The organism is Sphingopyxis fribergensis (assembly GCF_000803645.1).
Taxonomy (GTDB): Bacteria; Pseudomonadota; Alphaproteobacteria; order Sphingomonadales; family Sphingomonadaceae; genus Sphingopyxis; species Sphingopyxis fribergensis.
This window is the reverse complement of sequence record NZ_CP009123.1, coordinates 113,832-171,502: the sequence shown is the minus strand read 5'-3', so window position 1 is coordinate 171,502 and position 57,671 is coordinate 113,832. Positions and strand designations below refer to the sequence as shown.

Here is a 57,671-nt window from a genome sequence, read left to right as displayed (position 1 = left end):
GCGGATCAGGGCGAAGAAGCGTTGGGTCAGCGTGCCGCCGTCGAGGGCGAGCTTGCGTCCCACGAGGTCCATGGCCTGAACGCCATTGGTGCCTTCGTAGATCTGGGCGATGCGGGCATCGCGCACATACTGCTCCATTCCCCATTCGCGGATGTAGCCGTGCCCCCCCAGCACCTGCTGGGAGGCCACCGCGGTCTCGAAGCCGAAATCGGTGAAGGCGGCCTTTACCACCGGCGTCATGAGCGCCACGAGGAGGTCAGCCTCCTTTCGCACTGCGGCATCCGTATGGCGGTCGGCGATATCCATCTGCAGCGCCGTCCATATCGCGAGGGCGCGCGCGCCTTCGGCGAAGGCGCGCCCCGACAGCAGCATCTTGCGCACGTCGGGATGGTCGATAATTGCCACTGGGCCTGGCGTGCCGTCGCTGCCGCCGCCCTGCAGGCGCTCCTTGGCATAGGCGACGGCCTTCTGATTGGCTGCTTCGGCGATGCCGAGGCCCTGGATGCCGACGAACAGCCGTTCCGCGTTCATCATAGTGAACATGGCATTCAGTCCGCGGCCCGGCTGTCCCACCAGCCAGCCGGTAGCGCCATCATAGTTCATCAAACAGGTGGGCTGCGCATGAATGCCCATCTTGCGCTCCAGTGCACCGACGCTCATGGAATTGCGTGCACCAAGGCTGCCGTCGGCATTCACCAGGAATTTCGGGGCGAGGAACAGGCTGATGCCTTTCACGCCCTTGGGCGCGTCCGGCAGGCGGGCAAGCACCAGATGGACGATGTTGCCGCCGAAATCCTGATCGCCGGAGGAAATGAAAATCTTCGTGCCGGTGATAGCGAAGGAGCCGTCAGCGTTCGGCACGGCCCGGGTCGAAAGCAAGCCAAGGTCGGTTCCGGCGGAGGACTCCGTCAGCGCCATGGCGCCAGTCCACTCGCCGGAGATCATCTTCGGCAGGAAGGCTGCCTTCAATTCCGCTGAAGCATGATGGCCGATGGCTTCTGCCGCCCCGCGGGTGAGGCCGGGAAACAGTCCGAAGGACAGGTTGGCCGAGGACAATATCTCGTCGAGCAGAATCTGTAGCACCCGCGGCAGACCCTGGCCACCATAGGCAGGGTCGCCCGAGAGCGAGCACCAGCCAGCCTCCGCGAAAGCGAGGTAAGCGGCAGCAACGCCGCTGGGGGTGGTGACGACACCGTTTTCGAGCGTGCAGCCCTCCTCGTCACCTGGGCGGTTCAGCGGCTCCAGTACACTGGTTGCGAACTTGCCAGCCTCCTCCATAATAGTGACGGCGAGCTCTGTATTCACCTCCTCATAGCCAGGTAGGCTGGCCATGATCGCGTCGAAGCCGAACACCCGCCGCAGCAGGAAGGAGATATCCGCGACGGGAGCGGTATAAATAGTCATAGTATCATTCTCGGAAGATCAGTTTCGCAGGGGCTTGCCGGGGCGAGCACAAATCAAATCTTAAAGGTGACGGCCTGTGCCTCCTCACCCAGACCATTGACAACCCCCTTAGATCGACTAGGCAACAATTCCACCATCGTCATTTTACTCCGTCATATGTTGAATGACCTGCGGGATACGCAATGGGCGGTGCATCATTAGGGTCAACATATAGTTTTCCATGCGATGTATTCGAATATATATTCAAAAACGAAGGGTAACCCCAACGCTCGTCAGAATGGGATCGATGTCGAGCCGGGTCAGCGCGGGCGCTCCACCTAGCGAACCTGACGCGTGCGTGGAGAATGGAACATACCGAACGTCAGCGTTCAGCATCCATGATTTATTGAGTTCGTACCGAACGCCCAATTGCCCAGTCGGCGCCCAACTGTCGCGGATGTTGAAATCGCTCAATGCTCCGTCGTGCTTGTTGAAGAACAGGACACGGCCGACGCCTACTCCCACATAGGGATGAAGCTTGCCCTGGCTATTGAAATGATACTGAGCCGAAAGGATTACTGGTCCATAATGGACCTTGGCCAGTGTCCCGAGCGGTCCGATGCTGCCGGTGCCGTCGATTTCGGCAGGTGCGGGCACCCCCAAAAACACATTGGCGGCGATGTTCGGCGTAAAAAAATACCCGACGTCCAGAGTCGGCGTAGTCGCGTTTCCAATTCGCACGTTAGAGCCGGGTAGAGGTGCGCCCGCCAGAGTGATGTTCGGGGCGTTCTCATCCACAAAAACCTCGGTCGCATTCACAGTGACAGCCCATCGCTTCAGTTTCGGCGAGTCCTGCGCGGAAGCGGGCGTGGCAAGAACGGCACTCAGTAGGAACAATGCTCCGGCAAGCGGCAAAGCCGTTGGATCCGCAGGCTTACGAATGAAGGTCATGTTATTCTCCTCTCCTTGTGATGCGCCGCCACTGCAGGACGTCGTCTGTAATTTGTCGGCCAGATCAGCCGTCGGAATGCCCGTTCATCCGACCTGACTTCGCTGCCTGGCACCTAGCGATACGGTGGAGGATGATCCCTCCTCCGTGCCCGCCATGAGCCTTGTTTTCCCGAGAATGAGTTCGGCGGCCCGTTCCGCGATCATCATCGTTGGCGCGTTGGTGTTCCCGGCGACGAGGGTGGGCATGATGGAGGCATCGACGACACGAAGGCCCTCCACCCCGCGGACGCGCAACGCCGGATCGACGACGGAATGCGGATCTCTTCCCATCCGGCATGTCCCAACCGGGTGGTAGATCGTTTCGGCCCGATGGCGGATGTCCGCTATGACGTCAGCTTCGCTCTCGATTGACGATCCGGGAACCAGCTCGCGTTTCGAAAAGGTCGCTATCGACGGCGCCGACAGGATCTGACGCCCGATCCTTACCGCCCAGACCATCGTCTCGATGTCTTCGGGAGCCGAGAGATAGGCGGGATCGATCAAGGGATCGTCGAGCGGATTCCGGCTCTTTAGCCCGATCCGTCCCCGGCTCTTCGGCAACAGATCGCAGACATGCAACGTGTAGCCATAGCCGAAGGCGATCTGGCGGCCGTGGTCCTTCAGCAGAGTAGGAAGGAAGTGAAACTGCAGGTTCGGGCGACTTTGTGAGGGTGAGCTTTTGACGAATCCGCCGGATTCGGCAACGTTGCTCGTCAGAAACCCCCGCCTCTGGAACACATAGGATAATGCGCCAGCCAGCGCTCGCGGGATGAATGATGGGGCAACCCCGATCGGCGTGCGATCGCTCGCCTCGTGCATGATCGTGATGTCGAGATGATCTTGCAGGTTTTTTCCAACCGCCGGCAGATCGACGACGACCGGAATGCCGAACACCCCTAATTCTGCCGCGTCGCCGATGCCGGAAAGCATCAGCAACTGTGGTGAATTGATCGCACCGCCCGACAGAATGACCTCGCCCCTGGTGCGCAGGTCGGTGAGCTTGTCACCCGACGCATAGGTCACCCCGACAGCTTTGCGCCCTTCCAGAATGATCCGCGTTGCCCGCGCTCCGGTTACTATTCGGAGATTAGGCCGCCCTTTTGCGCCTGACAGAAAGGCTCGGGCGGAACTCCAACGCCGCCCTTTGCGTTGCGTAACCTGGTAGAAGCCGATCCCATCCTGCGTGTCGCCATTGAAATCGGCGTTGTGCGAATACTGCGCTTCTTGCCCAGCCTCCACGAATGCTTCGCTCAGCCGGTTGACGGTCCGAAGATCGCTGACATGAAGCTCGCCATAACCGCCGTGGTGCGCGTCGGATCCGAATCGCTCGTTCGCCTCCATCGCCTTGAACAACGGAAGGACATTATCGAAGGACCAGATTGGGTCGGCCGCCTCTCCCCAGGCGTCATAGTCCTCGCGATGACCACGGATATAGACCATTGCATTGATCGAGCTTGAGCCGCCGAGTGTCTTTCCACGCGGCCAGAACAGTCTCCGGTTGCCGAGGTTGGGCTGCGGCTCAGTCTCGTAGGCCCAGTTGAGCGTCTTGCTCTTGGAAAGAAGCGCGATCCCGATGGGCATGTGGATCAGCGGGCTGCGGTCCGGCGGCCCCGCTTCGAGCAGACAGACCTTTATGTCAGGGTTTGCCGACAAGCGCTCTGCTAGCAAACAACCAGCGGATCCCCCACCCACTATGATATAATCAAACATCCATGTCTCCGATCTGTAGTGCCAAGACCACTCTCTGTCTGGGCGCTCAGCCTAGAATGCGAACCGTAATATCGATCAATCGCTTCACGGCGGGCGTGTAGGGCGGAAACAGAAGCCGCAAAACAGAGAACCTGTCCCTCAACACTGCGCGTTCGTGCGAGAATGCCTTGAAGCCGTGGAAGCCATGCGCGCTTCCGATACCGCTGTTGTTGACCCCTCCGAACGGCAGATTGGGGTGCAGGTACTGGACGACGTTCTGGTTGATACAAACACCGCCGGAACTGGTCCTTTCGATGATTGATTCCCAAGCTGGGGCATGCTTGCTGAAGATATAAAGAGCGAGCGGCTTGGGGCCGGTGTTGATTGTATCGATAACGCGGCTGATATCGTCATATTCGATCACTGGCAGAATCGGCCCGAAAATTTCTTCCCGCGAAATTGCCATTTCGGGGTCGGTCCCCCCGATCAGCGTTGGCGAGAGATATTTCTGATCCGGATCGCGGACCCCGCCTTCGAGGACCAGCGCGCCACGCGAGGTTGCATCGTCTAGCAGCGCGCTGAGGCGATCGAAATGCCGAGAATTTACGATCCGCCCGTAATCCGCACCGCATTTCTGATCGCGCTCCGTCTCCCCGTATACGCCCCGGATTTCGCGGCGGAGGGCATCGACCAGGGGCTTCGCCTGATCGCGTGCGACATAGATGTGGTCGGGTGCGATGCAGGTTTGGCCATTGTTGGAGAACTTCCCCCAGACAATCTTGCGCGCTGCATCGTCGATATCGGCTGTCGAATCGACGATCGTTGGGGATTTGCCGCCGAGTTCGAGTGTCACCGAGGTCAGGTGCTTTGCGGCTGCCGCCATCACGATCTTGCCGACCTGTGGGCTACCGGTGAAGAAAATGTGGTCGAAAGGCAGGTCGAGCAGTGCCTGCGAGACCGAGGCGTCGCCCTCGCAGACGGCAACCCGATTCGCCGGGAAGGTTTCCTCCACGATCTGCCGGATGACGGCTGATGTCGCCGGCGTCAGCTCGGACGGCTTGAGCATGACCGTATTACCGGCGGCCAAGGCGGATACCAACGGTCCAAAGGTCAGATTGACCGGATAGTTCCAGGGCGCGATGATCAGACACACGCCTCTGGGTTGGTAGCGAACCTGCGCGGTCGTGCCGAACATGCCGAGCGAGCCTCGAACGCTGTGCGGCTTCGACCAGGACTTCAGGTTCCGCCGGGCGTGGGATATCTCCTGATAGACCGGGAAGAGTTCGGTCAGCCGCACCTCAGGTTCCGGCTTCCTGAAATCAGCATCTAGCGCCCTGATGATGTCGCCTTCGCGCCGCTTGATCGCATTCTTCAGCCGCGTCAGGCTATCCAGGCGTTCCTGCAGGCCGAACCGCGCTCTGTCCCGTTCGGCTGCCTCGCGTTGACAGGCAAAAAGGGACTGAACCTCCTTCATGCCGCCGCCCGAGTCGGAAATGGCGCGCGTGAATGCTTGGATATTCATGGAGTTCCCCTCAAGCTGACGCAGCGACCAGAGCCACAGCGCGGCACCCGGCGCCCATCAGAAGTCGAGACGCTCATAATCTTCTTTCGTCGCGCCGCAGTCAGGGCAGTACCAATCCGCAGGTACATCGGACCATCGGGTTCCAGGCGGCAGACCTGTCGCCGGGTCGCCGACCGCCTCGTCATAGATGTGACCGCAGGTCACGCAGTGCCATTTCGCGAACGGTTCGGCGTCTGTTGAAGCCTCGATCGCCGTCGCACTCGCGCCCTGCGCCAGCAGAGGGATGAAGTCCGCCTTGTCGCGAACGGCGCAGTCAGGGCATGCCCAATCGTCGGGAATTTGCGCCCATGTCGTGTTGGGTGCAAAGCCCTCATGTGGGTTGCCCTTGGCTTCGTCGTAGATGTAGCCGCAGTCTGGGCATTTATATTCGGTCATCGCGCTGCTTTCTTCCTGCGTTAAGCGGTGGACGAATTCCGGAGAAAAGGCGACGCCGCCTGGGGCGCCGTCGCCAGGTCTTGCATCCAGCATCGCTACTGGGAGGAACGTCCGACCTTCTGAAGGGCGATCGAGTCGAGTCAGATCGCCTGCGGTATGAACTTATGTTACGGGAAGCCGGCTACCCTGCGATGCACCGTATTTGCGGGCGATTCGCTTTCTGCGCGCCGGATCAATCTGGATCTTGTCGATATCGCCATTGGCCCATTTGACAACGCGAGGATCCATTACTGACCGGAATATCGGCGGGATCATCGCCATGAAGAACATGCCCGGATATCCCGTGGGCAGTTCCGGCAGGCCCTTGAAGTCGCGCAGCGACTGATAGCTGCGCGTCGGATGAGCATGGTGATCGGAGTGCCGCTGAAGGTGGAAGAGGATGAGATTCGACGCGATGTGATTGCTGTTCCACGAGTGACGCGGCTGAGCGCGCTCGTACCGTCCGTCCGCCATCTTCTGGCGCAGCAGTCCGTAATGCTCGATATAGTTCGCGCTGGTGAGCTGCCACCAGCCGAAGGCGACCTGAATGGGCAGGAACACCAGCAACTTCGGATTGGGACCGAGAGCCAGAACAAGCGCGGTGTAGACTGCCAAGGTAATCATTAGCGGGGGGATGATCTCATTGTCGAGGCTCCAGACACCCTTTCCGACACGTTCCAGCCGCACTTTTTCAAGATTCCACGCGCGCAGGAACGCGCCCGGAATTTCGCGGAGCGAAAATTTGTAAATGCTCTCGCCCATGCGAGAAGTGGCGGGGTCTTCGGGAGTCGCTACGTCGCGATGATGGCCCTTGTTGTGCTCGATGAAGAAGTGCCCATAGCCAACCACGGCGAGAACGATCTTGGCCATCCAGCGGTCGAAGGGTTCCTTCTTGTGCCCGAGTTCGTGGCCAGTATTCAGCGCCAGCCCGTTGACGATCCCCAGGGAGAAAGCGAGAGCCACTACCTCCCACCACGCGATCGGCTGCGTCGTGATCCACCATGCACAGCCGATCAGCGAAGCATAGTGCACCGGAACGGTAAGCCAAGTGAGAACTCGATAATAGCGGTCTGCCTCGAGGCGGGCAACTGCCGCTTCGGGAGGATTGTTCGGATCCTTGCCGAAGAGGACGTCGAAGACCGGGATTGCGCCGTACCAGACGAACAGAGTGAATGCGTAGAAGATGCTCCATCCCGTCAGGTGGACGAGATAAAGCCCGATTAGCGGTGCTGCCGGCCAAACGACCGACAATACCCAAAGATAACGCTTCCTGTCGACATAGCGATCAGGCGCGCCGTCACTCAAAATGGTTGTGCTCATGGACATTTCCTCTCGATGCGCACGCACTTCCTGCGTCTCTAACTTTGGGCAAGTCGTGCCGCTTTGTATTCTTGGCTACTTCATCTCGTGGAACAACCCAACTAAAGTGGGGTTTTATCCCTATCCGAATTTTCTATCGAATGAGCCTGAAGATCAGAATGATCGCCCTGCCGGTCAAACCACAGCGTTTCAGGAGAGAGCATCTATGGGCCGAGCGGATGAACATGTCGTGATTCTGGGGGCGGGCCACGCGGGCGGAACGGCGGCAGCCATCCTTCGCCAGCTTGGATTCGAGGGGCTGATAACGCTCGTTGGTGAAGAATCCCTCCTTCCCTACCATCGTCCGCCGCTTTCCAAGGCTTCGCTCCGGGCCGAACCGGGTAAAGCTCCGACACTCCTGAAACCGGCCGGGTTCTACGAAGCATCCCAGATCGGCCTGCGCCTGGGTATTCGGGCGGACAAGCTGGAACGCCAATCCAGGACGGTGACACTCTCGACCGGCGAGGTTCTGCAATATGACTATCTCATCATCGCGACGGGCGCTCGCCCGATCAAGCTGCAGGTAGAGGGGTCGGACCTAGACGGGGTTATGGAATTGAGAACGGCGGGCGACGCGGAACGACTCAAAAACGCCCTGCGAGCCGGCCGGCGCCTTGCCATAGTCGGCGGCGGCTACATCGGCCTGGAGGTGGCCGCGTCCGCACGAGCGCTTGAAGCGGAAGTAACGGTGATTGAGCGCGACCTGCGGCTGCTCGCCCGCGTAGCCTGCCCAGAACTTTCCACCTTCTTTCACGAATACCATGCGAAACAGGGCGTCCACTTCGAACTGGGTGTCACCGTGTCGGGGTTCGAAGGTCATGATGGGCGTGTAAGCGGTGTGCGTCTCGACGATGGTCGAACGATCGCGTGCGATGCCGTCCTCGTCGGCGTCGGCGCCGTTCCCAATGATGAAATCGCGCGGGATGCCGGGCTGAATACAGGCGCCGGCATTTTCGTCGATCTTGAAGCGCGCACATCCGATCCCGCCATCTTCGCCATCGGCGACGTCGCCCGTCGCCCCATCCCCCACTACGCCCACGTCGCTCGTCTCGAGAGCGTGCCCAATGCACTCGAACAAGCCAGACAGGCCGCCAACGCCATTGTCGGCGGCCCCTCGTCGACCCACGAAGTCCCCTGGCAGTGGTCCGACCAATATGACATGAAACTGCAGATCGCCGGCCAGGCGACCGATGTCGACAATGTCCTTCTGCGAGGCACCCCGTGTGCCGCAGGCTTTGCGATTTTCCATTTGAAGGGCGATCGGATCCAGTGCGTCGAAGCGATCAATTCGCCACAGGATTTCCTGGTTGGTAAGCAATTCATCAGCGCGCGCACGAATATCGACCCTAGCAAGCTGAGCAATCCCGCCATCCCTTTGAAGGAGGCCGTCATCTGACCCGCCTTGCACATCGCCGGCGGAGGCGTTGCGGGGGAATGGTCACCAGCGTTCCGGCTGGGTTTGGCAGGAATGACAATCTCTGTAATATAGGAGTTCGGTTGTGCCGCTGAGAGCCGACGGAAAAGGCAGGCTAGAGCAGGAGAGGAAGTTCGACGATCATGGATGGTGTCAATGAACGGGTAGCGAGGCTCGCGTCTGGATGCCTTCCGCGCCCGCGCCTGTTCATGGCTGATGAAGCTAGACGCCGCCACCTCCTTCGCGCGCCTTCTGGCTATGGAAAGAGTGTCGCGATGGCCCAGTTCTGGGCCAATCGCCGTCAAGGCGGGGCCTATGTGGCCTGGACGTCCGCCAAGGAATGCGATTATAATCCCCGTCTGCTCGCAGAGCGCATCCATGCGCAGATAGTCGCAGCATACCGCGCCACCGGGAATGACCCTCCACCGCTTCCGGGCGCCGTTCCTCAGACGCTCCACGCTCTCGCCGCCTGGTTGCAGGAACTCATTGATCAAACGAAATCGATTATTCTCCTCTGTTTTGACGACATCGGGTTTCATCCGGATTTGACGGACGAGATCGAGGACTTCATGCTGACTGCGCCGGCTGACGTCGAGATCGTGGCAGCAACGACTGCGGGCATCGGCTTTGCGCGCATCGCCGCCCGGCGACAGCTCCGGGAAGTCGGGACGGATGCGCTCGCCTTCTCGCTTGTCGAAGCGAATGCAGTCGCGCGTGGCGAGCCCGGAATTCTCATCTCGGAACCGGACATCCATTTGCTCTGGAAACGAACACTAGGCTGGGCGGAACCACTATGCCTTTTGTTACAGGCCGCTTCAACGAATCATGCAACTGCGGGACGTCTGGTCGTCGATCGTGTTACCGGTCGCGATAGCGATCTGGATCGATATTTTCGCAGCGCCATACTCGCCAGTCTCCCGAGTGATGTGCGGGAGTTCTGCATCCGCGCCTCGATCCTTGGGGTGATCTCCGCCGACTACTTCAACCATGTTTTCAACAGGGGCGATGGGGCCTACTTCATCGAAAAGCTCTCCGCCGAACGCATGCTGCTTACCCCACAGGACCGAACACAGTTATGTTATGAATTTCACCCGCTGCTCCGCGAATTTCTCGAGCACAGGTTTGCGGTAGAGCTTCACGGCCTGAAATCGGAACTGTTCGCCCGGGCTGCTCAATGGCAGCGGGCAAGCGGTCATAGTCGCGAAAGTATCAGCCTCTATCTGCGAGCGGGCGATTTGGACGCTGCGGCCGAGGTCGCGTCAACGAGCATGATAGACATCGCGTTGCGCCAAGGCGAGGTGGATCAGATCCAGTTATGGCGGCGCAGCTTCTCCGAGGCTGTCTCTGACCCAACGATCATTGTCGGATCGGCCTGGGCGCAGATTTTCAGTCACGACCAGAAACAGGCGGCCGCGCTGCTGACGGAACTTCGCGCCCTCAGCGCCGGCCTTTCCGACGAAACGGCCCGGCGGCGGACGAAGTGGTGGTGCGATCTCGTCGCCGCGATCGGCGAAGCAACCGCGGACAATCTTGCCGAAAGCAGACGGCAATGCGAGTTATGGATAAAGTTGAATGGTGATGCTGATCTCGTCTCCAGGGGGGCAATCCTCACATGCCTGTGTTTTATTGCGGCCAGCGAACGGCGGTTTGACGACCTGGAAAAATTGAGTATTGAAGCATCCGCCGTCAACATCGTCGCCGACCATCGGTATGCGCTCGGCTGGCTTCACAGCGCGATAATCTACAGCGACATTTCGCGGGGCAATATGCAAGGCGCCGCCGAGCGCCTTAGATGTGCGCGAAACGACAACATAGCCCAGATCAATGCCACACCGTTCTCTGCCAATCTCCTGGAAATACTGGAGCTTGAACTACGATACGAGACGAACCAACTTGACGGTATCGCTTCGCGGGTTGATAATATTCTGGATTTCGTACGTCAACACGGCGTGGTCGATTTCCTCTTTTCGGCCTTTCGTACTGCGGCAGCCATCGCCAATCGCGAAGGCGACCGGAGAGTCGCCAGCGAACTCCTTTGGGAAGCGCGCCTGATCGCAAGGGAATGCACCTTCCCGCGTCTTGATGTGCTCGCGCGTCTTGCCCTGGCCAATCTACTGGTCCTGGATGGCCCCGACGAGGCCATTGCGATCTTGCCGGCGCAAAGCGAGCCTGTTTTTCAGACATCACACGGCCCATGTTTACGCGCCATGAGGTCGCTCGCGGAAGCTCGTATCGCAGCGCGAAAAGGGAAGCATCATCTGTCGAGCCGGTTAGCGAGCGCCACGTTGGATCACGCGCGTCGCAGCCAATCGAACAGGCTGGAAATTTCAGCTCTGATGTGCCTCGCAGGCGCCAATGCGGCAACAGAAAGGTTGGCGGTTGCCGAGCAACGCGTAGCGGATGCCATCGATATCGCCGCACGAAAGGGATGTTTTCGAACGTTGCTTGACGAGCGTCAATATCTGGAATTTTTAGGACCAAGCTCGATACCGCTGCTCGATCTCCTGCCAGGCGATCAGGATTTTGGCAGCCACCGCATCGAGTTAAATGATTATCCTGCCTTCACATCAAAAGAAATCAAAAATGCTATCCTTACGAGAAAGGAATTGGCAATTCTCCAGAAGATCAAAGAAGGTCTTTCAAATCGCGAGATCGCCCTAAAACACAGAATTAGCGAAGACACAGTTAAATGGCATGTCCACAACATATTTTCCAAGTTTGGAGTTAAAAATCGCGTCCAGGCGATATTATTAGCAGATAGTATGAAACTTTTTCACAAATGAACATTTCTATTCAACGCTCGCCAATTGGCTGACGGATGATTCAATCGCTCCGTATCATGGTATCGAATGATGCGGCAATCGGGGCTTTTCGGCTTATCGGACCACAAGATGATGTTGTCGGCGGATGGCGATTCGCTGGAAGTGCTGGCGCGGGTTGTTGATTTCGAGGCGTTTCGCGCGACGGTGGTTTCCGCGCTGAATTATTCGGATAGGCCCCTGTGCATTATTCGGACACAGATACACAGTTGCAGTTTTGTGTGCAGCGGCAGGTGGCTTTCGGCATCGAGGTCGAGGCGGTCGGACCAGATGACGTGCGCCCCTGATTGTTACCATTCAGAGGTAGAGTCCGGCTCCTTCTACACTACTGCCCAACCTTGGACCGTTCCGGTCTAGAGTTTTCCGCCTTGCTGATCCTACACCATTCTCAGGACCACCCGGGGTTAGAGTTTCCCGGCCTTGATCACGGTGACGGGCTGGGTGCGCCACCGGGATTTACCAGCGTGATCGGGGGCTTGTTGCCGATGGAACCATGCGGCCGATCCTCGTTGTAGTATCTGCGCCACTCCTCCAACTTTTCGCGGGCATCTGCAAACGTCAGGAACCAGTGTGTGTTCAGGCACTCCGCCCGGAACCGCCCGTTGAACGCTTCGATGTAGGCATTGTCTGTCGGCTTGCCGGGCCGGGAGAAGTCCAGCGTGACGTCGTTGGCATAGGCCCACAGGTCCAGGTCGCGGCTGATGAACTCGGAGCCCTGGTCGACCCGGATCGTCTTCGGATAGCCAACCATGGCGCAGGTCACCTCGAGGGTCTGGACGACGTCTTTGCCACGTTAGCTGAAGCGCTGACGTGATGTGGTGGACGACCTCCGTCAGTACGCGGATCTTGCGGCCTGTCGCCAACTGGTCATGGACGAATCCATGCCCCACACACCATTCTCGCGGGAGGCCGCGCAGTGGTCTTCCCTCAGCTTCGCCTTCACCCTTCGCTTGGGCGTCTTGTTACGCAGTTGGAGGCCCAACTCGTTGTAAATCCTGTGCGTTAGCTTCATTTTGATCTCCCAGCCTTCATGGCGAAGAAGAACGTGCACCCGCCGGTAGCCGTAGCGGGCGCGGGTCTCGCAAATCTCACGGATGCGGGCTTCAATGCCGGCCTGCTCGCGGCGGCGGGATTTGCAGTGGTAGGTTGAGGTGTCCATCTCCAGAACCTGGCAAGCCCGGCGGTTCGACACGCCCCAATCACTGCGAACCCCGTTCACCAGCTCGCGTTTACGAGCAGGCCTCACAGTTGTCGGCGAATGACATCCTGCAGCATCTCCTTGTCCAGGGACAGGTCCGCCACGAGCTTGCGCAGCTTCGCATTTTCGTCCTCGAACTGCTTCAGTCGACGCATATCCGGCGGCAGCATGCCGTCATACTTCTTCTTCCAGTTGAAGCAGGTCGCCTGGCTGATCCCGGCCCTGCGGCAGATGTCTGCCACCGGAACGCCATCCGCGCCCTGTTTCAGAATGAACGCCTTCTACGCGTTTGAGAATCTGGATGCCTTCATCATCCTTCGCTCCTCCCAGCCAGGGGAGACTACGGCGAAAAACTCTAACTCAAAATGATCCAGCTTTTCGGGATCAGATCAAAATGCGCTCCATGCTCTCCAGGATGTTAGCCAATATCAGTGATCTCGACCCCGACCGAAGTCGGTTTGAGCGTGCGACAATGCCAACTACATATTGTATGCCCCGCGACCGCTGGCGACCAGTGTTCCGGCTTCATCGTGAATGCGTACGTCGGCCACGCTTAACGATCTTCCGGCCTTGATCAGGCGCCCTTCGGCAAGGAGCGTCTGGCGGCTCGCCGCCCGGTGGTAATCAACCCTCAGATCGGCGGTGGACTTGGACATGCTTCCTGACGCGAGGACAGTGTAGAAACCTGTCAGATCGATCAGCGAGGCAAGAATTCCGCCGTGCATTGACGGCAGCGTCGGGTTGGAGATCATCTCGTCCCGCCACGGCATTTCGATCAGAATGTGTTCGGCATCCGCTTTGACCATTCGCAGGTTCAGCCACCGGTGAAACGGCGCGACCAACAGTGTGCGGTTAAGATCTTCGAGTGTCACGCGATTGTCTCCGGTTCGGCCTGGCTTTCGAGGAATTCGAGAATTGCCCTGCTGAAGACGTCGTTGTCGTCACCGACGACCATGTGTCCCGCGCCGGAGACATCGGTGAACTGCGCGCCGGGCACCGTCGCGACAAATCGTTTCGCAGCCTCAAGGGAGATCAGGTCGCTCGATCCGCCCCGCACCAGGTGGACCGGTAGCGCGAGGGCGCATGCAGCCGCCTGGGCTTGGGCATAGTCCTGTTCGCGGCGCGCGGCCATGTGATTCAGAAAACCAGGATCCCAATGCCAGCGGTAACGCTGGTCAGCGTCGAGGCGGAGATAGCTCTTCAGACCCTCGCTGGCGCCTCGCTTCTCGCGGTTCGGCATATAGTCTGCGATCGCCTCCGCGGCTTCGTCGTATGACGCGAAGCCGCGCTCCACATGGGCGTTCATGAATCCGACAATTCGCGAAACGCCCTCCGGGTCCATTTCCGGCGCAACATCGACCAGCGTCAGCGACGCAAAGCTGCCCGGTCGGACCGCGCCTTCCGCTACAAGTGCGGCCAATCCGCCAAGCGATGCACCGATCACATGCGGCCGCTGGTCCAACCTGTCGCATACAGCTAGGATGTCCTTGCCGAAATCGGCAAAGCGGTATTGGTCAGGGGCTGCCCAGTCGCTCTCGCCATGGCCGCGCATGTCGATCGCCAACGAACGATAACCGTGCTGCGCCAATTGCTGCATCGTCTTGCGCCAGGTTCGCCGGGTCTGCCCCCCGCCATGCGCCAGTAAGACTGGCGGTCGACCAAGGCCATCGCCGACAAGGCTTGCGGCGATGGAGATGCCGCCGCTTCCGTCAAACGTCATGTGCATGGCGTATTGCTCAGTGCTGAAGTTCTGGCAGATGCAGCACCAAGCCATCGAGTTCGGGGACCATCGAAATCTGGCAGGCGAGGCGACTAGTCTCGGTCGTCCCCTCAGCGAACTGGATCAGATCGCTCTCCATGCCGCCTTCTTCCGGCGGCCCGACCCGATCCATCCAGGCCAGGTCGACATGGACATGGCACGTGGCGCAGGCACAGACCCCGCCGCAATCGCCGTCGATCCCCGGCACACTGTTGAATAGGGCGGCTTCACGAGCGCTGAGCCCCTCGTCTATTTCAACCGTTCGACGGGTGCCATCGGCGGAAACAAAAGTCACTTTGATCATTTCGATGTTCCGTATTTCAAGCGAAATCAGGGCTTTAGTGCACGTGGAGCTTCACCGGCAGCCGGGTGATCCCGCGCACCAGATTCGACAGTAGCCGCTCGGGTTCGCCGACAACTTCGACGAAGCTGTAGCGCTTGAGGATTTCCTCCCAGATGATGCGAAGTTGCAATTCGGCCAAACGGTTGCCCATGCAGCGGTGGATACCGAACCCGAACGAGAGATGGTGGCGCGGATTTTCGCGATCGATGATGAACTCTTCGGCCCGGTCGATCACGGTGTCGTCGCGGTTGCCCGAGAGATACCACATCACCACCTTGTCACCTTTTCTGATCTGCTTCCCGCCAATCTTCACGTCCTCAAGCGCGGTGCGGCGCATATGGGTCAGCGGGGTCTGCCAGCGGATGATCTCGGGGATCATGCTTGAAACGAGCGCCGGATTGTTCCGCAATTTCTGATATTCGCCAGGGTTCTGGTTGAGGGCCAGGACCCCGCCGCTGATCGAATTGCGGGTGGTGTCGTTACCGCCCACGATCAACAGCAACAGATTACCGAGAAATTCCAGGAAGGGCATGTCGCGGGTCGCCGGGGAATGCGCCATCATCGATATCAGGTCGTTGCCGCCGGGCTGGTCGATCCGCTGGTCCCACAGGCCCTTGAAATACATCGCGCACTCGATGAGTTCCTCGCGACGCTGCTCAAACGATTCAACTATGCCAGTCTCTGGCGATGCGGTGGTGACATCCGACCAACGTGTGAGCTTGGCCCGTTCCTCCCAGGGAAAATTGAAAATCGTCGCAAGCGTCATGGTGGTAAGTTCGACCGAGACCAGCTTGACCCAGTCGATCTCTTCTCCAACGGGCAGTGCATCGAGGATGGAGCCTGCCCGTTCGCGGATGATCGGTTCAAGCAGGAGCAGGTTCGAAGGCGCGACAACAGGACTTACAGCCTTGCGCTGCTGATCGTGCTTGGGCTGATCCATCGCGATAAACATTTCAAGCTCAAGCGCGCTTTCGTCGCTGTGCATGTCCTGGACCGAGATGCCGCCCAGCTTGGCTTCCGACGAAAAGACCTTGTGGTTGGTATCGACCGCCATGATGTCGTTGAACTTGGTCACCGACCAATAGGGTCCGAACCGGCTCTCTGCGCAATAGTGGACCGGGTCTTCGCGGCGAAGCCGGGAAAAATATTCCCCCACCGTGTCATTTTGGAAGAGGTACGGATTGGCGACATTGATCTCGCCCAGCGGAATGGAATCGACGGTTTGGTTATGGACTGCCGAGGTTGCCATGCATCTGCCCTTTCCTGATGCGTCAGCTGCTAGCCAAATGGGTCGCACGAGTCAATAAAGATTATCAGCTTTTACGCCTTTCCCTCAAGCATGAACTGCCTAACGTAGGGGTCAAGGCGAGAGCGTCCGGATTTCTGCTGTATTCAAGCCAGTGCCCGATGGATAATTTGAGCCTAGACATCGCAATGAATTAATGCTTATACCCTTTTTATGATTTCGAAATCGAACGCCTCACTAAATCCCGGCACGGTTGCCGCAATCAAGGCCAAGCGCGCATTGCAGGTTGCACAGGCAATCGTTCTGGACATCCAGTCGAATGCACGGGAAATCGGTGACAGGCTGCCTCAAGAGGAAGACATGCTCGCGCGCTACGAGGTGGCGCGCGCGACGTTGCGCGAGGCGCTCAGGTTCCTCGAACTCCAGGGCGTTATTCATCTCCAGCTCGGCAGGGGCGGTGGTCCTGTGGTATCGCGACCGCAAACCCGGGATTTCGCCAGTTCGCTCTCGCTGATCCTGCAATTTATGGACACCGATCTGCGCGCGCTGCTCGAATTGCGCGAAGCAATTGCGCCTGACATGGCGGCGCGGGCGGCAGAGCGAGCGACCAATGCCGATCTGGCCGCGCTTTCTGATTGTTATGCCCAGCTTGAACGTGACAGCGAAACTGCTGCTTTCGAGGAAACCAACCGCCGCTTTCACGACCTGCTAGGCTGGGCCAGCGGCAACCCGACCTTTGGATTGCTCACTTCAGCTCTGCATCTGCTGACCCGCGACATGGCGGTGGAGCTTGGCTATTCCGCACAGGAACGGGCCAACCAGTTGCGCTGCCTGGCCCGCATTCTGAGTGCGGTTCGCCTGTGTGATTCCGACGCCGCCCGCCGCCATATGGAGCGGCTCGTCAAGGGTTCTTCCGAATATCTGGCCGAACGAAGCCCCGAACTTGTGGCGCAAAAGGTGCAGTGGGGAGAGGTGGCTTAGATCGGCCAAACGGGTTTGGATGGAGAGGGCAATGGCACTGAACAGTCGAATTTGCAGAATGCTCGGGATCGAACATCCCATCGTCCTGGCCGGGATGGGCGGAGCAAGTGTCCCCGCCCTGGCGGCCGCCGTGTCGAATGCAGGCGGTCTGGGCGTGCTGGGAGCGGCAGCCTGCTCACCCGAACGCCTGCGCAGCTGGATCCGCGAGACGCGCGCGCTCACCGACAAACCTTTTGGCGTCGATACCTTGCTGCCGGCTTCGGTCCGCCGGGGCAAAGCTCCGGAAACCGGTGCAGCCCCCGCAGATCCGATGGCGGTGTTCGGCGAATACCAGCAGTTCGCTCGCGATTTCATGTCCAGCGAAGGACTGGATGAGGTCGATCCCATCGCAGCGATGCGCGCCGCCGCCGGGGCGGAAAGCGAGGGCGGCCCGCCGCTGTTCTCGAAGGAATTCTTCGAGGCGCAGATGGAAGTGGTGATCGAGGAAAAGGTGCCCGTCTATGCGGCGGGATTGGGCAATCCCGGACCGTGGATGGACCGCCTTCACGCCAACGGCACGATCGTCATGGCAGTGGTGGGCAAAGTCAAACATGCATTGCAGGTTGTAGAGTCGGGGATCGACATGATCGTCGCGCAAGGCCACGATGGCGGCGGGCACAATTCGCCGGTCGGGACGATATCGCTGATCCCCCAGGTGGTCGATGCCGTTGGCGATCGGGTTCCGGTGCTCGGCGCTGGCGGCATCACTGACGGTCGCGGCGTGGCAGCGGCCTTCATGTTGGGTGCGGAAGGGGCTTGGGTAGGAACGGCATTCCTGGCAACTGACGAGGCAGGGATCGAGGATTTCCAGAAGCAGGCCATCGCCGAAGGCGGCGATGGCGACACGGTGGTCAGTCGATCGATTACCGGCAAACCGGCCCGGATGATCGCCAACAAGTGGGCCAATGCCTGGATCGAGGCCGGCAAAGAGCCATTACCCATGCCGTACCAATCGATGGTCGCCGGCCCGGTCATGGCAGCGGCGATCCGCGACAAGCGCATGGATGTGCTTCCCGGTTTTGCGGGACAGGGCATCGGGCTGATCAAGTCGGTCCGGCCCGCGGCCGAGGTGATGCGCGATCTGGTCTCCGATGCCGAAAAGGCCTTGGCCGGGGCCAAGCGATTTGGGTGAAGAGGCCGCGGCAACATGGCTAGCGAGGCGAAGATGCAGGGTCTAGAACTGAAGCGCAGAATCCGACCGGTGGAAGCCTTCTCGGCGATGAAGGTCCTGCTCCGCGACAAGGAAGACACAGCTCAGGTTTTCAGGATCGTCGAGGCCTTGGCCGGAAACAGCTATTATCACCATTTCAGGCGATTTGCGGAATCCGAAGGCGGAAGGCGCATCCTGGCCAGCCGCAGCAATTTGCTCGAACACCTGCGCGACCGCGAACGGCTGGCACGCTGCCCGATCGGAAGCCTGGGGCAGCGGTATCTGGCATTTGTCTATGGCGAAGGGCTGAGCGCCGACGGTCTGGTCGAGGCGAGCAAAGTAGGTGGTGTCCGGTCGTTCGTTGACCCCGATGTTGCCCTTTTCCGCAACCGGATGAGAGATTCGCATGATCTCTATCACATTGTCACCGGCTATGGCCGTGACGGACTGGGCGAAATTTGCGTGCTGACCTTTGGCAACGCCCAATTCTACAATCACGGAATTGCCTTCCTGCTTCTACTTGGGCTGTTCAAATCAAGGCGCGAGCACCCCGAATTGCCGGTATTGGGTCCGATGATCGAAGCCTGGCGGCGTGGTCGCTCCGCCAGGAACTTTTCCGAAATCCAGTGGGAAGAATTTCTGGATCGCCCACTCGAAGAGGTTCGCGCAGCGCTACTTCTGGGTCCCGCGCCCCGATACCGCGCGGCTGAGCCCGAGGCCAAGCGGATCGAGGTCGAATTCCAGGTCCGCCGCGAACTGGCATTGCAACGCGAAAGAAACTTGGAACCGGCATGAGCTTTTCCGACAAAGCAGCTATCACCGGCGTCGGCGAAACCGACTTCGTCAAGGGAACCGAGCGCTCCGCCGTTGACATGATGCTGGAAGCATCGCGCAAGGCGATTGCCGATGCCGGCCTGAAACCTTCGGACATCGACGGCATGGTGCCGCCGCCGATCTATACCACCAGCGAGGAACTGGCCGCTAATCTCGGGATTGAGGTGCTGCGCTATGCTGCGACCGTCCATATGGGCGGTGCCAGCCCAACCACAGCGCTGCAGAACGCGGCGATGGCGATTGCCTCCGGGCTGTGCGATCATGTGCTGGTCACGCTCGGTTGGAACGGGTTTTCGGCACTTCGGCCCAAACCCGGGGCTCCGCCGACCCGGCCGATGAACATGAACACCCTGACTAACACCATCCAGGGCTACTACATTCCCTATGGTGTGTTTCTGCCGGTGCAGATGTATGCCTGGCTGGCGATGCGGCATTCGCGGCTCTACGGGGTAGGCCCGGAAGCGACTGCGGCAATCGCTCTGGCCTGCCGCAAGCACGCCCAGCTCAACCCCAAGGCCTTTACCCATGGCAAACCGCTGGACTGGGACACCTATCATTCGGCGCGGTGGATTTCGGAACCGTTCCGGCTTTACGACTGCTGCCTTGAAACCGATGGCGCCTGTGCGGTGGTGGTATCGCGCCTCGATCTTGCGCGCGACATGCCGCACGTTCCGGTAACGATTGCGGGCGCGGCCGAAGGGCACCCGTACCCTGCCGACGATATTCCATCCCGGCCCGACCCGTTCAGAATCGGCCTGTCCTATGCCGCCCCCAAGGCTTTCGAAATGGCCGGAGTATCGCGCAGCGACATGGATTTTCTCCAGGTTTATGACTGTTTCTCCTATGTCGTTCTGCTCCAGCTCGAAGCGATGGGCTATTGCGAACCGGGCGGCGCGCTCGATTTTGTCAAGGACGGTCAGATCGAGCTTGGCGGGAACTATCCGCTCAACACCCATGGCGGCCTGCTCAGCGAAGCCCACGTCTGGGGGCTCAACCACGTAATCGAGGCGGTCCGCCAGTTGCGCCACGATTGCGGCGAACGCCAGGTTGAAGGCGCCCGGACCGGGCTGGTCACCGGGTGGGGCGATCTGGGCGACGGCAGCATCGCCATCCTGCGGAGGTTCGACTGATGAACGAAGATCTCCCCCCCAAGGCCCGCGCTGCAGTCGCAGCCCCGCCCAAGCCGCTGCCGCGACCGCAGGACCCGGTCGAACAGGAGTTCTGGGACCGCTGTCAGGATGGGCACCTCCATTTCCAGAAGTGCCAGAGCTGTGGTTCGTGGCGGCATCTGCCGCGCTACATGTGCGCGCGCTGCGGATCGCCGGACTTCGCCTGGGAGCAGAGCAGCGGCAAGGGCACAGTGTTTTCGTGGACCGTGGTCCATCAAGCGCTACATCCCGCCTTCGCGGCCGACATTCCCTATATCGCCGCCGTGGTCGAACTCGACGAGGGGGTCCGCATGGCCACCCGTCTGGTCGATTGCCCGATTGACGCTGTCCGTCTCGACCTGCCGGTGACACTCGCGTTCGAGACCATCGGAGAAGACTTCCGCTTGCCCGTCTTCCGGCCGGCCTGAAAGGACGCTGTGCAATGGACCTGAGTTACGGCCCCGAGTATGAGATGTTCCGCGAGGAAGTGCGCGGCTTCATCGCCGCCAATCGTCATCTCGCACCAACGAATGCCGGTCGCGCGGCGCGCCCGTCGAAAGAAGGCGTAGCCTGGCAGAAGCTGCTGATTCAGCACGGCTACACCGCGCGCACGATTCCTCGCGAATACGGCGGGTTCGGGGCCGAACCAGACATACTCAAATCCCGGATCATCGCCGAGGAGTTTGCGCGCGCCGGGGTGCCCGGAGGACTTGCCAACCAGGGCATTTCGATGCTGGTGCCGACCTTGCTCGAGCTTGGCACCGAAGAGCAGAAGCGGCGCTGGATCGAACCGACGCTCGCGGGCGATGTGGTGTGGTGCCAGGGCTATTCCGAACCCGGATCGGGATCGGACCTCGCCAGTCTCAAGACCAGCGCCCGGGTCGAAGGCGACGAATTCGTCATCAACGGCCAGAAGATCTGGACCAGCACCGCCAAGGAAGCGGACATGATCTTCTGCCTGGTACGGACCGAAGGGGACGCCGCCAAGCATCAGGGGATCAGCTATCTGATCTTCCCGATGACCACGCCGGGGATCGAAGTCCGCCCGCTCAGGACCATGACCGGCCATGCGGAATTCAACGAAACTTTCTTCACCGACGTGCGCGTGCCAGTCGATCAGATTGTGGGGCAACGCGGGCAAGGCTGGTTCGTCGCCAACGCCACGTTGGGACACGAGCGCGGGATGCTGGGCGATCCCGACGCGCTCGAAAACCGCCTTTTGGCCCTGATCGCGCTGATGAAGGTGGAACAGGTTGACGGTGTCCGGGCGATCGACCTTCCGGCCTTCCGGGATCGGCTCGTTGCTCTCCAGGCGGAAGTCGCGGCGATGAAATACAACGGAATGCGGATCCTCTCGAACCAGATCAAGGGCGAACCGGGCGGCCTGGCCAAGCTGATCGTCAAGCTCCAGGCCTGCGAGCTGGCCCACCAGATTTCCGCTTTGGCGATCGACGCTATGGGCGAATTGGGAATCCTCTACAACGGAAGCGTCCACGAGCGCGAGCACGGCAGCTGGCAATGGAACTACATGTTCCAGCTCGGCCTGATCATCGGCGGGGGGACCGCCCAGATCCAGAAGAACATCATTTCGGAGCGAGGCCTCAACATGCCGCGCGAGCCGCGCCTGGACCTGCCCAAAGGCCCGTCGGCACAGGGAGGGCAGTGATGGACTTCGGACTTTCGCAAGAACAGCAGATGCTGGCGGAAAGCGTGACGCGCCTGTTGCGCGAACTCTGCCCGCTGGATGAGGTCCGGCACGTCGCCGAAGGCGCAAGCGCAGTCAGCGCGCAAACCCAGGCTGCGCTCGCCGAGATGGGATTGCCCGGGCTGGTTGTGCCAGAGGCTCATGGTGGCCTGGGCATGGGGATGCTCGATGCAGCGGTCGTCGCCGCGGCGCTGGGGGAGGCGGTAGCCCCAGTGCCTTTTGCCGGTCGCAACGTGATGGCGCCGCTCGCCTTTATCGAGGCCGGTACGGAGGCGCAGAAGGCGCAATGGCTGCCTAAGATGGCGTCCGGTGAAGCGCGTTTCGGCGTTGGCGTGCAACAGCTGGTCAGCAACCGTGATGGTTCAGGCCTGCTCTGCACTGATGGAAAGTTGACCGGCGCGGCGCTGTTCGTGCTCGATTGCGAAGGCGCCGATTACTTCCTGGTCGCCGATCAAACCGGGCGGCTGCACATCGTATCGGTGCAGGCAGACGGGTTGCAGCTGATTGACCTCAAGACGATCGACGCGACGCGCTCGGTCGGCGAACTGCGGCTTGCTTCGACCCCGGCGGAAGCTCTGTCCGACGATGGCGGCGCAGCGGCGCGGCGGGTGATTGCGGCGGGGCGGATCTTGCTCGCGGCGGACAGCTTGGGCGCCGCGGATGCGATGATCGCCCAGGCGGTTGCCTATGCCGGGCAGCGCGAACAGTTCGGCCGGGTGATCGGCAGCTTCCAGGCGGTCAAGCACATGTGCGCCGAAATGACCGCGAAGAACGAACCATGCAGGTCGCTGGTGTGGTATGCAGCCCACGCCTTCGATGCGGCGCCGGAAGAGGCGGCCCTGATGGCGTGCCATGCCAAGTCCCACACCGGCGAAGTGGGCCTCTTTGTCGCTCGCACCGCGACCGAGGTGCATGGCGGCATGGGCTTCACCGACCTGTTGGGGCTGCATTACTGGTTCAAGCGGATCGGCTTTGACCGGCAGGTTCTGGGTGGGCCCGAAGCAGTCCGGGAAGAGGCGGCGATATTGCAAGGCTGGACCGCAAGAGCGGCCTGACAGAGCGAGAGGACAGTTCGAATGGCGCAGTGGAATCTTGGTGACATTCTTGATGCGATCGAGCCTGCGCTTCCCGCAGACACCCCGGCTCTGATCCACGGCGCGCGCGTCATCACCTGGGCCGAAATGGGTGCGCGGTCGAACAATATCGCCCGGTCGCTCGCGGCCCATGGCCTCTCGCCGGGAGCCAAGGTGGCGTTCTACATGCGCAACCGCCCCGAATACGGCGAACTGATGGCGGCCTGCTTCAAAGGCCGGTTCACCCATGTGAACATCAACTATCGCTACCGCCCCGAGGAGGTGTTCTACATCTTCGACGATTCCGACAGCGAGGCCATTTTCTACAGCGCCGAATTCCGCGATTGCATCGTCGAACTGAAGGATCGGTTGGCAAAGGCCAAGATCTTCGTCGAAATCGGCGATGCGGCGGCCAAGGCACCGTTTGCGCTTGCCTACGAGGACCTGGCAGCAGCGGGGGATGGCTCGCCATTAGGGATCGAACGGTCACCGCACGACGAGTTGTTCATCTATACTGGCGGGACCACCGGCATGCCCAAAGGCGTAGTCTGGCGCCACACCGACATGCGCGAAGCGCAGCTCGATGCGCAGCGCCTGCTCGCGCCGGTGCCCGACAGCCTTGACGAGGCGGTCGCGATGATCCGCACCGACGGACCCGGGCGGATGACCTTGCCGGCCTGCCCGCTGATGCACGGAACCGGGTTCATCACCGCGATCGGCACCCTGGCTTCGGGCGGATGCCTTGTCACGCTGGACAACCCATCGCTCGACGCGGTCGAGCTGTGGGATGCGGTCGAGCGGAACAAGGTGCAATCGATCGCGATTGTTGGCGATGCCTTCGCCAAGCCGATGCTCAAGGTGCTCGACGAAAACCCCGGCCGGTTCGACATGTCCAGCCTGATCACCATCGTTTCATCGGGCGTGATGTGGAGCAAGGAAGTCAAGCAGGGGCTGATCGGGCACATTCCGCAGGTGGCCTTGATGGACAGCTTCGGGGCTTCCGAAGGGCTGGGTTTCGGCCGCTCGGTGACCACGGCTGCGGGGACTACGGAAACCGCCAAGTTCACCATCGGCAGCATGTGCGACGTGTTCGACGAGAACGACCAGCTGGTGCTTCCGGGCAGCGGCACACCGGGGTTCATCGCGCTCAAGGGACCGATCCCGCTCGAATATTACAAGGATCCTGAAAAATCGGCGCGAACTTTCAAGACCATCGGCGGTGTCCGCTATTCGATTCCCGGAGACTGGTGCACGGTCGAGCCCGATGGCAGCCTGACCCTGCTCGGCCGGGGCAGCGTCTGCATCAACACCGCGGGCGAAAAGGTCTATCCCGAAGAGGTCGAGGAAGCGCTCAAGACCCATCCGGCGATCGAGGATGCGCTTGTCGTGGGGGTGCCCGATGACAAGTGGGGCCAGGCGGTGACTGCGGTGGTTCACCTCGCAGCGGGCGAAACGCTCAATGAAACGGAGGTGAAGAAACACGTCCGCAGCAAGCTGGCGGGCTACAAGACCCCCAAGGCCGTTTTCGCAACCGCGATGGCGCTGCGCGCGCCCAATGGCAAGGCGGACTACAAGGGTGCTGCGCAAATCGCTGCCAAGCTGAGCGACGCGCGATGAGCACACCTGAACCTGACTGCGATGCGCTGATAATCGGCGCGGGCTTCAGCGGCATCTATCTGCTCCATCGGCTGCGTGAGGCGGGGTTTCGCGCAAAGCTGATCGACGCCGCCGCGGAGCCAGGCGGGATCTGGTACTGGAACTGTTATCCCGGTGCCCGGGTCGATTCGCACGTTCCGATCTACGAATTCTCGCTGCCCGAGCTGTGGCAGGACTGGACCTGGAGCGAACGGTTCCCCGGCGGCGGTGAGTTGCGACGATATTTCCGCTATGTTTGCGACAAGCTGGAGCTCTGGGCCGACATGGCCATGGGGACGCGGGTGTCCGGTGCCCGCTTCGATGGCGACAACAATGTCTGGCGTGTCGATACGCCGCAAGGCGAGCAGATCAGCGCGCGGTTCTTGCTACCGTGCGCTGGCTTCGCCGCCAAATCCTATACTCCTGACATTGTCGGCCTTGAGTCTTTTGCAGGCGAACGGCACCATACCGCGCACTGGCCGCAGGGCGGACTTTCGTTCGCCGGAAAGCGGGTGGCAATTATCGGAACCGGGGCAAGCGGTGTCCAGGTGGCGCAGGAAGCCGCGCGCGACGCCGCGCAGCTGACCTTGTTCCAGCGCACCCCGATCCTGGCTCTGCCGATGCAGCAGCAGCCACTGAGCCTTGAGCAGCAAGCGCAGGAAAAGGCTGCCTATCGCGCGATCTTTGCCAAACGGCAGACCTCGAACGGCGGCTTCGACGCCGATCGAATGGAAATCAGCGCGCTCGACGTCGATGCAGTCGAACGTACCGCAACTTTCGAACGTCTATGGCGAGCCGGCGGCCTGCGGTTCTGGTACAACAATTTCTCCGACCTGCTGACCGATGAACGGGCCAACCGCTTCGCCTACGATTTCTGGCGCGACAGGGTCCGCGCGCGGATTGCCGATCCCTCGCTTCACGAGGCATTGGCGCCGATGGAACCGCCGCATCCCTTCGGTACGAAACGTCCATCGCTCGAACAGAACTACTACGAGATATTCGCGCAGGGCAATGTGTCGCTGGTCGATCTCAAGCACGATCCGATCGTGCGCGTGGTCACCTCAGGAATCGAGACCGCGAGCGCCCTGATCGAATGCGACATTATTGTGTTCGCTACAGGCTTCGATGCCGGTAGCGGCGGACTGATCGACATGAAGCTTCGCGGCACCGAAGGCTTTGACCTGGGCGAGGCGTGGAAGGACGGGGTGCGCGCCTATCTAGGCTATTCGGTTACCGGCTTCCCCAACATGCTTTTTCACTACGGCCCGCTGAGCCCGTCCGGATTTTCGAACGGTCCGACTGCTGCCGAGCTGCAGGGTGACTGGACAACGGATTTCCTCCTTCACCTGAGGAACGAGGGGTTCACGCGGTTTGAGCCCGACCCGGCGGCGGAATGCGAATGGACCGAAATGGTCGAACAGATCGGCGCGATGACGCTCTTTCCCAAAGCCAGGTCCTGGTACATGGGTGACAATATCCCGGGCAAGAAGCGCCAGCTCATCAACTTCCCGAGTGTGTCAACCTATGCCCAGATCTGCGCGGACGTCACCGCGAATGGCTATCGGGGCTTCACGCTGGGGTCGTGAATTTTATCGGAGATTACCTTGTCGAGTGACATAACGAACGGCCTTGGCGATATCGATCCAGAGTGGGCGCCGAACCCTGAAGAATTGCCCCGATGGTTTGTCGATGCCCTTGCCGTTCCCCGCGATGAAGGCTTCGTCGAGGTCGATGGCACCAGGATCCACTATTTCCGGTGGGGCCGCCGCGGAGCGCCACCGGTGTTGATGACCCATGGCTTCCTCGCCCACGCCCGCTGTTTCGCATTCATCGCGCCATTCCTCGCAAAGGATTACGACGTTGTGGCCTACGACCTGTCTGCGATGGGCGACAGCGCGGTGCGCGAAAATTGCGACTTAGCGGCGAGAGGCCGCGAAATGATCGGGGTGGCGCGGGCGCTGGGTCTGTTCGACGGCGCCCCGAAACCAGCGATCGTCGCGCACAGCTTCGGTGCCAGCGTCGCGCTGGAAGCGCTCGAACAATTGCCCGGAGGCTTTGCCGGTGCAGCCATTTGCGACATGATGACCCTGCGCCCCGCCATGCTTGAAGCATTCTGGGCGGGCGGCCACACCAGCCCGGGTTCAGGCAATCCCGACAAGCCGCTCCGCATCTACCCGGACTTTGCGACTGCGCGCGGCCGTTACAAGCTATCGCCGCCGCAGCAAGTCGGGGAACCGTTCCTGTTCGACTATATGGCCTATCATTCGTTGCGAAGGGTCGAAGGCGGTTGGAGTTGGAAGTTCTCACCCGCAGTTTTCAAGCGCGACAATGCGCGCACCGATTGGCTTACAATCGGCACGAAACTTGTGGCGGCGCCAGGCCGCAAGGCGATCATCCATGGCGAGGAAAGCTTGCTGTTCACACGTGACTCGAGGGATTTCGTGCACGATCTTGGCGGAAAAGACATCCAGATAATCGCTGTTCCGGGAGCACGCCATCACCTGATGCTCGATCAGCCGCTGGCTTTTGTGACCGCCGTGCGCGCTTTGCTGGCTCAATGGCATGAGGCCGCTTCGGACTGAGGTGAGGAGGCTTCGGAATCACCCAAGTTCCAAGACTGTTGATCATGCGATGGTCAGGCCTCAACCGACAATTTCAACAACGGGACCATAACCAGCATTGTCGGGTATGACGAGGACGCGCTGGCCGTTCCGTTCTTCAAGCCGGGGAAGCACGGTAACGAGTGGCCGCTCTTCGGCGCGACGCAGACAGTCCGACGCATCGCTTGCTTCGGAAAGCAACTGCACATTCATCCGGGTCGGGAAAATGACCGTTCGTTCGCCGCTTCCGGCTAGGCGCAAAACATCCCTTGGAGCTATCCATTCGGCATCGACGGTTTCATGACCGTCGCAAGCGGCGACTTGATTGGCGGGGGCATGGACGACGTAGAAAAAGGTGTCGAAGCGCTTTGGCATGATTGGCGGCGTGATCCAGCGCGCAAATACCCTCAATGCATCAAGCCGCAATTGTACACCAAGGTCGCGCACAACGTCGAGGAAGGCCAGATCTCCCCGATCTACGGCGCTGCGCACCGCTGGTTCACAGCTGTGCTCGAAAAGCCTGCCGTCACGGTGGTGGGCAAGGAGAATTCCCGCCTCTTCGAATACTTCGCGAATCGCGGCGATCCGAAGTTTCCGCTGCACCTCGTCGAATTGGGGCCACCCAGTACAGTGTTCGGCCCAGGCAGGATCTGCATCCCGGTCGTGCAGTTTGCCGCCAGGAAAGACGAGCGCGCCTGAGGCAAAATCTATCTGCTGGTGCCGCTTGACCATCAGCACCTGAAACTCAGGCTCATCGCGTAGAAGCAGAATGGTGGCTGCCAGTTTGGGCTCGAGTGCTGACTCTTCGTGGTGCATCATGCTCTTCCTTCTACTGTCGTGCCGACCGATCGGGAGCAGGCCAAAAAGCCCGGCCGGCCGCCGAGCTCGAACCGAATCCCCTGATGGCGTCGAGCAAGTCAGCTTTCCCGGGCCCAATCGGAATTTCCACTCCGCTATAGAGGCGCAGAATGATCTTGAATTGCTTGGGCGAGGACATGGTCAGGATCCTACTTCGGCTTCTCCAGGAAAGGCAACCCGGGCAACTATTCGGCGGCGATCAATCGCAGCGCCATCGCTTGTGAAATCACCCTTCGGACTCCCTCAGGGGACCAGGACAGCCCGCCGCGCGGCGTCGGCTCGCGTAGGTCGCGCGACAGCCAGGACGCAATATCGCGGAGCGAACTACCTGGGTGAGTCTTGAGCCGATCAGCCACGAGGCGGGCTGCTCTGGTATCTGCGGGCGGCCGAGGTGCGACTTTAAGGATCGCTGGCTCGGCATAGCCTTCCCGAACCAAGGTCCGGCATGCCTTAACAAGTGTGCGTTCACTGAACGACCGCACTGGCGGCGGCAATGCTTGAATCTGCCTTAGCACCAAACCCCAGGGAAGGTGTGGTCGCAACCGCTCCACCGTGGGAAGCCAGCGATGTCGGCCATCGAGCAACTCATTGAGGTGGCGCTCCTTATGGCTGGCGCGGATTTCGGCGATCGCTCCAGGATCGCGGCTCCGCATCTTGGGATTTCCTGGACGCGCGCCGCGAGCGACGGCGGCCTTGATGCCCGCGCGCGTACGCTCTCGGATCAAGGCGCGTTCAAACTCCGCGAAGGCTCCCAGCATCTGGGTCATCAGCATGCCTTGTGCGCTGGAAGTATCGATCGGATCGTTGATCGACCGGAAGTAGGCGCCCTTGGCGCGCAACGTTTCGACAATCTCGAGCAGATGCGACAGCGAGCGCGCCAGGCGATCAATCCGTACCACCAGCAAGGTGTCGTCCTTCCCTACCCGGTCCAGTGCTCTTGCAAGGTTCGGGCGCTCCCTATTCGCGCCGCTCGCCTTATCCTCGAAGATCATCGAGCACCCTTGCGCACGCAGCGCATCCTGCTGGGCAGCAGTGTCCTGTTCATCGGTCGAAACCCGGGCGTAGCCGATCAGAGTCATTTGTCACATATTATAGAATGGAGGCATTTGAACGGTTGCCCCCGTTAGATATAATCATTTGTCGCGCAAGGCTAGAGGCTATGAACCGCGCAATTCTGCGGGATTTTGGCAGATTGCGGCGGGCGAAATCACGTCGGCGGTGGCATCCGTGAAGGGCCGTTATCGGACAGTGACAGAGGCCGCAAACAGGCCTCACAGCGGAGTATACTTTTAAAGCCATTCCTATATTATCGGACTCGATGGCACTCTCCCCTCCCCCGTGGCAACTGGCCCTCGCGCGGATCGAGGGGGCGCTGCCGTTTCTGAGCGCAGGGGTTGCGGACGGGTTGGCGCTGGCCTCATTGCGGCGGTTGTGGCGCGTGCATGTCCGTGACTTTCCCCAGGAAAACCAAGGGCCTGAGCACAACCCAGGGCTTGAGGCGGCCGAACTGACCCGTTCGTGGTACACGGCCGAACGCCGCGATTTTCTGTCGTGGATCAGCCGGCGCGGCCCCCCTCCCCTCGCCCGCGCGGCGCGCCTCGCGCTCGCCGCGAAGGGCGCTACCGAAAGCTTCGCAAGCGTCTTCGCTCCGGCCGACCGTGCGCTCGATCGGCTCGATGCGCTGCTGCCGGCGCATGACCCGGTGGGCACGCTGTCGGCTGCCAAAATTGACGTCATCGACGTCTTCCGTGACAGGGTTCGCGTGCCATAATTGATGGCAATGCGATGCGCGCATTTACACGCCCCCGATTTGAATTACCTTTCCTGTCATGTCCGCGATCCCATCCTGGCGTGCCGGTTTTGAATTGGAGGTCATCCTCGGTGATCTGGGCGATCCCCGTTTCGAGCGAGAGCTGCGCGACGGTGAGGCCATGGACGAGGCTTCGCCGACCTTCTGCCGAGCTTTCGCGTCAAAATTGCGCGAGCGGACAAGGCGAGCTTGGTCTGCCCCCACCAAATCCCCGCAGCGTCCCGGCTTTTATGTGGTTCCGGAGTATGGGCTGGACCCATTGAATTGGCCGGAATGCCGCCTCGCCGGCGTGGAACTGTTGACTCCTCCGTTGCCCCTCGACGAAGCTGAGGCGGTCAGAACCGAACTCTACGAGGCAATCTACGAGATCGACGGCGATTTCAATTTCTTCGCCAATGAACACACCGATGGCTGCGGTTGGCACATCAACATTGATGCTGGTGATGGCTACCGGCTCGATCCTGACCGCTTCATCCTCGGCGTCGATGAACTGCTGCTGCTCGCGAACAACGATCGGCTGTTCAGCCGCTACACTGGCCTGCAACGCCATGCTGTAGGCGTTCCGCTGCTGCGCCATCTGGCGCAAGATCCGCAAGGCAAGTTCCTACTCGGAACGGCCCTCGGCAATCTGCTCGATGCGAGTGCCGGACGCGACAAAGGCTACGCCGCCAACTTCGGCAAGCTCTTGAAGGGCTATCTCGAATTGCGCCATTTCAGCGCAGAGTCGTTCTTCAACGGCCCCCATCTCATCGAGCAACTCGAGCGCATACCCGCGGCCTTCGAGGTTTGGCCCGCCCACAGCCATCCCTTCGAGCAGGCCTTTCGTCGCAAGTTTCTGCTGCTCTCGCGCTGGCTTGTCCGCATTCGCGGCAAGCTGGAGTGGGATTTGACCCACGGCCTGGTCGCCGCCACGGGTCGCGTCCATTTCGCCGGCGAGCCGCTCGGCCACCTGATGGCCAATGGCCTGGTCGAGCTCACGCTCTACGGGCGCGGCGAACATGAGTATGTCGCCACCATCCGCGACATTGTCCTCGCCGATATTCCCGAAGCAGTCGCCTTGCTCGCGCTCGATCTTGCCGAGCTCTACAATCTCGGCGTCCGGCAGCGTGCCAGCAGCAACAAAGCCTTTCAGCGGGCAGTGCTCCAGCTGGCCGGACAACTGAGAAAGGCGCCTGGCCTTTCGAGTTCAGCGCAGCTGGACGAACTGGCGAAAGCCGAGACGCTGCGACGGGCGATGCATCCGCAATTCTATGCCAAGGCCGGGCCATAACGCGATCGCACTCACTGGTTCGCTGTCGACCGTGCGACTGTGGGTGCCTCGCTGTCGCGCAAACGTCCCAGCACCCGTGCCGCCGCATTGTTACCCACGGCCAGTTCGCGCGCATAGCGTAGCGCGGTGGTTGGCGACGACCAGCGCAGGGCGAGGGCAATTCCAGACCCATCCTCACCCGCCGCGAACAGATCCTGGGTCAGCCCGACCCGGAACGAGTGCGCGCTCAGGCCGCGAACGGTGTCGCCTTCCATCCCGGGCTCAAGCTCGACATGCCCGAGATCGATCGCCTCGAGCACCCGGCGGCGCAGGATCGCGACCACACCCTGGCGGGTGAGCGACTTGGCGCCAATGTAGTGCCGCACGACCCGCTGTCCGGCAGGATCTGGCGGACTGGTCAGCACATTGATCCGACGAAACACCGGGCCTTCGCTGAGGCCACTTGCCAGTAACCAGGCCGACAAACGCGCCATGGTGTCACCCGACAGCCAGGCCAGAGCCCCCTCCCCCAGCTGGTCAGTCTTGGAATGCCCGATCTCGAGCCGGCCGCTGCTGTCCCCCACCTGCCGCAGATCGGCAACCTCTGTGCCCACCAATTCCGAGACCCTGAGACCCGCGTCATAGGCCAGGCTGATCAGCGCCGCATCCCGCAGACCGATGATGTCGGTGCCGCAGGACGCGAGCAGCGCTTTTACCGTCACCCCCTCGGGAGCCCCCTGCCCTTCAGCCATGGCTTCGCCAAGCCGCAGCGGCGCGGCCTGACGCTGGCGTTGCCGCTTGTCACGGCGGATCCCTTTCAGGGTATCGCGCACCATCCCGGCCTGCGTTGCCAGCGGCTCTTTCTCGCCAAACCCCAGCATCCGATGAACTCGGGCAATGCTGGCGATCCGCCGCGCGAGCGTCGCGGGCCTGGCAGGAGCGCGCGTGTCCGAACCCTTCGCCAGCCAGCGCAGGTAGTGGACGAGCGTTTCCGGCTCGACGGGAACCGCAGTGGCAACCGGCCGGCGCGACTTGCACCAGGCGAGGAAACACTTGAGGTCTGCGGTGATCGCGGCCTTGGTCGCCGGCGCCATCGCCGTGACCGCCGCCTCGAAGGCGACCGAACGGGCGCCGCGCGCGTCGATCAGCGGCGCGTAGCGGCGCAAGACCAGCTCGACCGAAGACGGGAACGGTTGATCAGCTGCGGCGAGCATTGTTGTTTCCGGCGGATTTCACCGAACCTTTTTGGGCAAAATCGACTATTTCGGCAACCTCGATTTTACCATAAGTCCCGATTATGGAAAGTCCGAGGAAGTCACGGGGAATAGATAGGATACTAAAATGCCGTTTCGGTAAACTCTCGTTTTGACGCCGACTCCGCGCACGGCTATCATTGCCGCGCCACCCGGAGCCGCCATGTCCCCCTCCCCTCACACAGCCGCCATCGCCTTCCGGCAAGGTCAGATCGATGCGCTCGCGCGCACGCTGTTCGCCTCCCCTGCCCTCTATCCCGCGGAAAGGCGCCAGTGCTTCGCGCTTCGCACGCTTGTCCGCGCATGGTCGCAGTACCGCGAGGACCGCGCGGTCATGATGGGCGAGAACCTCATCGGCGGCGAATGCGCCGCCGAACGCGACGCCTTTCTCACCCTACTCGTGGCGGCCCTCCCCGACCCGCGTTCGGATCTCGCCCGGGCTATCCAGCGCGTTCGACAAACCGTCATTAGGCCCCTTGCCGCGGAGGCCGCAGCGACCGCGGTCATCGTCGACGCCGGGCTTGAAGAACTCGAGGCCGTGCGCCTCGTCGCCGCGAGCGCGAACCTGCCTGCCGACCCAGCGGCCCGTCTGCTCACCATCGTTCGCAGTCTACGGCGATCGGCCGACGTCGACGGCGATCCCCTGTCCGCCACCGCGACGTCGCCCTGCTGGGCGGTCAACCTGCTTGCCGTCGGCGAGCCCGCTCTGTTCGGCCTTACACCGCATCCCCTGCCCTTTCCCGGGCTCGTGCGCCGGCGATTGTTTCGCGCCGATCGCGATCCCGACCGCGAGCGCGACGACATCAGCGAGTTCATTCTCGATGCGCTGTATGAGACGCTCTGCGACGTGGCGCGGATGCCGCGCGCTGCCGCGGCGTTCGCCGAGGCGTTTCCGGGGTTAAGGAGGAATTCGAGGCTGTTCGACGCCTGGATGCTGCTGTTTGCATTCGGGTCGTTGACGCCGGCGCAGTTAGCTCGTGCCCTGCCCTGTACAAAGGCAGGCGCCGGCAAGTTGCTTCGGCAGCTCGCCGTACGCCAATTCGCAAATACCCCTCATACTTTCGAGCCTTACACATGCGGATTGGGGATGACGGTCCATTTGTCGCGTGACCTAAGCACCTCTGCCGGATTCGGCTTGGAGCTGCACCAAGGCCTCGATGCGCGGCCATGATCAACGGTTGCCGCGCGGCCCGCAATACGCGCGGCGAGCGTCAACCGATCGAAGCCGGGCATCCCAGCACTCCAGGCATTACGCAGCACCGCCCGCCGGTCTAAAACGTTTAGCGGCGAAGCGAACGGTACTGTCCAGTTCATTCGACAATGCAATGGCGCGGATAGCCCGTGGCGTCAGCGCCCTCCCCTATTTGGGCCAATGCTGGTCAAGGAGCTCCTGCATCGCGACCTCTGCCTCGGCGCGGCTTCCTCCGCTCTTTGGGAACAGGGTGACACTGACCCCTCTCTTGTCCTTCTTGTCGATACGCAGAAGCGGCATCCCGGCACCCGATAGGAAGATCCTTTCGGTCGAACCTGTCTTCTTGGGGGCGGCCTTATCCGCGGCTTTGGTTTTTCGCTCGGCAGCGGCAACCAACGCTCGCAGGATATCGGGGACTGTCGCAGGAATGTTCGTCGCGCCGTCAGCCCGAGACTTGGCAAGACGGGCTGCTTCCGCGAAAACTCGCGTTCTCGAATCTTCCGGTTTCAGTATCGGCTTCAGGGTACCGACATGCGAGATCTTAAGCTCAAACGGGTCAGGAAAAGCGATCATCAGTTCGTTTGGCAAACGAGCGAGATCGAGATAGCGGCTGAGCCACGCCTCACTCTGGTTGAGGCGTTGCGCCATCGCCTTCTGCTTTCCGCTGTAATAGAAATCGAGAGCCTTCAGATAGTCCCGCGCGCGCTCGACATCGGTCAGATCCTCCCGAGCCCTGTTTTCAAGATCGGAGACCCGAAAGGCCTGTTCATCGGTGAGGCTCCGGATCTCTATGAGGTAGCGGATGTCGGGATAATTGTTAGCGCGTAGCCAAGAGACGGTCCAGTGGCGCCGTGCGCCCGAAATAACCTCATAGTCGTGGTCGGGGTCGCCCGTTACGCGGCGGACGATCGCAGGGAACTCCTGCTTACCCTGCGCGACGATGGTTTCAATTAGATCTGCGCAACGCTCCTCGTTGAGCGCAGCATAGTCGCGATTATGGCGTTCCCAGATTCGACACCGCGCGGGGTCGACGAGTTCCTGGGGAATATCGACGACCGCACCGGATGCGAGATCCGCCAGCCGGTTCGTACGGCTGCCCAAGACGCCGACGCCGAGCCGGCCTGGCCGGTCTACCGGCGTAGTAGCCGTCGGCTCCATTCCAGCGGCCAAATCGGCAACAAAACTCTTGTTCTTGGAGGTCATTGCCCTCCCCTTTCATCCAAAATTGCAGGGCTGCAATTTTCACTTTCTTTCCCCACCGATCCGCTGCAGGACCTCGAAATTGCAGGGCTGCAATTCAGGCGTATCATGCGAGCCCCTCCTTGCGCAGGCGCGGCAAATGACTCGGCCAAGTCGCTCGTATATCGACCTCGATCTCCCCACAGACCCCATCCAGATAAGTCAGACAGCGATCGCGAACCTGCTTGCTCGTCATCGGCCCGTTGAGTTCGTAGACCGTCATCAACCGGGCCGTCGCGTTGTCAATTTCCGCAGAATCCTTCAGCGGCGTGCGGATCATCGCATTGCCGAAAACCTGGCGCATCAGCTCAAGGAGTCCCTTCTGCATCGACTTCGTATCGTCAACCTTCGACGCGAGAAACCGCAAGAACGAAAGCTGAGGAGCAAGGTCGACCGCCTGAAGTTCCTGGATCGTTTCATCGAGCATCGCAAGGAATGCCGCAGTTGAGGAAAAATCCATCACAGTCGGGGGAACAGGCACCACAAGCGCGTTCGCGGCCCTGAGCACCGACAAGGAAATTGCGCCGAGCGCCGGCGGCGGGTCCAGAATGACCACGTCATAGAGATCGGAGACCGACGCAATACCCTGAGCAAGACGGTTCAGCAGCGCGCCCTGCCCACGCGCCATGCGTGCGGCCAACTCATACTCAGACTGGAACAAGCGCAGGTTCGCGGGGATCAGGTCGAGACCGTCAAAATGGGTCTTCTTGATCGCATAATCGAGCGTCTCGCGCTCACCCTCGCGCAGGTAGGGATAGAGCGTCTCGTCTTCGCTCAGATCGAGATCAGGCACGTAACCAAACAGAGTCGTGGCTGAGGCTTGGCTGTCACAATCGATAAGCAAGACTCGATAGCCCCGGATCGCGAGATTTTGCGCCAGATGGACCGCCGTCGTGCTCTTACCAACTCCGCCCTTGAAGTTCTGCACCGCCAGAATCGAGACCGGATCAGAAGGCGCACGCCAAGGCCGGGTTCCAAATGTTCCGCGCATGTCATTGAGCTGCGCGAGGCTGTAGGCAAGTCGCCGATTGTTCTCACCGCGCGTCGGGGCAACGAGGCGCCCATCGGATTCCGCTTCCCGGATTGCGGCGGTCGTGCGTCCAACCAGTTCAGCAGCTTTGCCGATCGGAAACGTCGGCTCGCGCCGCTCGTCCGCTCGCGCCGTTCGAGCAGAGTCCCGCAGTCGTTCAAGAACGGACGACGTACGCGCGGCAAGTGCGCCCACGTCCAAGGTCTCGGCTATGCGAACCTGATCCACCGACGTAGCCATACCTGCCCCTTTTTGAAAACCAGCGTGGTCATGCCTGATTTTCACTTTTCGGTCAATGAAAGGCTAATATGTGCAAAACTATGCCTGAGGGTTGTGATTTCGCAACTGGCATACCCAGCCCGCTCCGCTCTCACCATTGGCGTCAAATATCCGCGCCGATAGACAGCCTCTCCGTCCTCCCAATCCTGACCTATTGGGGGCCCCGCAGCCAATGCGCGAAATTGCAGGCCTGCAATCCAGTCCTCCAAACGCAATCTTCTCGGAATTGCAGACCTGCAATTCTCCAATTCAGGGCCGACCCCGGCGCGAGAAATAGGACTCGCAGAAGCCACGCCACGACCGCTCCAACTTCACACCTTTCAGGGATCCCAACCGGGTCCCCATCTCCTTGCGGTACGCCTCAGCGATGCCATCGACATCCCATCCGCCGCCATGCTCAACACCGACCTTGTAAAACTCTTCACCGCCATACCGGAGCGACCCCAACGGAAAGGCCGCAAACTTCTCGCGCGGGACACGGTCTGGCGCCGAGAGCTTCGACGTCGCATCGGCAACGAGCCTCCCGATCAGCTCTGGGGCGACGGTTGGCCCCGCAATCGCGAGGTCTTCGACGCTATCCTCCCGCCGCGCCTTGCGGCCCGAGGCGTGACGCGCAAGTTCATCAACGGTTTCGATTTGGGCCGGCGCATCCTTTGGCGCGAAGCGGAAGATCAGCTCGATCACCGCCCTGCCCCGCCGGATCTCGTTCCATTCCACAGTGAAATGCGCGAGCTGGTCGATTTCGGCTTTCGCGACCTGCAGCACCTTGCGCCGCAACTGAGCGAAATCGGCATATTTCTCTGGATCGATCCCCAGCGCAGCCCGAAGGCCGACCATGTCGACCTTCCAAATCGGCTGCCGCCGATGCAACCGCAGCGCACCCTCTTCATAGAGTTTGAGAGAATAGGCCGACCGGAAGCCGAGAACGGCCTGTCGGTTCATCACCGCGTAAGTCTGCGATTCCTGGATGAGGCGTCGCGCATCCGGGGTGAACTGCCACTCGATCCAACCGGTCTCCTTGCCCTCTTCCTCGACTTCCTCCCACGAAGCCTGAATAAGACTAAAACGCTTGGTCGCCCGCTTTCCACGCCAGGACTTGTCGTCCTCCGCGAACAACGTGCGATGAAGTTCTTCGAGCATGTCGACGATCCGCTCATTTCCTTTGTGACCACGTCGAATGTCCGATTTACGCATTCGATGCGAGACATCACGCCAAGCGTCGCCGCCTGCCGTGAGGATCATCAGCGCGAGAAGGCGAGAGGCCGTCAAGCTGAGCGACTGACCACGAACGAAACGAACTTCGACGAGCCGGCCAGGTTTGACGAACTCCTCACCGCCCTTGCGGGCGAGCGCCGCGGCGACACGCATCGCGCGAGCGGAGGAGACTTCGTTCTCATCATCCGCTATGAGTACTGAGTCCGATTCCCCCATCATTTCACCTCATTGGACATCAGGTTGCCTGACCTGACCTCACTCGTCAAGTCAGGACAGGATGGATTAGCCGGCACCGCCCCCAATCGGACAGGATCGAGTCCAATTAAGATGAGAGCAAGGACCCAGAGAATCCGCGAGTCGCAGCGACCCCCGTTAGAACCGCACTCCTGAGCCGATCCCGTCCATTAAATTGCAACGACGAAAGCATTGAGCGCACCACCCCAATCGGACAGGATACCCCAAAGGGGCAGGATAATTCCCCCGATCGGTCAGGCTAAAGCCCCCAGGACGTCAGGATAAAGCCCCCAAAAGGACAGGATACTGCTTGGTTTCCACAGGAAAACCGCCGGTCACGCTGCCCCGAATCTTAGAATCATTAGAATCTGGAATCACCCCGACGCTATCGCGCCGGGCGTTTTCAAACATGGATTCATTCGGAATGGAGAAGGGAGGGGAGATCTCGCGATCGCTGAAGGGTTCCAAACCGCTCACGCTTGCACGCTCATCCAAGGCGTCCCTGTAGAGCGAACCAAGGCGACGGTGGTGCAAGTTCAGCTGAACAGCCTATAGCAACGTTGCCTGCAGCATGTCTGAGGGCCAACCGTGCCATGGTTCGTCGGTCGGCTCGATCTCAATTAGTCTGCTCGGAAACACCCGATCCTGAAGCGCGGTCAGCTCATCGAAGGTACCGTGAAGCCAACGGTCATATTCGTCCTCGTGGAGGAGGACAGGCATCCGATTATGGACTGTCGCGGCAACTTCGTTCGCATCGGTCATGGCGCCCGAATAGACCGGACCCCATTCGGCACTGTCCCGCCACAAGCCGCCCCATGCAAAAACCGGACGGTCTTTCAGCGACAGCCAGGTTCGGGTTTTGCTTCCCTTGATCCCCGCGGGTTCCGCCCAGGCCGTTAGCGGAATCAGGCAGCGCCACTGCGGTTTACGGGCGAGGCCCACCCACATTGGTTTGCGCAGATCCGCAATATTATTAACCGCCTTGGGCTTCGAACCCGGCTTCATCGAGGCTAGCTTCAGAGGAAATCCCCAACCCATCGATTGAAGAATTCGTCGACCGCTTTCGGCGCGGACCACCATACCGGGCGCGCCGGGGTGAACTGTCGACGGTGCATTAGTTGCAACGATGTCAGGAACGTCTACGCCAAAGTGGGCTGCGACTTCAGCGGCGCTGAGGCGCTCCGTATAGAGATTGCACATGGCTTGCGGCCCTTTCCGAGCTGGGAACGCTGCATAGGAAGGTGCGTAGCGCTAAAGCGCCGGCGGAGGAACGCCAAAGATCCCCGCGTTCTGCGCTTACGGGCACTTCAATAAGGCGCAACAAGCACGGCACCGGGCAGGGGATCGGCGTGGCCCCAGAATTGAACAACGGCGCGTGCATAGCGCCGAAGTTCGTCCTGACCGATCCGCAGCTCCTCACTCGTCGGCACCGGCGCGGGGGCGATATCGTCATAATCGAAGGATATCCGAGTCCAGAGTTGCGGGGCCTTCGCGAGCAATTTCGTGCAGGCGCCGCCATCGCCATGCCTAGCGACATTGGCGGCGAGGTGCATTTCGTGGAGATCGCTTGCCACGCCGATCGCACCCACATCGATCGCAGCGATTTCCCGCGCTGCTCGTGACAGATCGGTTGCGCCAGAGAACTTCACGCCGTGCGCCCGAGCCCACCGCGCGAGCTGGCGTTCGAACAGCCCGTCGAGCGTGAGGACAAAGGCCTTGGCGGCCTCGTTGGCCGTGTAGTTATCGATTTGCGCGGCGCACCGATCAAGGAATTCATCCATATCTGACGCTTCGCCCACAACCAGCGTTTCGTGCGTCGGAAGGTCACCAAGCGTCTTCAGGATGACGCGCTGATAAAAGCGGTCAACGTTCGCCTGGAACGTGCGCGGCAGCATGTCTCTATCGGGCATTGTCATGCCCATAGCGGCGAGAAGCCTCCCGCGCGAGCATCCAACGTGCCATACAATCGCCGTCTCATTGCAAAGCGAGTTGCGGCTCGGGTGGCCCTTTGCCGCTGTTCCAGCGATCATCGGTCGGCTCGACGATCATTCGTTCGGCGGCGAACGGCGGGCGGAACTGGAACCCAATTACTTCGCGAACGGAGCCACGAAACCACTGATCCCACTCGGCGCGCTCAAGGAGCACCGGCATCCGGTCGTTAGTCGGCATGACCGCCGCATTCGCACTCATCGTCATGCCCGCATAGACCGGCCCCTGGTCGGGCAAGCTCCGGCAGAAACCCGCCCAGGCCATGATCGGCTGATCTTTCACCGAAAACCAGGTCCGAGTCATCGCACCCGGCGTCCCGTCGGGATTGCCGAAATGGGTCAGCGCGATGAGACAGCGATAGCGCGGCTCCACCACCATCTCTTCCCACATCGGATTGGTGAGGTCAGCGACAAGCCCGATGCGCCCCGGCGGCTCGCCGCGCTCGCGCATTTCGCGGGTCAGGCGCGGAAAGCCCCAGGTGACGGGCCGCAGCAATCGGCGGCCGTCCTTCTCGAAAATGACGAGTCCGGTCAGTCCTTCCTTGATGTCCCCTTCGGGCGTCGTGAGGCCGGATGGCGGCTCGGCTTCGAAATAAGCCGCCACATCGCTCGCGCTCGCCGTGATGACATGAAGCCGCGACATGGCCTCAACTCACCACGGAATCTCGTCATCGGTGATCGGCTCCAGATCCGGTGTCTGGACCGCTGCCGATTCGCCCGAGTCGCGGTCTCGCATGGCGCTCTCCGCCGTGCCAACAGCCTCCGAAGGTGTCTCGCCCGACAGGCGAAGCTTGAGTGGCTTGCGCTTCTCCATCCCGATTTTCCTTGATCTTTCCTGTCTTTGGCTGGGCCGCCGCAGTCGCGGCGACTCCGGCCCGTTGACTCTCGGCCTTTATAGAACAAAAATAGAACACAACCAACCGCCAAAGCCATGGAGGCCCTTCATGACGGAGAGAGGGCCGCGCCCTCATCTGACGACGCTACGCGCCCGGATCGCCAGGATCGAGGGGGCCGAACGGCGCTCGTCTGGCACCTTGCCGTTCGGGCTCGACGCGATCGACAGGCGCTTGCCTGGTGGCGGGCTCGCGCTCGGCGCCCTCCATGAAGTCGCCGGCGGCGCGCAAGGCGCGACGGATGCGGCTGCCGCCGCCTTGTTCGCTGCCGGCATTCTCGCGCGCGTCAAAGGCAAGATACTCTGGTGCATGACGCAGTCCGACCTGTTCGCGCCGGCGCTCGCGCTCGCGGGTCTCGATCCCGACCGGGTCATCTATGTCGAAGCCCGCGACGAGACCTCGCTCCTGAGCTGCTTTGAGGAGGGGCTTCGTCATGGCGGCCTCGGCGGTGTCGTTGCCGAAGCGGCCCGGCTTTCGATGACGGCCTCGCGCCGTCTGCAACTGGCGGCCGAAAGCACCGGCACCATCGGCATCGCCATCCGCCGCTGGCGCCGGACGGCCGAAGCCTCCGATTTCGGACAGCCGACCGCGGCCGCGACCCGCTGGCGCGTGACCAGCGTGCCGACCGCGCCGCTCCCGGTTCCCGGGGTCGGGCGGCCGCGCTGGTTTGTCGAGCTCATCCGGTGCCGGGCTGGCGAGAGCGCCGATTTTCTCGTGGAAGGCTGCGATGCGGCAGGTCATCTCGCTCTTCCTGCCGACCTGGCCGACCGATCGGCTGCGTCGCAGGCTTGGCTCCAGCGCGCCGCCTCCTGACGCGCCGCTGGTGCTGGCGGCGATGGAAGGGCAGCGCCGTCTCCTGACCGCGGCGAATGCGGCGGCGCGCGCGATCGGTCTTGTCCCAGGTATGACGGTCGCGCAGGCACAGGCGCTCGTTCCCGATCTCCAGATCCTCGATGCCGAACCGGACGCCGATCGCGCCGCGCTGGAGAAGCTCGCCTGCTGGTCGCTGCGCCGCTACGCGCCCATCATCGCGGCCGATCCGCCCGATGGCCTGATGCTGGACATCACCGGCGCCGCGCACGCCTTTGGCGGACCTGAGGGCGTCCTTCGTGATCTCGTCCACCGCCTTGCGGAGGTGGGGGCGACCGCGCGCGCGGTTTGCGCGCCGACCTATGGCGCGGCGCACGCGCTTGCGCGCTATGGGGCCGGTCCCGCGCGCGTCGTCGATCCGCTCGAACTTAAGGCGGCGATCGGCGCGCTCCCCATCGCGGCGCTGCGCCTCGACGCCGACATGGTGCTCACTCTCGGGCGCCTCGGCCTTGAGACAATCGCCGACCTCGAGGCGATGCCGCGCGCGTCGCTGGCCCTGCGCTTCGGGTCTGCGCCCGGCCAGCGCCTCGACCAGGCCTTCGGCCGCGTCGCCGAACCCTTCGAGCCGATCCAGCCGCCTGAGCCGATCACCGTCGAGCGGCGGTTCGCCGAGCCGATCGGCGCGCCCGAAACGCTCGCGCGCTACACGGGTAAGCTGGTCGACGAACTCGCCCGGCGTCTGGAGGAGGAAGGCGTCGGCGCACGCCGACTCGACCTCAGCTTCCACCGGGTCGATAACCGCATCGAGGCTATTCGGGCCGGACTTGCCAAGCCGAGCCGCGATCGCAGGCAGATGACACGGCTGCTCTGCGACCGGCTTGAGACCATCGATCCGGGTTTCGGTGTCGAGCGAATGCAGCTGACCGTCCCCGCGGCTGAACCGCTGACCTACCACATGGTTTCAAATCTCGGCGAGGCTCCCGTCCCCGACGTCGCGGCCCTCGTCGACCTGCTCGGGAACCGGATAGGGGAGGGGCGGCTCTTTCGGGCCGCCGCGCGCGAGAGCGATATTCCCGAGCGTTCGGTCGCCCGCATCGCGCCGATGTCCGATCCGACCGAGACCCGGTGGCCGGCTGCCTGGCCGCGCCCGGCGCGGCTTTTCGCACGCCCCGAGCCCGTCGATACCATGGCCCTGCTGCCCGACCATCCACCCGTGCATTTTGTCTGGCGCGGCGTCCGGCGCCGGGTGACGCGCGCCGACGGTCCTGAACGCATCTATGGCGAATGGCATTTGAACGACGCCGAATTTCTCGGCGTTCGCGATTATTTCCAGGTCGAGGACGAAACCGGCGCGCGCTATTGGCTCTTCCGGAACGGCGACGGCATGGACAGCGCCACGGGCGGTCAAGGCTGGTTCCTGCACGGGCTGTTCGCATGAGATACGCCGAACTCCAGTGCGCGTCGCATTTCTCGTTCCTGCGCGGGGCGTCGTCCCCTGACGAACTCTTCGCCCAGGCCGAAGCCTGTGGCCTCGACGCGCTTGCGATCACCGACCGAAATACGCTTGCCGGCATCGTGCGCGCCCATGAAGCGGCCAAGCTCGCCAGGGTCCGGCTGATCGTCGGCTGCCGCCTCGACCTCTCCGAAGGCCAGTCGCTGCTCGTCTATCCGATGAACCGCGCCGGTTATGCCCGTCTTTGCCGCCTCCTCAGCCGGGGAAAGACGCGGGGAGGGAAGGGCAAGTGCGTGATCGGGTGGGCGGATGTCGAGGCGTTCGCGGAAGACCTGCTCGCGATCTTCCTGCCCGACGAGGTGGCCGACACCGAAGCCGTGCTGGGCCGTTTCGCGCGGATCTTCGAGGGGAGGGGCTATCTGGCCCTGACCTTGCGCCGCCGCCCGGGCGATCAGCTTCGCCTCCATGATCTGACGAACCTCGCGGCCCGCCATCGGGTTCCCACCGTCGTCACCGGCGACGTCCTCTATCATCATCCGCATCGCCGCGTGCTCCAGGAGGTCATGACCTGCACCCGCCACCGCTGCACGATCGACGCGCTCGGCGCTCGGCGCGAACGCTATGCCGACCGTTTCCTGATGCCCGCAGCCGAAATGCACCGGCTCTACCAGCGCTATCCCGCAGCGCTCGCGCGAACCCTCGACATCGCCGATCGTTGCCGCTTCTCGCTCGACGAGCTCAAATATCAATATCCCGAGGAAGCCGGCACCGAGGGGGCAACTGCCCAGCAGGCGCTCGAACACATGACATGGAAGGCGGCCGAGGATCGTTATCCCGAAGGCGTGCCCGAAAAGGTCGCGCGGCTGCTCCGCCACGAACTCCGATTAATCGGCGAGCTCGATTATGCACCCTATTTTCTGACGGTGAACTCGATCGTCCGCTTCGCGCGCAGCCGCGACATCCTCTGCCAGGGCCGGGGCTCGGCGGCGAACAGTGCGGTCTGCTATGTCCTCGGTATCACCTCGATCGACCCCGAACGGTCCGACCTCCTCTTCGAGCGTTTCGTCAGCCAGGAGCGCAAGGAGCCGCCCGACATCGACGTCGACTTCGAGCATGCGCGGCGCGAGATCGTCATGCAGTGGGTGTTCGACACCTATGGCCGCGACCATGCTGCGCTCTGCTCCACGGTCATCCGCTATCGCACGAAAGGCGCCATTCGCGATGTCGGTAAAGCGCTTGGCCTGTCCGAGGATCTGATCAAGGCGCTCTCGAGCCAGGTCTGGGGGTGGAGCGACGAGGGCGTCGACGAGAAGCAGGCGGCCGAGCTCAATCTTAACCTCGGCGATCGCCGGCTGCGGCTCGCGCTCGATCTCGCGCGCCAGCTGATCGGCACGCCCCGCCATCTCTCGCAACATCCCGGTGGCTTTGTCCTGACCCATGACCGGCTCGACGAGCTCGTCCCCATCGAGCCCGCTGCCATGCCGGATCGCCAGGTGATCGAATGGGACAAGGACGATATCGACGCGCTCAAATTCATGAAGGTCGACTGCCTCGCGCTCGGCATGCTCACCGCGATGAAGGGCGGTTTTGATCTGCTCGCCGAGCATAAGGGCATCGCGATGGATCTCGTGTCGATACCGCCCGAAGATCCCCGCACCTATGCGATGATCCGCGCGGCCGACACGCTCGGCGCCTTCCAGATCGAGAGCCGGGCGCAAATGGCGATGCTGCCGCACATCAAGCCGCGCACCTTCTACGATCTCGTCATCGAAGTCGCGATCGTCCGCCCCGGGCCGATCCAGGGCGACATGGTTCATCCCTATCTTCGTCGCCGCGCCGGCACCGAGAAGGTCGAATATCCCAAGCCCGAGCTGGAACGGGTGCTCGGCAAGACGCTGGGTGTCCCTCTCTTCCAGGAACAGGCGATGCGCGTTGCGATCGAATGCGCCGGCTTCACGCCGTCTGAAGCCGATCAACTCCGCCGCGCAATGGCGACCTTCAAGCACACCGGCGGGGTCTCGAAGTTCAAGGAGAAGCTGATCTCCGGCATGGTCGAGCGCGGCTACACGGCAGAATTCGCGGAGAAGACGTTCAGCCAGCTCGAAGGCTTCGGAAGCTACGGCTTTCCCGAAAGCCATGCGGCGAGCTTCGCCCTCATCGCCTATGCGTCCTGCTGGCTCAAATGCTGGCATCCGGAGATTTTCTGCGCCAGCCTCCTCAATGCGCAGCCGATGGGATTCTATGCGCCGGCGCAGATCGTGCAGGACGCGCGGGCGCACGGCGTCGAGATACGGCCGGTTTGCATCAACGTATCGCGCTGGGACTGCACGCTCGAACCGATAGGCGAGGATCGTTTCGCGGTCCGCTTGGGGATGCGGATGGTGCGCGGCCTCAATGAACAGGATGCCGCGCGGATCATCGCCGCGCGCGCCGATGAGCCCTTCGCCAGCATCGAGGAGCTATGGCGCCGCGCCGACGTCGGCATGGGCGCGTTCAACCGGCTGGCGGAGGCCGACGCTTTCCGCGGGGGGATGCGCCTTGCGCGCCGCGATGCGCTGTGGGCGATCAAGGCGCTGCGCGACGAGCAGCTTCCCTTGTTTGCCGCGGCCGACGCACGCGAGAATGGCTTCGTCCATGAAATCGTCGAGCAGCCGGTGCTGCTCACGCCGATGCAGGAGGGCAGGGAGGTCGTCGAGGATTATGGCCATGTCGGCCTGACCCTGCGGCAGCATCCGGTGGCATTTCTGCGAAGCGAGCTTGCCGCCCGCAAGATGGTTCCCTGCAGCACGCTCGATGGGATTCGCGATGGCCGCTATGTCTGGCTCGCCGGGCTCATCCTCGTCCGCCAGCGGCCTGGATCGGCGAAGGGCGTCATGTTCATCACCATCGAGGACGAGACGGGCATCGCCAATCTGATCGTCTGGCCTCGCATGTTCGAGGAAAATCGACGTATCGTCATGGGGGCGCGTCTGCTCGGCATTTATGGCCAGATCCAGCGCGAAGGCGAGGTCGTCCACGTGATCGTGAAGAAGCTCTTGAACCTTTCGGACGTGCTCGATACGCTCACTCAGCGCGACGTGTCGTTCCGCTTGGCCATGGGGCGTGCCGATGGCGCAATGAGTGGCGGCGGGCCCGATCCTCGATCGGGGAAGGGGAGGGCGCAGGTGCCAGCCCCCGAACTCGTCAAAAGCCGTAATTTTCATTGAGACGGTGGGCGTCGGGAACGGTCAACGCCTCACGATTATGATGAAAGCAGCTGCGCAAGGATCGCGCGGCGGGGCGCCAGCCTTTCGGCTAGACCGCGGCAGACGATCCCTTGAAAGGAAATGCTGCTGGCCAAGAAATCGGAAGGAAGAGCACTTTCTCGGATGATGCGACCGATCTCGCCGAAGATACGCGGGTCGGATTGAGGATAATGCTGAAGCGCCGACAACTGCGCACGAGCACCTTCTATGTCCTGACTATGGGAAACCAATCCTCCATCCCGGCCTCCACCCATCTCCGCGAACATCGCGCCCGCGTTCGCGAACGCCTCGATCTCGGCGGTCAGTCTTATGACTTCCCCGATAAGATGCGCCGTGCGTGCGTGCTCCTCGTTCTTGGCGATCTGCCCGAGTTTGCGGGCGTTTCGTTCCTGACCGAACGCGATCCACAGCGCCGCGACGACGGCGCAGAAACTCGCAATAGCCGAAGCCCAATCGGCGGCATTTCCCCATTCGATCGCCAATGGGCAGAACATCACTTCCCCTCTTCCAGATAAGCTTTCCACGAAAGCCCGAGGCTTTGAGGAAACAGTCCCTCTACTGGGGCCATGTCGTAGCTGAAACCTGTCCCGCTTCGCCGAAAGTTCGAAGCCTGAAGACCGCTCCAGAGCAAAGCCATATCCTTGTCGCCGGTACAGAGCTGCATCGGCTCTTCCGGAAACAGACAGTGGCATCCGATGAAAAGCTCGATGGCCCGCAGGTCGGCGAGCGCATTGTAGGCGTCAGCTTCGGAATACCCGTTTCGGAACTTGAGCAGCCGCTTGGCGGGGCTCTTACAGTTGGGCACCGCGACTGCGCTGAGAGCGGCCAGCACGACCAGCGACTGTCGCGGCACCGAATGGAGGTCGGCGGCCTCGATGATCTGCTTCCACCGCGTCTCGACGTCGCGCTGCGCTACCGGCGAAGTCATCCGGGGAGCGATATGGCGCAGAAAGCGCTGCTTGCAATCCAGAGATGCCCTTGAATCTTCGATGAGTCCGAGTGCGCCCTTTAGACTGTCGGGGCCGATGGCGAGTTCCGCTTCGGGAAGAGCAGCGCGCAGCTTCATCTCGACCTCCGCGAGTTGCGCCGCCGCCTCGTCCGGCGTCGGAATCGTACGGCGATTGCCTTCGAGAACGAAAAGGAGCGGATTGATGCGGATGGGCTGGTCTGCGAACAGGTCGATAAAATCGGGTTCCTGCTCGCCGCGCCGCTTGCCGTTTTCAAAGCGGCTGGTGATCTGGCTGACGACATTGCGGTCCACCAGGATCATGGTCTTCTGATACATCACCGCGAAGGCCGATGGGAGCCAGCCCCCCTTTACGAGGCCGATCGCCTTGGAAGTGAACTTGCTTTCAAGAATTGCCGATGCGTCGACGGTTTCGCCGGGCGTACGTCCCTCGATCGTCGTATCGATCAGCGTGCCGCCGCGCCAAACGAGCGGAATGGTCACTGGTCTATGAATCTTCGCACATTGCAGAGTCGCAAAATCCAGAGGTTGGACTTGGGCGTTGGCGAAGCTTAACGTTCGGGGGTCGCCGCCCTCCGGCCCCTCCAACTCAGTGAGGGTGAACATGGGATCACCCGGCTGAGGTGTTCTGTGCTTTGGCCTCGTCATGCTTTACCGAGCAACTCCAACGTTCTCGTGTCTCGCACACCGCCAAACCAACGATCAAGAGCTGCGGCGAATAGCGGATGTGGATAGGCTAGCTCGAACAGGGTGAGCGATGAGCGAAGCTTCTTGGCGTCAACCTCTCCGAAGACTGCATTGGCATCGCTGGTGTTGAGGTCCTGCAGAGCCGTCACGCATTCCAGATAACGTGGCCCTAGAATCGGATGGTCCAGATAGGCCTGAGCTTCCTTCACCGAGTGAATCGCAAATTGCTGCGCTGTCGAGCTGCGGCCTAGCTTCGCAAGCTGAGGAAATATCCACCACATCCAATGCGTCCGCTTCTCCCCTCGCCGTAATTCGGCGAGCGCAGGCGCATAGGTGAGAATTTGAACCTCCACAAAGCGATCGAGCGAAAATTTGTCAGTCATGCAGACCCCAACGCACCCTGCCTGCATCACCGGATGAGACAGGCCCCAAGGATTTCAGCGTCCATATGGACGCGAAGGAGGGGAGAGGGAAGCGAAAGGCAGATCAGAGGAATGCCTAGGGAGTTCGAGCCCAGCGTTCCCTGACCGCGCACCATATTCCATGTCGACCCGTACCGCTTTGCGAACGGTCGGCCGTCACGAAGGGCATACATCATGACCACCCGCCAAATAATCGAGCTTCTCCAGCAACTCCTCCATTCTCTGGAGAACGGCGAACTCGTCGAGATGGGATTCCAGCGCCGGGCTCGAAGGCGAGAACTCGCCGCACGCGTGGCAGAGGAACTAAAACGTCTGACGGCACCGGCGCATCCAGCAATCCGGGAAGCTCGCGAACGATGGGCCACGACATCGTTCCTCCGAATTGATCAGGATGAGCGGGTAATCGAGGTCAACCCGGACGGCACTAGCTGGGTTCGCGCCTGGGTGAAAATTTCGACTGTTTTTCCCGCCCGAGCAGACACGCCGGGTCGCCGAAGCTTCGAAGCTGCGGTAGCTGATATGCCGGAGGAGATGCGCCAGATATTTCTCACCCACGCGCTGGACGGGCTGCCATATGAAGCAATCGCCGAGCAACTGCATATAGATGTCGCGCAAGTGCAATTGCAGATAGGGCTCGCGCTGGCCCGACTGGACGAGGCGGTCGCGCAGGCCAAGGAAATGCCCGAATAGAAATTGGTTGAAGAGTGCAGTTCAACGGAGAATATTGCTCCAGAATTGAGGACTGTTTCTTTTGACCTCGCGGTTTTCTCTGATTTATTTGGTGCGAGCAGTGAACGTACCATGAGAAGAATCGCGAAACTGATTGGATGCCTGTCCAACCCACCACCATTTGCGATCGCATCCGGTACTCAGCCGGTCGTCGCGGCAGGATTGGGCTTCCGCCATGATGCTTTCCAGCCCCGCTACATCGTCTCGCGTATACGCGCTCCTGAAGGACGATATCCTTCGTGGCCGCTTCGCGCCGCGCACCACGCTGATCGAGCGATCGCTGGCCGATGACTATGGTACGAGCGTAACGCCGATCCGGAATGCAGCTTCCCAGCTTGTTGGCGAACGCCTGCTCTCACTGCACGCCGGAGGCGGCTACGAAATACCAAATGTCGGTGTCGCCGAACTGCGAGACCTGTACTTTTGGCATGGCCAGCTCGTTCGCAGTGCCCTGAATCCGAAACGCATCGATGCCAAGTCAGCCGTGCAGATGGCCATCGATCCTCTTCCGGAGCTGACAACGCCGGCCAGCCTTGCGGCTGCGACGGCTCGCCTGTTTTCAGCAATTGCGGCAGTATCTCCAAGCGGTGAACTTGCCTGCGCGGTCGCGTCTGCTGGTGAGCGACTCAGCGTCGCGAGGTTGAGGGAGCCCGCGGTTCTCAATGGCGTGGCGGACGAGCTTAGGGCGGTGCAGGCCTTGACCGTAGAAGGTCGATGGCCAGACCTCGTCCGGTCGATTTGGGCCTATCATCGCCGGCGTCTGCGACGCGTAATTGAAATTGCCGCGGCCGTGGGGAGTCCTCACTGCGACGATCTTTCATATTGATTCTGCAATGATAATGAAACCACTCCTGCGAGCAGTTCGACTTTGTCCGAGCGGATCACCCAAAGCGCTCCCATATCCGGGGCCTTATCGCGTCGCTGATCAGGGAGAGCCTCACTAACATTCGCAATGCTGCGTTCCGCAGCGATCGAAAGCGAATGGAGAGAATCTCATGAACCACGAACAGAATGACGATCTCATCGATCTCGGCGCCGTCACCGAGGAAACCAAAGGTGTCGGCGAGATTCTGACCGACGGCGTCGGCGGACAGCTTCCCCGCGCCGGTCTTTCGGACGATTGAGCCGTTGGGCGCGTGAATCTTACTCAGGTTCGCGCGCCTACAGGCCACTCTGACTTATGAATTACGCACTTCGCGATGGGCTCAGCTTCTGTTCTGCAGAAAGCCGTACAATCATTCTCGATCTGCACTCGGGGCGCTACATTGCGCTTGCCGACTGCAATCACGACGCATTTCATCGCTGGATCACCGAGCAGAATCCGTCGGAGGCCGACAGCCATCAGCTGACGAAATTGGCGCAGCGCGGGATTCTCGCGGTCGTCGAAAACGCGGTCATACCAAAACCGGTAGCGACAATATTGCCGACGTCGACGCACGACGGTGGCGCCACCTTATCGCCTATCGAAACCATCCGAGCATTGGTGGCGCGGCTTCTCTGGAAGAGGCGACTAAGGCGTTGGCCTCTTCAACGCATCGTCGCAAGGCTCAAGAAGAACGTGATTGAGACTGAGCAACCACGCACCGAAGCGTCGCTCGCGACCATCCTGCGGGCGTTCGAATTTACTGATCTACTGGTAGGAAGCCATGATCGATGTCTGGAGCGTTCCTTGGCGCTCGTCGCCACATGTCGCAATCGTGGACTACAGGCCGAGATCGTCGTGGGCGTGCAGACCGATCCGTTTGCAGCGCATTGCTGGGTGCAGCGCGGGGCCACAGTCCTCAACGAAAAGCCTGATAGGGTCCGGATGTTTATGCCCATTCTGGTGGCATAATGCGCCTTTCTTACCTCCTTCTTGTATGCGTCGGAAATCATCCGTCCGATCACGACGTCAACGAATTTTGCTCGCGTTCCGATCTTTCACTGAGACACCAGGAAGGGAACGTCTTTCTTTTCACGAACGATCCTGACGACATCATCACCGTCGCAAACGGCCGTGGATTTGTCATCGGCAAGCTGTTTTGCGATCGCGGGCCGGGACAACAACTGAAAGCCTTGTCCTATGACGATGAATTGGCGGTGATGGAGAGCGGCGGACGCCGCCTCGTCGACGAGTTTTGGGGCAACTTCGTCGCCATCGCCATCAACCAGAATGCCATCAACGTTGTGCGCGAACCCTCTGGGGGCCTCCCTTGCTACTGGAGTCAGACTGACTGCGTCATTGCATTTTCGTCCGACGCGGAAATTCTAGTTGATTGGGGCGTCGTTGGCCGCTCGGTCAACTGGAAGTCTGTCAGTCGTTTCCTCTATCATCACCAGCTTCCTTCAGAGCATACAGCGGTTGAAGGAATAATGCAGCTGCTCCCAGGAAACGCACTCTCGATCGTCGGGTCAAGAGTGGTGGCAACGCCGCTGTGGAATCCTTGGAACCATATAGAGCCGATCGGCGCATCCGGACCAAGTTCCGATTGCCTTTTCGGCGTGCTCGGATCGACGTTTTCCGCTTGGCGGTCATCCTTTAATCGGCCGTTGGTGGGGCTGTCAGGTGGATTGGACTCGTCAATAGTCGCTGCCTGTCTCGCGGGCGCGGGCTCCGATTTTGTTTGCACGACCTTGACGACCGCTGACACGACCGGAAACGAGACGGAGTATGCTCGTGCGGTTAGTGCTGCCCTTGGGGCTGAGCTCATTGAGATGCCCTATATTGACCGGCTCATCGACCTGGACAGGTCTGTTGCCGAAGGGATCCCATTCCCGTGCGGCAAATCACATGAACAAGCCTACAATCATGCAATCCGTGAGGCCGCATCTACACAAAATGCCGACGCCTTCTTTGTTGGAGCCGGCGGGGACAATGTGTTCTACCTTACGCATTCCGCGCGACCCTTAGCGGACCGATTCCGTAAAGAAGGGTTTTCGCCCGGCGTTATGAACACGCTGCGCGATATATGCCAGATCACGGGAGCCGGCGTCGGTGAGGCATTGATCGAGACCGTCCGGCTTTTGTTTTCGCGTTCCAAGAAAATGCGCTGGAGCGCCGTATCTGACTATTTGCACCCGGATGTTGTCGCAAGCGAGCGAGGCCGAGCGGTCGAGCACCCCTGGCTAAGTCCACCACGGGACGCCCCGCTCGGAAAGCTCGGTCACGTTGCGATGATTCTTCAGGCGATGAACCACGTCGAGCATCGAGATAAACAGCTCGCGATGCCAATGATCTCGCCTCTCCTGTCTCAGCCGGTCGTTGAACTGTGCCTAAGCATTCCGTCGTGGGAATCCTGTGAGGGCGGCGTCGATCGTTCGGTCGCCCGTCGTGCTTTTGCATCCGTGCTGCCGCGCGAGGTAGTCGAAAGGGCGGGCAAGGGAAGCCCCGACGGCTTCATTGCACAGTTCATCGATCGGCATCGATCGCAAATAATCGATCGACTATGCGATGGGCGCCTGGCAGGGCACGGGATAATCGATCGCTCCGCAATCGAGCCGCTTCGTCGATCGAGCGGCGGGAATGGGCTGAATGACTGCCCGCGGATCATGGCCCTTCTGGATGCAGAGGCCTGGTCCGCACATTGGTCGCGTGCATAATCGTAATCTACTTTGGAATCGGTCTCTTCCACGATGCCTTCATTTCCGACCACCGCTCGGCTTCTGCTTTCCGTGCTGGATCGCTCGGCACCAAGCCCTTTAGCCAGAAATCAAACCAATCGAGATTGCGCCTATAGACTGCCAACCGGTGCGCGGGTTGCCATTTGATGTGATCTTCGTCCGGAAAAATATAGAGATCGCTGGGGATCCCTGCTTGAACTAACGCCGTGTGGCTACCGACCATCGCTAGATATTCATTGTCCGAAGCCTGAAAAAGGAACGGAAATCTCACGCGTCGGGGATCAAGGGTGATTGAGATCTTCGACCAGAACCCGGGGTTCGCGTCCGCGAGGCGAGGCCACCCGCTTTCGTGATAGTTCTGCGCGATCATTGGCCCCAAGATCGCGTCTTGGAAGGGCTCCCATCCACAGCCTGAGACTGACCCAGCTGAAAAAAGCTGGCTATTTACCGCGGCAAACTGAACTGTGGTGCATCCATCGCTCAGTCCGGAGATTCCGATACGCTGCGGATCGACGAGACCCTTGTCGATCAGTCGCCGGGTGGCGATTTCGATCGCCGATAAAATACTCCGTCTACCTCTGAAATCGTCGTTGAAGGCTGCTACGAGTTGCTCGATTGATTGTTTTCTCCCGACGATATCTTCATATGTCAGATTGTCGACGCTGAGAATGAAGTAGCCTCTTCCGGCAAGCGTTTGGATCGGCACCTCGTCCCCGATACCCCCGCGAAGAAATCCCTTGGTCCGATATTGAACGATCACCATCGGGTAGCGGCGGCCAGGCTCGTACCCGACGGGATAAACAAGATCCCCATAAAAGGGCACATTCTTAGCGTTGAGCCAATTCAAGCGCTCTACGCGCCCGAGCGAAAGGTTCGAAAACTCCGGGTTCGGATCAAATATCTCTTTGATTTGGCCGGCAGCGAGCTGAAGTCTCACGAAATGGCGCGGTCGTTGCGACCGCTCCTGCAGGCAGAGCAGGTCATCTGCGATCGGCTGACATTCGATCAACGCGTTGCTGGTGAGGAGAACGCGTTTTGGTTCACCTCGACCCGGAATCCATTCGTAAATGGCGGTGAGGCTGTTGGCCCAACCTTCGCGGCGGGTGAATCTAATCCTGGTTCCATCGTCATTCCACCAGACTGAAGTGGACCAATCGAATTCGCAGGCCCTGAAATGGCACTGTTCTGACTTTTCGTTACGTTTGGCCGTCAAGCGATAGAGGGGAGGGAAGAGTGGAGTGTCGATGGTTTCCGCCCATGCTTCCGAGCCGCCAGCAGCTCTCGAATACGCCGTGGTGTTTCCCGGAAGACCTCGAGCTATGTCAAACAGATTGGCCTCATCGGCACGCGCCTCTCGTTCCCGCCCCTCTTCAAGATCTACACTCGTCAAGAAGCGATCCGCGTCGGGCGTCTGAGGCCTCGCACCACGCACCGGAAACGCCCGCGCATCGAACCGCCAGCCCCTCAATCCTTCCCGATCAATCTCAGCTGATTTTTCGGGCAATTTTGGGCGGGACGAATAAACAACCGTTCGTCCGTCCTCAGTAATCCGGAAGTCATCGACATTCACGAGAGAATTCGTGACCTGACTGGCAGCCCCCGTGCCGACATCGACACGCCACACCTGAGTCAAACCATGCTCGCGTTTCAGATATGCGATCCAGCGCCCCGCCGGTTCCCAACGGGGCGTAACTGGCGCGGCAGTTCCAATCGGAAACGTCGCCCAACCATATCTGGGCGGTTCGTCACGGATGAGTTCGCGGCTAAAATCGAGGATCCGAACATTTGCCGGCCTCTCGAGCGAAAGAATAGCCAGTCCGGCACAGTACACATTTTCGTTTGGAAATCCTCGATGGAGGAAAAACGCCACCCATTTTCCGTCAGGCGATATGGTGAACAGCTTTCGGCGGCGGTCTGGCAACGTCGCCGGCCCAATATCACGTAGCTGCGCAAGCAGCTCGGGCGTGACGAGACCGCTACGAATCTCCTTCTGTGCTGGTGGCGCCAATCTCGCGCAGACATCGGCGGCGAGCGCGGAATGTGGGAGGACGCCCGCTGCCCCGGCCATCAATGTCGCGGCGAAGCGCTTTGGGAACGACACGTCACCAAGCCTTCGACAACGTCAGGCTTATTACCCTCCCAAATGGCGAATGATTGATCGAGTCATATCGGAATGCCGCCGGATCGACCGTTCGAATGAGGCTGGGCTTCTCATTGAACAAATTTTGAATAGCGATGGTCAAATTCGTGCCCGACAGTGGGCCGCTCGCCCTCGCGCTTCGGAACGTCGCGACAGTGTCGAAAGTCACAAAGGATTGCACTCTCGCACTCGGCTGGAATCGATTGTCTTTGGTGCCGCCAACAAATGATCCGGACGCACTCAGAACGAAATTGGCTTCCTCCCAGCTCGCACTCATTCTTCCGCGCCAGTGTGGCGGCTGAAATATCAAGCCCGCTTGCGGCATGGACGGAAGAGCGGTCGTTATCCGCCGAGAGCTATCGAGGTAGCTCAGCGCGCCCTTGAATGACAACGTCCTGTCGTCTCCAAGATCATGGAGAAAACTCACTGATCCGTCGAAACCTTCGGCCGATTGCAGAGATATATTCTGGAGCTGATCGTTGACGATCGCTGCGACCGCGCCGGGATCGAAGGGGGCGCCTGTAAAATTTGCGAATGTGCCGGTAAGGCCGTCGACGCTCGAGAGCACGTCTGTCGCCGATGGATTGAGCGCTACAAAGTCGCCAAACACCTGGAGCAATGCACTTGTCACCGGAGAAATCGGCTCCGCGACGCGATTTTTATATCGAATTCTGAAGTATCCCAAGTCGATCCTCAGCCCGGGGAGGCCCGCGGGCTCGATCGACGATGACAGACTTAATGTGGTCGCACGTTCCGGCTGAAGGTTCCCATTGCCGCCAAATACCAAGAGCACGGGATTGGCGTTTGCGGGCGCGGGGTTGAAAATGAACCCCGGCACCAACTGTGCATTCGTCGTTTGGCCCGTCTGGAAGAGCGTCGGAACCTTGAACGATCTGCCCCAATTTGCTTTGAGTTCTAACCCGTTGATGGGCGCGTAAATCAGCCCCAGCTTCGGCGTCGTAACACGGTCGATTCCCCTATGATCCTCGATGCGGATTGCGCCATTCACCTGCAGTTTGCTTGCGAAGGCGACCGCATTTGTCTCTGAAATCAGCGGCAACGACACTTCGCCGTAGCCGAACAAGACTTCGCGCGATTCACGAAAAACATCGATCGGCGCCTCAACGCCACCAACAATTCGGCGAGAATCGACGCGAAGACGATTGGAGCGATAACCCGCCCCGATGGCCAATCTTGCGTCGCCGCCGGGCAAACCAAAAATTGGCCCCTCTGCGCCAGCTTCGCCCGACCTCAAGCTATTATCATAATTGGGCAAAACGCGCATTGTCTCGAGGCCGCCGGCATATGTGAGATTCGAGATCGTGTTGTTGCTCTGGCTGTAAGTTCCTAGGATATTCAGATTCCAACCCGAGGGCAGTGAAAAGCGGAATGCCGGGGACACAGACCAACTGTCGACGCCCGAGGCGACAACACTCCCTTGCCGGTAGCAGCTTATCGAAACGGCGGCACTGGTCGGCGAAATACAGCGCGCCGTCGTGCGATGCGTAAAGTGGCCGTCAATCTCGAAGACACTTCTATCGGAGATTTCCTGCCTGCCTGCGAGGACGATGCTCAATTGCTTTTGACCGGGCAAGACAGTGGAGTCGGGAAGAAGGTTGCTGGTATAGGATCGCTGTCGTCCTTTGATTTCGCCAGTTCGGGAGAAGTCGCCGGCGAGCATAACGCTACCACCGTTCCACGAAGGACCTCCTACAGCGCTATATTGCTGCGCAAAGGCTCCACCCTCTGTCGCGGCGCCGATCCGCGCGGAAGTGAACAACCGGTCAAAGCTGCGCCTGAGAATAATATTGGCGACGCCGGCTACCGCGTCCGAGCCATAGAGTGCCGATGCGCCGTCGGTTATCACATCAACGCGCTCAATCGCCGCCAGCGGTATTGCCGAGATATCGATGCCTTGACTGATGGCATCGAATGCGACGCGATGACCGTTCAAAAGCGTCAGCGACGCATCTGGGCCCAGACCTCGCAGATTGAGAGTCGAAGAACCGGAGACGTTCGAAAAACTGCCTTGGCCCGTCGGCGCGATCGTGGGATTCTGACCGCCCGAGAAGTTCTGCGGGAGATCGCGGATCACTTGACCGAGGTCGGTTTGACCCGCCCGCTCCGCATCTCGTCGAGAGATGCTCGTGATGGGGGACGTCGCAGGGCCCCCGCGAATGCGCGATCCGGTAACGATAATCTCGCTTTGACCGCTGCTATCGTTCACTGCCGCTTGCGACGCGGGAAATCGCTCACGGATAATGATCGCCCCTCGCCGTTCGAGGATGACGAGGTTCGTCCCTTGGATCAGAGCTTCTACGGCCTCGCGGGGCGTGTATTGCCCTTTCAGGGCTGGCGCTCGCTTTCCGTCTACGATCTCCGTCTCGAAGAATATCTCGCTGTTCGACGTTCGCCCGACCGCGCGCAATGCAGAACCCAAATCCTGGGCTTCGAGTTGATAACCGCGGCGCTGCTCAGACTGCGCGGCCGCGGGTGTGCAAACCAGCGCCGCACTGATCGCAATCGCGGACGTAAAGATTTGGCCCCTTACTGACATGAATTTCGCCTCCCTGTCCCCGGCGAGCGCGCCGGTGTTGGGGAAGCGACGAGTCGGTCTCTCGAATTATGAGGGCGGCGTGCAGTTTTCCTTCCGCGGTGATGGGCACGTCTTGACGAGAAGCAGCTGATTGTTTCCGCGAATGAGAGCCAAGCGAAGCATATCGGCGAGATTCTCGGCTAGCCGCTCGACATCTCGAATGCGGTACGTGCCTGAAACTTTTCTGTCGCTGACGTCTGCGGCCGCCACCAAAATAGGCCCGGTCGCGTAGCGGTTCGCTTCCCCGAGGACATCGCCGAGCCGCACGCCGTCATACTCCCTGACCCCTTCGGGCCAACGCCGATCGGTAACGGGCGCATTGGTCACCTGAATCGGGGCCGCCGCTTTCTCGGCCCGGAAAATCAGCTGCTGACCAGGGGCAAGCCGGACTGGCGTTTCGGCCGCAGACAGATCTCTTCGA

Annotated in this window: 50 protein-coding genes and 1 pseudogene (2 of these 51 cut by a window edge); 23 read left to right on the top strand and 28 right to left on the bottom strand. The window is 60.8% G+C overall.

Going from position 1 to position 57,671, the window contains the following annotated elements:
• The 6 genes from SKP52_RS24185 to SKP52_RS24160 form a co-directional block, all read right to left on the bottom strand.
• Positions 1 to 1,404, bottom strand: the 5' portion of a protein-coding gene (locus tag SKP52_RS24185) for an acyl-CoA dehydrogenase C-terminal domain-containing protein (RefSeq protein ID WP_040110216.1). Its footprint begins 357 nt before the window's first position; the window shows 1,404 of its 1,761 coding nt (coding positions 1-1,404); its start codon is at positions 1,402 to 1,404; its stop codon lies beyond the left edge, outside the window.
• 243 nt (positions 1,405 to 1,647) lie between these two features.
• On the bottom strand, positions 1,648 to 2,334 hold the full coding sequence (locus tag SKP52_RS24180) for an OmpW/AlkL family protein (protein WP_052209043.1): 687 nt from the start codon (positions 2,332 to 2,334) through the stop codon (positions 1,648 to 1,650).
• 84 nt (positions 2,335 to 2,418) lie between these two features.
• Positions 2,419 to 4,083, bottom strand: coding sequence for a GMC family oxidoreductase (locus SKP52_RS24175; protein ID WP_052209042.1), 1,665 nt, complete (start codon positions 4,081 to 4,083; stop codon positions 2,419 to 2,421).
• 46 nt (positions 4,084 to 4,129) lie between these two features.
• The gene (locus SKP52_RS24170) at positions 4,130 to 5,584 is read right to left on the bottom strand and encodes an aldehyde dehydrogenase family protein (protein WP_040110215.1); all 1,455 of its coding nucleotides are present in this window, start codon (positions 5,582 to 5,584) and stop codon (positions 4,130 to 4,132) included.
• A 57-nt stretch (positions 5,585 to 5,641) separates the two neighbouring features.
• Positions 5,642 to 6,112 carry a rubredoxin gene (locus SKP52_RS27405; protein ID WP_228383950.1) on the bottom strand — a complete coding sequence of 157 codons (471 nt, stop codon included), beginning with the start codon at positions 6,110 to 6,112 and terminating at the stop codon, positions 5,642 to 5,644.
• Positions 6,113 to 6,181: 69 nt separating this feature from the next.
• The gene (locus SKP52_RS24160; RefSeq protein ID WP_202189423.1) at positions 6,182 to 7,378 is read right to left on the bottom strand and encodes an alkane 1-monooxygenase; all 1,197 of its coding nucleotides are present in this window, start codon (positions 7,376 to 7,378) and stop codon (positions 6,182 to 6,184) included.
• 205 nt (positions 7,379 to 7,583) lie between these two features.
• Here SKP52_RS24160 and SKP52_RS24155 point away from each other — a divergent pair, with 205 nt between their 5' ends.
• Positions 7,584 to 8,813, top strand: a complete 1,230-nt coding sequence (locus SKP52_RS24155) for an NAD(P)/FAD-dependent oxidoreductase (RefSeq protein WP_040110212.1) — start codon at positions 7,584 to 7,586, stop codon at positions 8,811 to 8,813.
• Between the two features lie 227 nt (positions 8,814 to 9,040).
• Positions 9,041 to 11,614 (top strand): LuxR C-terminal-related transcriptional regulator, encoded by a 2,574-nt coding sequence (locus tag SKP52_RS24150; protein ID WP_228383949.1) that lies wholly within the window; start codon positions 9,041 to 9,043, stop codon positions 11,612 to 11,614.
• Between the two features lie 460 nt (positions 11,615 to 12,074).
• Here SKP52_RS24150 and SKP52_RS24140 read toward each other — a convergent pair.
• The 5 genes and pseudogenes from SKP52_RS24140 to SKP52_RS24115 form a co-directional block, all read right to left on the bottom strand.
• Positions 12,075 to 13,120 (bottom strand): annotated as a pseudogene (locus tag SKP52_RS24140) (IS3 family transposase).
• Between the two features lie 207 nt (positions 13,121 to 13,327).
• The gene (locus tag SKP52_RS24130) at positions 13,328 to 13,720 is read right to left on the bottom strand and encodes a PaaI family thioesterase (protein ID WP_228383948.1); all 393 of its coding nucleotides are present in this window, start codon (positions 13,718 to 13,720) and stop codon (positions 13,328 to 13,330) included.
• A complete protein-coding gene (locus tag SKP52_RS24125; protein ID WP_228383947.1) occupies positions 13,717 to 14,568 on the bottom strand; it encodes an alpha/beta fold hydrolase in 852 nt (283 codons plus the stop codon). The genes SKP52_RS24130 and SKP52_RS24125 overlap by 4 nt, the downstream gene beginning before the upstream one ends.
• Positions 14,569 to 14,584: 16 nt before the next feature.
• Complete coding sequence (locus SKP52_RS24120; protein WP_040110207.1) at positions 14,585 to 14,911, bottom strand: 2Fe-2S iron-sulfur cluster-binding protein; 327 nt, start codon at positions 14,909 to 14,911, stop codon at positions 14,585 to 14,587.
• A gap of 34 nt (positions 14,912 to 14,945) precedes the next feature.
• Positions 14,946 to 16,199: a cytochrome P450 gene (locus tag SKP52_RS24115; protein ID WP_040110206.1), complete on the bottom strand. Its 1,254-nt coding sequence runs from the start codon at positions 16,197 to 16,199 to the stop codon at positions 14,946 to 14,948.
• A 210-nt stretch (positions 16,200 to 16,409) separates the two neighbouring features.
• Between SKP52_RS24115 and SKP52_RS24110 the strand changes: the two genes are divergently transcribed.
• The 10 genes from SKP52_RS24110 to SKP52_RS24065 are packed head-to-tail and all read left to right on the top strand — an operon-like array spanning position 16,410 to position 27,343.
• Positions 16,410 to 17,177: a FadR/GntR family transcriptional regulator gene (locus SKP52_RS24110; RefSeq protein WP_052209041.1), complete on the top strand. Its 768-nt coding sequence runs from the start codon at positions 16,410 to 16,412 to the stop codon at positions 17,175 to 17,177.
• 31 nt (positions 17,178 to 17,208) lie between these two features.
• On the top strand, positions 17,209 to 18,348 hold the full coding sequence (locus tag SKP52_RS24105; protein ID WP_040110205.1) for an NAD(P)H-dependent flavin oxidoreductase: 1,140 nt from the start codon (positions 17,209 to 17,211) through the stop codon (positions 18,346 to 18,348).
• A gap of 15 nt (positions 18,349 to 18,363) precedes the next feature.
• Positions 18,364 to 19,161 carry a ubiquinone biosynthesis protein COQ4 gene (locus tag SKP52_RS24100; RefSeq protein WP_228383946.1) on the top strand — a complete coding sequence of 266 codons (798 nt, stop codon included), beginning with the start codon at positions 18,364 to 18,366 and terminating at the stop codon, positions 19,159 to 19,161.
• On the top strand, positions 19,158 to 20,330 hold the full coding sequence (locus SKP52_RS24095) for a thiolase C-terminal domain-containing protein (protein WP_040110204.1): 1,173 nt from the start codon (positions 19,158 to 19,160) through the stop codon (positions 20,328 to 20,330). The genes SKP52_RS24100 and SKP52_RS24095 overlap by 4 nt, the downstream gene beginning before the upstream one ends.
• Positions 20,330 to 20,776 carry a Zn-ribbon domain-containing OB-fold protein gene (locus tag SKP52_RS24090; protein WP_176473672.1) on the top strand — a complete coding sequence of 149 codons (447 nt, stop codon included), beginning with the start codon at positions 20,330 to 20,332 and terminating at the stop codon, positions 20,774 to 20,776. The genes SKP52_RS24095 and SKP52_RS24090 overlap by 1 nt, the downstream gene beginning before the upstream one ends.
• Before the next feature lie 14 nt (positions 20,777 to 20,790).
• Positions 20,791 to 22,014, top strand: a complete 1,224-nt coding sequence (locus SKP52_RS24085; protein ID WP_040110203.1) for an acyl-CoA dehydrogenase family protein — start codon at positions 20,791 to 20,793, stop codon at positions 22,012 to 22,014.
• Entirely contained in the window at positions 22,014 to 23,108 is a 1,095-nt protein-coding gene (locus SKP52_RS24080) for an acyl-CoA dehydrogenase family protein (protein ID WP_040110202.1), read from the top strand. The genes SKP52_RS24085 and SKP52_RS24080 overlap by 1 nt, the downstream gene beginning before the upstream one ends.
• A gap of 21 nt (positions 23,109 to 23,129) precedes the next feature.
• Positions 23,130 to 24,743, top strand: coding sequence for an acyl-CoA synthetase (locus SKP52_RS24075; protein ID WP_040110201.1), 1,614 nt, complete (start codon positions 23,130 to 23,132; stop codon positions 24,741 to 24,743).
• Positions 24,740 to 26,347, top strand: a complete 1,608-nt coding sequence (locus SKP52_RS24070; RefSeq protein WP_040110200.1) for a flavin-containing monooxygenase — start codon at positions 24,740 to 24,742, stop codon at positions 26,345 to 26,347. The genes SKP52_RS24075 and SKP52_RS24070 overlap by 4 nt, the downstream gene beginning before the upstream one ends.
• Positions 26,348 to 26,365: 18 nt before the next feature.
• Entirely contained in the window at positions 26,366 to 27,343 is a 978-nt protein-coding gene (locus SKP52_RS24065; protein WP_231750251.1) for an alpha/beta fold hydrolase, read from the top strand.
• Between the two features lie 60 nt (positions 27,344 to 27,403).
• Here the strand turns inward: SKP52_RS24065 and SKP52_RS24060 are convergent, their stop codons facing one another.
• Both SKP52_RS24060 and SKP52_RS24055 read right to left on the bottom strand, forming a co-directional pair.
• On the bottom strand, positions 27,404 to 28,180 hold the full coding sequence (locus tag SKP52_RS24060) for an NUDIX hydrolase (protein WP_040110198.1): 777 nt from the start codon (positions 28,178 to 28,180) through the stop codon (positions 27,404 to 27,406).
• A gap of 224 nt (positions 28,181 to 28,404) precedes the next feature.
• A complete protein-coding gene (locus SKP52_RS24055) occupies positions 28,405 to 29,298 on the bottom strand; it encodes a recombinase family protein (protein ID WP_040110197.1) in 894 nt (297 codons plus the stop codon).
• 239 nt (positions 29,299 to 29,537) lie between these two features.
• Here SKP52_RS24055 and SKP52_RS24050 point away from each other — a divergent pair, with 239 nt between their 5' ends.
• The gene (locus tag SKP52_RS24050; protein WP_228383945.1) at positions 29,538 to 29,990 is read left to right on the top strand and encodes a hypothetical protein; all 453 of its coding nucleotides are present in this window, start codon (positions 29,538 to 29,540) and stop codon (positions 29,988 to 29,990) included.
• 58 nt (positions 29,991 to 30,048) lie between these two features.
• The gene (locus tag SKP52_RS24045; RefSeq protein WP_148309305.1) at positions 30,049 to 31,299 is read left to right on the top strand and encodes a hypothetical protein; all 1,251 of its coding nucleotides are present in this window, start codon (positions 30,049 to 30,051) and stop codon (positions 31,297 to 31,299) included.
• A gap of 11 nt (positions 31,300 to 31,310) precedes the next feature.
• On the opposite strand, the gene SKP52_RS24040 is transcribed toward SKP52_RS24045, so the two are convergent.
• A complete protein-coding gene (locus SKP52_RS24040) occupies positions 31,311 to 32,492 on the bottom strand; it encodes a tyrosine-type recombinase/integrase (RefSeq protein WP_081997594.1) in 1,182 nt (393 codons plus the stop codon).
• A 373-nt stretch (positions 32,493 to 32,865) separates the two neighbouring features.
• Here SKP52_RS24040 and SKP52_RS24035 point away from each other — a divergent pair, with 373 nt between their 5' ends.
• Positions 32,866 to 33,702, top strand: coding sequence for a hypothetical protein (locus SKP52_RS24035; RefSeq protein WP_160292471.1), 837 nt, complete (start codon positions 32,866 to 32,868; stop codon positions 33,700 to 33,702).
• Positions 33,703 to 33,891: 189 nt separating this feature from the next.
• On the opposite strand, the gene SKP52_RS24030 is transcribed toward SKP52_RS24035, so the two are convergent.
• The 8 genes from SKP52_RS24030 to SKP52_RS26610 all read right to left on the bottom strand — a co-directional run bounded on the left by SKP52_RS24030 (position 33,892) and on the right by SKP52_RS26610 (position 40,522).
• A complete protein-coding gene (locus tag SKP52_RS24030) occupies positions 33,892 to 34,926 on the bottom strand; it encodes a ParB/RepB/Spo0J family partition protein (protein WP_037555861.1) in 1,035 nt (344 codons plus the stop codon).
• Between the two features lie 103 nt (positions 34,927 to 35,029).
• Positions 35,030 to 36,232 carry an AAA family ATPase gene (locus SKP52_RS24025; protein WP_037555862.1) on the bottom strand — a complete coding sequence of 401 codons (1,203 nt, stop codon included), beginning with the start codon at positions 36,230 to 36,232 and terminating at the stop codon, positions 35,030 to 35,032.
• A 288-nt stretch (positions 36,233 to 36,520) separates the two neighbouring features.
• Positions 36,521 to 37,639: a replication initiation protein gene (locus SKP52_RS24020; protein ID WP_037555884.1), complete on the bottom strand. Its 1,119-nt coding sequence runs from the start codon at positions 37,637 to 37,639 to the stop codon at positions 36,521 to 36,523.
• A gap of 357 nt (positions 37,640 to 37,996) precedes the next feature.
• Entirely contained in the window at positions 37,997 to 38,197 is a 201-nt protein-coding gene (locus SKP52_RS26365) for a hypothetical protein (protein ID WP_228383944.1), read from the bottom strand.
• A 72-nt stretch (positions 38,198 to 38,269) separates the two neighbouring features.
• Positions 38,270 to 38,920 (bottom strand): SOS response-associated peptidase, encoded by a 651-nt coding sequence (locus SKP52_RS24015; RefSeq protein ID WP_052182287.1) that lies wholly within the window; start codon positions 38,918 to 38,920, stop codon positions 38,270 to 38,272.
• Between the two features lie 107 nt (positions 38,921 to 39,027).
• Positions 39,028 to 39,615 carry a hypothetical protein gene (locus tag SKP52_RS24010; protein ID WP_081933103.1) on the bottom strand — a complete coding sequence of 196 codons (588 nt, stop codon included), beginning with the start codon at positions 39,613 to 39,615 and terminating at the stop codon, positions 39,028 to 39,030.
• Positions 39,616 to 39,694: 79 nt separating this feature from the next.
• Entirely contained in the window at positions 39,695 to 40,351 is a 657-nt protein-coding gene (locus SKP52_RS24005) for an SOS response-associated peptidase family protein (RefSeq protein ID WP_037555864.1), read from the bottom strand.
• Between the two features lie 9 nt (positions 40,352 to 40,360).
• Positions 40,361 to 40,522 (bottom strand): hypothetical protein, encoded by a 162-nt coding sequence (locus SKP52_RS26610; RefSeq protein WP_160292470.1) that lies wholly within the window; start codon positions 40,520 to 40,522, stop codon positions 40,361 to 40,363.
• A 130-nt stretch (positions 40,523 to 40,652) separates the two neighbouring features.
• On the opposite strand from SKP52_RS26610, the gene SKP52_RS24000 reads away from it, so the two are divergent.
• From SKP52_RS24000 to SKP52_RS23990, 3 genes are read left to right on the top strand one after another with little or no spacing between them, the layout of a single operon-like run.
• Positions 40,653 to 41,414 (top strand): ImuA family protein, encoded by a 762-nt coding sequence (locus SKP52_RS24000; RefSeq protein WP_037555866.1) that lies wholly within the window; start codon positions 40,653 to 40,655, stop codon positions 41,412 to 41,414.
• On the top strand, positions 41,329 to 42,849 hold the full coding sequence (locus SKP52_RS23995; RefSeq protein ID WP_037555867.1) for a Y-family DNA polymerase: 1,521 nt from the start codon (positions 41,329 to 41,331) through the stop codon (positions 42,847 to 42,849). Before SKP52_RS24000 ends, SKP52_RS23995 begins: the two co-directional genes overlap by 86 nt.
• On the top strand, positions 42,846 to 46,070 hold the full coding sequence (locus SKP52_RS23990; RefSeq protein WP_037555868.1) for an error-prone DNA polymerase: 3,225 nt from the start codon (positions 42,846 to 42,848) through the stop codon (positions 46,068 to 46,070). Before SKP52_RS23995 ends, SKP52_RS23990 begins: the two co-directional genes overlap by 4 nt.
• A gap of 35 nt (positions 46,071 to 46,105) precedes the next feature.
• Here the strand turns inward: SKP52_RS23990 and SKP52_RS23985 are convergent, their stop codons facing one another.
• The 3 genes from SKP52_RS23985 to SKP52_RS23975 form a co-directional block, all read right to left on the bottom strand.
• Positions 46,106 to 46,603, bottom strand: a complete 498-nt coding sequence (locus SKP52_RS23985; protein ID WP_040110195.1) for a hypothetical protein — start codon at positions 46,601 to 46,603, stop codon at positions 46,106 to 46,108.
• Complete coding sequence (locus SKP52_RS23980) at positions 46,603 to 47,559, bottom strand: hypothetical protein (protein ID WP_052182288.1); 957 nt, start codon at positions 47,557 to 47,559, stop codon at positions 46,603 to 46,605. Before SKP52_RS23980 ends, SKP52_RS23985 begins: the two co-directional genes overlap by 1 nt.
• 161 nt (positions 47,560 to 47,720) lie before the next feature.
• A complete protein-coding gene (locus SKP52_RS23975; RefSeq protein WP_037555887.1) occupies positions 47,721 to 48,146 on the bottom strand; it encodes a DUF1810 domain-containing protein in 426 nt (141 codons plus the stop codon).
• A 213-nt stretch (positions 48,147 to 48,359) separates the two neighbouring features.
• Between SKP52_RS23975 and SKP52_RS23970 the strand changes: the two genes are divergently transcribed.
• From SKP52_RS23970 to SKP52_RS23955, 5 genes are all read left to right on the top strand, one after another.
• Positions 48,360 to 48,875 carry a sigma factor-like helix-turn-helix DNA-binding protein gene (locus SKP52_RS23970; protein ID WP_052182289.1) on the top strand — a complete coding sequence of 172 codons (516 nt, stop codon included), beginning with the start codon at positions 48,360 to 48,362 and terminating at the stop codon, positions 48,873 to 48,875.
• Positions 48,876 to 49,089: 214 nt separating this feature from the next.
• Positions 49,090 to 49,740: a GntR family transcriptional regulator gene (locus SKP52_RS23965; RefSeq protein WP_052182290.1), complete on the top strand. Its 651-nt coding sequence runs from the start codon at positions 49,090 to 49,092 to the stop codon at positions 49,738 to 49,740.
• Between the two features lie 169 nt (positions 49,741 to 49,909).
• Positions 49,910 to 50,038: a benenodin family lasso peptide gene (locus SKP52_RS26360; protein WP_148309302.1), complete on the top strand. Its 129-nt coding sequence runs from the start codon at positions 49,910 to 49,912 to the stop codon at positions 50,036 to 50,038.
• Between the two features lie 56 nt (positions 50,039 to 50,094).
• Complete coding sequence (locus SKP52_RS23960) at positions 50,095 to 50,748, top strand: lasso peptide biosynthesis B2 protein (protein WP_037555870.1); 654 nt, start codon at positions 50,095 to 50,097, stop codon at positions 50,746 to 50,748.
• Positions 50,748 to 52,493, top strand: a complete 1,746-nt coding sequence (locus SKP52_RS23955; RefSeq protein WP_037555871.1) for an asparagine synthase-related protein — start codon at positions 50,748 to 50,750, stop codon at positions 52,491 to 52,493. The genes SKP52_RS23960 and SKP52_RS23955 overlap by 1 nt, the downstream gene beginning before the upstream one ends.
• A 7-nt stretch (positions 52,494 to 52,500) precedes the next feature.
• Here the strand turns inward: SKP52_RS23955 and SKP52_RS23950 are convergent, their stop codons facing one another.
• From SKP52_RS23950 to SKP52_RS23940, 3 genes are all read right to left on the bottom strand, one after another.
• Positions 52,501 to 54,582 (bottom strand): Atxe2 family lasso peptide isopeptidase, encoded by a 2,082-nt coding sequence (locus SKP52_RS23950; RefSeq protein ID WP_081933104.1) that lies wholly within the window; start codon positions 54,580 to 54,582, stop codon positions 52,501 to 52,503.
• Between the two features lie 34 nt (positions 54,583 to 54,616).
• Positions 54,617 to 57,211, bottom strand: a complete 2,595-nt coding sequence (locus SKP52_RS23945) for a TonB-dependent receptor (RefSeq protein ID WP_037555872.1) — start codon at positions 57,209 to 57,211, stop codon at positions 54,617 to 54,619.
• A gap of 66 nt (positions 57,212 to 57,277) precedes the next feature.
• Positions 57,278 to 57,671, bottom strand: the 3' portion of a protein-coding gene (locus tag SKP52_RS23940) for a FecR family protein (RefSeq protein WP_037555873.1). Its footprint extends 680 nt past the window's final position; only the last 394 of its 1,074 coding nucleotides appear in the window; its start codon lies off the right edge, out of view — the gene reads right to left on this strand; its stop codon occupies positions 57,278 to 57,280.

Coding starts and splice junctions, on each gene's coding strand:
- SKP52_RS24025 (WP_037555862.1), bottom strand. CDS start 36,232: ATGGCTACGTCGGTGGATCAGGTTCGCATAGCCGAGACCTTGGACGTG.
- SKP52_RS23970 (WP_052182289.1), top strand. CDS start 48,360: ATGACCACCCGCCAAATAATCGAGCTTCTCCAGCAACTCCTCCATTCT.
- SKP52_RS24000 (WP_037555866.1), top strand. CDS start 40,653: ATGACGGAGAGAGGGCCGCGCCCTCATCTGACGACGCTACGCGCCCGG.
- SKP52_RS23995 (WP_037555867.1), top strand. CDS start 41,329: ATGCGGCAGGTCATCTCGCTCTTCCTGCCGACCTGGCCGACCGATCGG.
- SKP52_RS24010 (WP_081933103.1), bottom strand. CDS start 39,615: ATGCTGCCGCGCACGTTCCAGGCGAACGTTGACCGCTTTTATCAGCGC.
- SKP52_RS24060 (WP_040110198.1), bottom strand. CDS start 28,180: ATGATGCACCACGAAGAGTCAGCACTCGAGCCCAAACTGGCAGCCACC.
- SKP52_RS27405 (WP_228383950.1), bottom strand. CDS start 6,112: ATGCTGGATGCAAGACCTGGCGACGGCGCCCCAGGCGGCGTCGCCTTT.
- SKP52_RS24125 (WP_228383947.1), bottom strand. CDS start 14,568: ATGACGTTTGACGGAAGCGGCGGCATCTCCATCGCCGCAAGCCTTGTC.
- SKP52_RS23960 (WP_037555870.1), top strand. CDS start 50,095: ATGAATTACGCACTTCGCGATGGGCTCAGCTTCTGTTCTGCAGAAAGC.
- SKP52_RS23985 (WP_040110195.1), bottom strand. CDS start 46,603: ATGTTCTGCCCATTGGCGATCGAATGGGGAAATGCCGCCGATTGGGCT.
- SKP52_RS23950 (WP_081933104.1), bottom strand. CDS start 54,582: ATGGCCGGGGCAGCGGGCGTCCTCCCACATTCCGCGCTCGCCGCCGAT.
- SKP52_RS24090 (WP_176473672.1), top strand. CDS start 20,330: ATGAACGAAGATCTCCCCCCCAAGGCCCGCGCTGCAGTCGCAGCCCCG.
- SKP52_RS24005 (WP_037555864.1), bottom strand. CDS start 40,351: ATGTCGCGGCTTCATGTCATCACGGCGAGCGCGAGCGATGTGGCGGCT.
- SKP52_RS24075 (WP_040110201.1), top strand. CDS start 23,130: ATGGCGCAGTGGAATCTTGGTGACATTCTTGATGCGATCGAGCCTGCG.
- SKP52_RS23975 (WP_037555887.1), bottom strand. CDS start 48,146: ATGACTGACAAATTTTCGCTCGATCGCTTTGTGGAGGTTCAAATTCTC.
- SKP52_RS23955 (WP_037555871.1), top strand. CDS start 50,748: ATGCGCCTTTCTTACCTCCTTCTTGTATGCGTCGGAAATCATCCGTCC.
- SKP52_RS23990 (WP_037555868.1), top strand. CDS start 42,846: ATGAGATACGCCGAACTCCAGTGCGCGTCGCATTTCTCGTTCCTGCGC.
- SKP52_RS24035 (WP_160292471.1), top strand. CDS start 32,866: ATGATGGGCGAGAACCTCATCGGCGGCGAATGCGCCGCCGAACGCGAC.
- SKP52_RS23965 (WP_052182290.1), top strand. CDS start 49,090: ATGATGCTTTCCAGCCCCGCTACATCGTCTCGCGTATACGCGCTCCTG.
- SKP52_RS24160 (WP_202189423.1), bottom strand. CDS start 7,378: ATGAGCACAACCATTTTGAGTGACGGCGCGCCTGATCGCTATGTCGAC.
- SKP52_RS24085 (WP_040110203.1), top strand. CDS start 20,791: ATGGACCTGAGTTACGGCCCCGAGTATGAGATGTTCCGCGAGGAAGTG.
- SKP52_RS24095 (WP_040110204.1), top strand. CDS start 19,158: ATGAGCTTTTCCGACAAAGCAGCTATCACCGGCGTCGGCGAAACCGAC.
- SKP52_RS24180 (WP_052209043.1), bottom strand. CDS start 2,334: ATGACCTTCATTCGTAAGCCTGCGGATCCAACGGCTTTGCCGCTTGCC.
- SKP52_RS24120 (WP_040110207.1), bottom strand. CDS start 14,911: ATGATCAAAGTGACTTTTGTTTCCGCCGATGGCACCCGTCGAACGGTT.
- SKP52_RS24050 (WP_228383945.1), top strand. CDS start 29,538: ATGGCACTCTCCCCTCCCCCGTGGCAACTGGCCCTCGCGCGGATCGAG.
- SKP52_RS24015 (WP_052182287.1), bottom strand. CDS start 38,920: ATGTGCAATCTCTATACGGAGCGCCTCAGCGCCGCTGAAGTCGCAGCC.
- SKP52_RS24080 (WP_040110202.1), top strand. CDS start 22,014: ATGGACTTCGGACTTTCGCAAGAACAGCAGATGCTGGCGGAAAGCGTG.
- SKP52_RS26360 (WP_148309302.1), top strand. CDS start 49,910: ATGAACCACGAACAGAATGACGATCTCATCGATCTCGGCGCCGTCACC.
- SKP52_RS24020 (WP_037555884.1), bottom strand. CDS start 37,639: ATGCGTGTCGCCGCGGCGCTCGCCCGCAAGGGCGGTGAGGAGTTCGTC.
- SKP52_RS24045 (WP_148309305.1), top strand. CDS start 30,049: ATGTCCGCGATCCCATCCTGGCGTGCCGGTTTTGAATTGGAGGTCATC.
- SKP52_RS24070 (WP_040110200.1), top strand. CDS start 24,740: ATGAGCACACCTGAACCTGACTGCGATGCGCTGATAATCGGCGCGGGC.
- SKP52_RS24100 (WP_228383946.1), top strand. CDS start 18,364: ATGGCTAGCGAGGCGAAGATGCAGGGTCTAGAACTGAAGCGCAGAATC.
- SKP52_RS24175 (WP_052209042.1), bottom strand. CDS start 4,083: ATGTTTGATTATATCATAGTGGGTGGGGGATCCGCTGGTTGTTTGCTA.
- SKP52_RS24150 (WP_228383949.1), top strand. CDS start 9,041: ATGGCTGATGAAGCTAGACGCCGCCACCTCCTTCGCGCGCCTTCTGGC.
- SKP52_RS24105 (WP_040110205.1), top strand. CDS start 17,209: ATGGCACTGAACAGTCGAATTTGCAGAATGCTCGGGATCGAACATCCC.
- SKP52_RS24030 (WP_037555861.1), bottom strand. CDS start 34,926: ATGACCTCCAAGAACAAGAGTTTTGTTGCCGATTTGGCCGCTGGAATG.
- SKP52_RS24040 (WP_081997594.1), bottom strand. CDS start 32,492: ATGCTCGCCGCAGCTGATCAACCGTTCCCGTCTTCGGTCGAGCTGGTC.
- SKP52_RS24155 (WP_040110212.1), top strand. CDS start 7,584: ATGGGCCGAGCGGATGAACATGTCGTGATTCTGGGGGCGGGCCACGCG.
- SKP52_RS24055 (WP_040110197.1), bottom strand. CDS start 29,298: ATGACTCTGATCGGCTACGCCCGGGTTTCGACCGATGAACAGGACACT.
- SKP52_RS24115 (WP_040110206.1), bottom strand. CDS start 16,199: ATGGCAACCTCGGCAGTCCATAACCAAACCGTCGATTCCATTCCGCTG.
- SKP52_RS23945 (WP_037555872.1), bottom strand. CDS start 57,211: ATGTCAGTAAGGGGCCAAATCTTTACGTCCGCGATTGCGATCAGTGCG.
- SKP52_RS24110 (WP_052209041.1), top strand. CDS start 16,410: ATGATTTCGAAATCGAACGCCTCACTAAATCCCGGCACGGTTGCCGCA.
- SKP52_RS24170 (WP_040110215.1), bottom strand. CDS start 5,584: ATGAATATCCAAGCATTCACGCGCGCCATTTCCGACTCGGGCGGCGGC.
- SKP52_RS26610 (WP_160292470.1), bottom strand. CDS start 40,522: ATGGAGAAGCGCAAGCCACTCAAGCTTCGCCTGTCGGGCGAGACACCT.